Origin of the sequence: Aeromonas sp. R9-2 (assembly GCF_040908025.1) — a bacterium.
GTDB classification, from domain to species: Bacteria; Pseudomonadota; Gammaproteobacteria; order Enterobacterales; family Aeromonadaceae; genus Aeromonas; species Aeromonas veronii.
This window is the reverse complement of the sequence record NZ_JBFOCX010000025.1, coordinates 173015-230685: the sequence shown is the minus strand read 5'-3', so window position 1 is coordinate 230685 and position 57671 is coordinate 173015. Positions and strand designations below refer to the sequence as shown.

The 57671-nt window shown below is 58.8% G+C and carries 50 protein-coding genes (2 of these 50 running past the window's edge); 22 read left to right on the top strand and 28 right to left on the bottom strand.

The features are described 5' to 3' along the window. The 4 genes from AB5Y71_RS13405 to AB5Y71_RS13390 all read right to left on the bottom strand — a co-directional run. Positions 1–377: the 5' end (the start) of an ATP-dependent zinc protease gene (locus AB5Y71_RS13405; RefSeq protein WP_058055899.1), read on the bottom strand. 412 nt of this gene lie to the left of the window's left edge; only the first 377 of its 789 coding nucleotides appear in the window; the start codon lies at positions 375–377; its stop codon lies off the left edge, out of view. A 52-nt stretch (positions 378–429) separates the two neighbouring features. Continuing rightward, the gene (gene cmoB, locus AB5Y71_RS13400; protein WP_368171780.1) at positions 430–1407 is read right to left on the bottom strand and encodes a tRNA 5-methoxyuridine(34)/uridine 5-oxyacetic acid(34) synthase CmoB; all 978 of its coding nucleotides are present in this window, start codon (positions 1405–1407) and stop codon (positions 430–432) included. After that, entirely contained in the window at positions 1404–2150 is a 747-nt protein-coding gene (cmoA, locus tag AB5Y71_RS13395; RefSeq protein ID WP_005353159.1) for a carboxy-S-adenosyl-L-methionine synthase CmoA, read from the bottom strand. The genes cmoB and cmoA overlap by 4 nt, the downstream gene beginning before the upstream one ends. A gap of 275 nt (positions 2151–2425) precedes the next feature. Further along, positions 2426–3274: a DUF72 domain-containing protein gene (locus AB5Y71_RS13390; RefSeq protein WP_139428407.1), complete on the bottom strand. Its 849-nt coding sequence runs from the start codon at positions 3272–3274 to the stop codon at positions 2426–2428. A gap of 162 nt (positions 3275–3436) precedes the next feature. On the opposite strand from AB5Y71_RS13390, the gene AB5Y71_RS13385 reads away from it, so the two are divergent. From AB5Y71_RS13385 to AB5Y71_RS13370, 4 genes are all read left to right on the top strand, one after another. Beyond that, positions 3437–3688, top strand: coding sequence for an FmdB family zinc ribbon protein (locus AB5Y71_RS13385; RefSeq protein ID WP_005337686.1), 252 nt, complete (start codon positions 3437–3439; stop codon positions 3686–3688). 32 nt (positions 3689–3720) lie between these two features. Beyond that, on the top strand, positions 3721–5487 hold the full coding sequence (gene aspS, locus AB5Y71_RS13380; RefSeq protein ID WP_005337684.1) for an aspartate--tRNA ligase: 1767 nt from the start codon (positions 3721–3723) through the stop codon (positions 5485–5487). Positions 5488–5589: 102 nt separating this feature from the next. Further along, complete coding sequence (locus AB5Y71_RS13375) at positions 5590–6330, top strand: YebC/PmpR family DNA-binding transcriptional regulator (protein ID WP_005337681.1); 741 nt, start codon at positions 5590–5592, stop codon at positions 6328–6330. A 405-nt stretch (positions 6331–6735) separates the two neighbouring features. Beyond that, the gene (locus tag AB5Y71_RS13370) at positions 6736–7431 is read left to right on the top strand and encodes a hypothetical protein (RefSeq protein WP_368171779.1); all 696 of its coding nucleotides are present in this window, start codon (positions 6736–6738) and stop codon (positions 7429–7431) included. Between the two features lie 101 nt (positions 7432–7532). Here the strand turns inward: AB5Y71_RS13370 and adhE are convergent, their stop codons facing one another. Further along, positions 7533–10199 (bottom strand): bifunctional acetaldehyde-CoA/alcohol dehydrogenase, encoded by a 2667-nt coding sequence (adhE, locus tag AB5Y71_RS13365; protein ID WP_019446648.1) that lies wholly within the window; start codon positions 10197–10199, stop codon positions 7533–7535. Between the two features lie 840 nt (positions 10200–11039). On the opposite strand from adhE, the gene AB5Y71_RS13360 reads away from it, so the two are divergent. From AB5Y71_RS13360 to AB5Y71_RS13330, 7 genes are all read left to right on the top strand, one after another. After that, positions 11040–11675, top strand: coding sequence for a YchE family NAAT transporter (locus tag AB5Y71_RS13360; protein ID WP_005337678.1), 636 nt, complete (start codon positions 11040–11042; stop codon positions 11673–11675). Positions 11676–11954: 279 nt separating this feature from the next. After that, complete coding sequence (locus tag AB5Y71_RS13355) at positions 11955–13574, top strand: ABC transporter substrate-binding protein (protein ID WP_368171778.1); 1620 nt, start codon at positions 11955–11957, stop codon at positions 13572–13574. Positions 13575–13672: 98 nt separating this feature from the next. Next, entirely contained in the window at positions 13673–14593 is a 921-nt protein-coding gene (gene oppB, locus AB5Y71_RS13350) for an oligopeptide ABC transporter permease OppB (protein WP_005337672.1), read from the top strand. 14 nt (positions 14594–14607) lie between these two features. Next, on the top strand, positions 14608–15519 hold the full coding sequence (oppC, locus tag AB5Y71_RS13345; protein WP_005337670.1) for an oligopeptide ABC transporter permease OppC: 912 nt from the start codon (positions 14608–14610) through the stop codon (positions 15517–15519). Between the two features lie 54 nt (positions 15520–15573). After that, a complete protein-coding gene (locus tag AB5Y71_RS13340; protein ID WP_005337668.1) occupies positions 15574–16554 on the top strand; it encodes an ABC transporter ATP-binding protein in 981 nt (326 codons plus the stop codon). Next, entirely contained in the window at positions 16555–17550 is a 996-nt protein-coding gene (oppF, locus tag AB5Y71_RS13335; protein WP_005337666.1) for a murein tripeptide/oligopeptide ABC transporter ATP binding protein OppF, read from the top strand. It begins immediately after the preceding gene. A gap of 302 nt (positions 17551–17852) precedes the next feature. Then, positions 17853–18797, top strand: a complete 945-nt coding sequence (locus AB5Y71_RS13330; RefSeq protein ID WP_368171777.1) for a TerC family protein — start codon at positions 17853–17855, stop codon at positions 18795–18797. A 65-nt stretch (positions 18798–18862) separates the two neighbouring features. On the opposite strand, the gene alr is transcribed toward AB5Y71_RS13330, so the two are convergent. Continuing rightward, entirely contained in the window at positions 18863–20089 is a 1227-nt protein-coding gene (gene alr, locus AB5Y71_RS13325) for an alanine racemase (protein ID WP_088869323.1), read from the bottom strand. A 173-nt stretch (positions 20090–20262) separates the two neighbouring features. On the opposite strand from alr, the gene AB5Y71_RS13320 reads away from it, so the two are divergent. Then, positions 20263–20712, top strand: coding sequence for an isoprenylcysteine carboxylmethyltransferase family protein (locus AB5Y71_RS13320; protein ID WP_124928988.1), 450 nt, complete (start codon positions 20263–20265; stop codon positions 20710–20712). 93 nt (positions 20713–20805) lie between these two features. Here the strand turns inward: AB5Y71_RS13320 and tapW are convergent, their stop codons facing one another. Then, positions 20806–21945, bottom strand: a complete 1140-nt coding sequence (gene tapW / locus AB5Y71_RS13315; protein WP_005361600.1) for a type IVa pilus ATPase TapW — start codon at positions 21943–21945, stop codon at positions 20806–20808. 57 nt (positions 21946–22002) lie between these two features. Continuing rightward, the gene (locus AB5Y71_RS13310) at positions 22003–22359 is read right to left on the bottom strand and encodes a DMT family protein (RefSeq protein WP_005337656.1); all 357 of its coding nucleotides are present in this window, start codon (positions 22357–22359) and stop codon (positions 22003–22005) included. Positions 22360–22471: 112 nt separating this feature from the next. Here AB5Y71_RS13310 and AB5Y71_RS13305 point away from each other — a divergent pair, with 112 nt between their 5' ends. The 3 genes from AB5Y71_RS13305 (at position 22472) to AB5Y71_RS13295 (ending at position 25171) form a co-directional block, all read left to right on the top strand. Continuing rightward, complete coding sequence (locus AB5Y71_RS13305; protein ID WP_368171776.1) at positions 22472–23203, top strand: substrate-binding periplasmic protein; 732 nt, start codon at positions 22472–22474, stop codon at positions 23201–23203. A gap of 97 nt (positions 23204–23300) precedes the next feature. After that, positions 23301–24308, top strand: a complete 1008-nt coding sequence (gene btuC, locus AB5Y71_RS13300) for a vitamin B12 ABC transporter permease BtuC (RefSeq protein WP_042056519.1) — start codon at positions 23301–23303, stop codon at positions 24306–24308. Between the two features lie 65 nt (positions 24309–24373). After that, positions 24374–25171 carry an ATP-binding cassette domain-containing protein gene (locus AB5Y71_RS13295; RefSeq protein ID WP_368171775.1) on the top strand — a complete coding sequence of 266 codons (798 nt, stop codon included), beginning with the start codon at positions 24374–24376 and terminating at the stop codon, positions 25169–25171. Between the two features lie 21 nt (positions 25172–25192). Here the strand turns inward: AB5Y71_RS13295 and aac(6') are convergent, their stop codons facing one another. Next, a complete protein-coding gene (aac(6'), locus tag AB5Y71_RS13290) occupies positions 25193–25651 on the bottom strand; it encodes an aminoglycoside 6'-N-acetyltransferase (RefSeq protein ID WP_368171774.1) in 459 nt (152 codons plus the stop codon). A 6-nt stretch (positions 25652–25657) separates the two neighbouring features. Beyond that, the gene (locus AB5Y71_RS13285) at positions 25658–26722 is read right to left on the bottom strand and encodes a 3-deoxy-7-phosphoheptulonate synthase (RefSeq protein WP_139464052.1); all 1065 of its coding nucleotides are present in this window, start codon (positions 26720–26722) and stop codon (positions 25658–25660) included. Positions 26723–26866: 144 nt separating this feature from the next. Here AB5Y71_RS13285 and AB5Y71_RS13280 point away from each other — a divergent pair, with 144 nt between their 5' ends. Beyond that, positions 26867–27247 (top strand): diacylglycerol kinase, encoded by a 381-nt coding sequence (locus AB5Y71_RS13280; RefSeq protein ID WP_005337641.1) that lies wholly within the window; start codon positions 26867–26869, stop codon positions 27245–27247. Between the two features lie 81 nt (positions 27248–27328). On the opposite strand, the gene serA is transcribed toward AB5Y71_RS13280, so the two are convergent. From serA to AB5Y71_RS13255, 5 genes are all read right to left on the bottom strand, one after another. Beyond that, a complete protein-coding gene (gene serA, locus AB5Y71_RS13275) occupies positions 27329–28561 on the bottom strand; it encodes a phosphoglycerate dehydrogenase (protein ID WP_005337639.1) in 1233 nt (410 codons plus the stop codon). Positions 28562–28885: 324 nt separating this feature from the next. Next, entirely contained in the window at positions 28886–29539 is a 654-nt protein-coding gene (rpiA, locus tag AB5Y71_RS13270) for a ribose-5-phosphate isomerase RpiA (RefSeq protein ID WP_005353106.1), read from the bottom strand. Positions 29540–29700: 161 nt separating this feature from the next. Further along, the gene (locus AB5Y71_RS13265) at positions 29701–30297 is read right to left on the bottom strand and encodes a 5-formyltetrahydrofolate cyclo-ligase (RefSeq protein WP_368171773.1); all 597 of its coding nucleotides are present in this window, start codon (positions 30295–30297) and stop codon (positions 29701–29703) included. A gap of 212 nt (positions 30298–30509) precedes the next feature. Next, positions 30510–31844 carry a Na+/H+ antiporter NhaC family protein gene (locus tag AB5Y71_RS13260; protein WP_042056531.1) on the bottom strand — a complete coding sequence of 445 codons (1335 nt, stop codon included), beginning with the start codon at positions 31842–31844 and terminating at the stop codon, positions 30510–30512. 438 nt (positions 31845–32282) lie between these two features. Beyond that, complete coding sequence (locus tag AB5Y71_RS13255) at positions 32283–33263, bottom strand: alpha/beta hydrolase (RefSeq protein WP_368171772.1); 981 nt, start codon at positions 33261–33263, stop codon at positions 32283–32285. Positions 33264–33536: 273 nt separating this feature from the next. Between AB5Y71_RS13255 and dapB the strand changes: the two genes are divergently transcribed. The 4 genes from dapB to AB5Y71_RS13235 all read left to right on the top strand — a co-directional run bounded on the left by dapB (position 33537) and on the right by AB5Y71_RS13235 (position 40854). Further along, positions 33537–34349, top strand: a complete 813-nt coding sequence (gene dapB, locus AB5Y71_RS13250) for a 4-hydroxy-tetrahydrodipicolinate reductase (protein WP_005347132.1) — start codon at positions 33537–33539, stop codon at positions 34347–34349. Between the two features lie 670 nt (positions 34350–35019). Further along, a complete protein-coding gene (gene carA, locus AB5Y71_RS13245; RefSeq protein WP_005361585.1) occupies positions 35020–36156 on the top strand; it encodes a glutamine-hydrolyzing carbamoyl-phosphate synthase small subunit in 1137 nt (378 codons plus the stop codon). 20 nt (positions 36157–36176) lie between these two features. Beyond that, a complete protein-coding gene (gene carB / locus AB5Y71_RS13240) occupies positions 36177–39401 on the top strand; it encodes a carbamoyl-phosphate synthase large subunit (protein WP_005337626.1) in 3225 nt (1074 codons plus the stop codon). A gap of 301 nt (positions 39402–39702) precedes the next feature. After that, positions 39703–40854, top strand: a complete 1152-nt coding sequence (locus AB5Y71_RS13235) for a DUF1615 domain-containing protein (RefSeq protein ID WP_042056536.1) — start codon at positions 39703–39705, stop codon at positions 40852–40854. A 160-nt stretch (positions 40855–41014) separates the two neighbouring features. Here the strand turns inward: AB5Y71_RS13235 and tyrA are convergent, their stop codons facing one another. From tyrA to hinT, 12 genes are all read right to left on the bottom strand, one after another. Beyond that, on the bottom strand, positions 41015–42142 hold the full coding sequence (gene tyrA, locus AB5Y71_RS13230; protein WP_368171771.1) for a bifunctional chorismate mutase/prephenate dehydrogenase: 1128 nt from the start codon (positions 42140–42142) through the stop codon (positions 41015–41017). Between the two features lie 134 nt (positions 42143–42276). Beyond that, a complete protein-coding gene (locus AB5Y71_RS13225) occupies positions 42277–43350 on the bottom strand; it encodes a 3-deoxy-7-phosphoheptulonate synthase (protein ID WP_021231016.1) in 1074 nt (357 codons plus the stop codon). Between the two features lie 408 nt (positions 43351–43758). Further along, a complete protein-coding gene (gene glgC / locus AB5Y71_RS13220) occupies positions 43759–45060 on the bottom strand; it encodes a glucose-1-phosphate adenylyltransferase (RefSeq protein ID WP_368171770.1) in 1302 nt (433 codons plus the stop codon). A gap of 289 nt (positions 45061–45349) precedes the next feature. Next, a complete protein-coding gene (gene secF, locus AB5Y71_RS13215) occupies positions 45350–46267 on the bottom strand; it encodes a protein translocase subunit SecF (RefSeq protein ID WP_201957698.1) in 918 nt (305 codons plus the stop codon). 151 nt (positions 46268–46418) lie between these two features. Continuing rightward, positions 46419–48221, bottom strand: a complete 1803-nt coding sequence (secD, locus tag AB5Y71_RS13210) for a protein translocase subunit SecD (RefSeq protein WP_368171769.1) — start codon at positions 48219–48221, stop codon at positions 46419–46421. Between the two features lie 158 nt (positions 48222–48379). Next, positions 48380–48814: a hypothetical protein gene (locus AB5Y71_RS13205; RefSeq protein WP_368171768.1), complete on the bottom strand. Its 435-nt coding sequence runs from the start codon at positions 48812–48814 to the stop codon at positions 48380–48382. A gap of 96 nt (positions 48815–48910) precedes the next feature. Next, positions 48911–49768 (bottom strand): DUF6279 family lipoprotein, encoded by an 858-nt coding sequence (locus AB5Y71_RS13200; protein ID WP_005361577.1) that lies wholly within the window; start codon positions 49766–49768, stop codon positions 48911–48913. Between the two features lie 3 nt (positions 49769–49771). Further along, positions 49772–50596, bottom strand: a complete 825-nt coding sequence (locus AB5Y71_RS13195; protein ID WP_368171767.1) for a phosphotransferase — start codon at positions 50594–50596, stop codon at positions 49772–49774. A 10-nt stretch (positions 50597–50606) separates the two neighbouring features. Beyond that, complete coding sequence (gene lpoB / locus AB5Y71_RS13190) at positions 50607–51203, bottom strand: penicillin-binding protein activator LpoB (protein ID WP_005334041.1); 597 nt, start codon at positions 51201–51203, stop codon at positions 50607–50609. Next, on the bottom strand, positions 51203–51601 hold the full coding sequence (locus AB5Y71_RS13185; RefSeq protein ID WP_323894949.1) for a YcfL family protein: 399 nt from the start codon (positions 51599–51601) through the stop codon (positions 51203–51205). Before AB5Y71_RS13185 ends, lpoB begins: the two co-directional genes overlap by 1 nt. An 83-nt stretch (positions 51602–51684) precedes the next feature. Then, entirely contained in the window at positions 51685–53121 is a 1437-nt protein-coding gene (locus AB5Y71_RS13180; RefSeq protein WP_368171766.1) for a COG3014 family protein, read from the bottom strand. After that, positions 53121–53471, bottom strand: a complete 351-nt coding sequence (hinT, locus tag AB5Y71_RS13175) for a purine nucleoside phosphoramidase (RefSeq protein WP_005334033.1) — start codon at positions 53469–53471, stop codon at positions 53121–53123. Before hinT ends, AB5Y71_RS13180 begins: the two co-directional genes overlap by 1 nt. Positions 53472–53723: 252 nt before the next feature. On the opposite strand from hinT, the gene AB5Y71_RS13170 reads away from it, so the two are divergent. Further along, the gene (locus AB5Y71_RS13170; RefSeq protein WP_100646263.1) at positions 53724–55736 is read left to right on the top strand and encodes a methyl-accepting chemotaxis protein; all 2013 of its coding nucleotides are present in this window, start codon (positions 53724–53726) and stop codon (positions 55734–55736) included. A gap of 71 nt (positions 55737–55807) precedes the next feature. Here the strand turns inward: AB5Y71_RS13170 and AB5Y71_RS13165 are convergent, their stop codons facing one another. Then, complete coding sequence (locus AB5Y71_RS13165) at positions 55808–56683, bottom strand: 6-pyruvoyl tetrahydropterin synthase family protein (protein ID WP_368171765.1); 876 nt, start codon at positions 56681–56683, stop codon at positions 55808–55810. A gap of 80 nt (positions 56684–56763) precedes the next feature. On the opposite strand from AB5Y71_RS13165, the gene AB5Y71_RS13160 reads away from it, so the two are divergent. Then, positions 56764–57671, top strand: the 5' portion of a protein-coding gene (locus AB5Y71_RS13160) for a dihydroorotase (protein WP_213386382.1). Its footprint extends 436 nt past the window's final position; only the first 908 of its 1344 coding nucleotides appear in the window; it begins with the start codon at positions 56764–56766; its stop codon lies beyond the right edge, outside the window.

Here is a 57671-nt window from a genome sequence, read left to right as displayed (position 1 = left end):
TCGGCTTCACCGACCATCAGCTTGCCATCGATGGTGTGACCCTGATTGGGGGCCGGGCACTTCTCGGTGGGGATGGCCATCGGCTTGGGCGGCTCGGAGGGGAGGGTGGCGAGCTTGTGGTCTACTTGCTTGATGGACTCTTTCATATTGGTGACATCTGTGTTGAGCTGAACCAGCAGGTGCTGTTGCTGCACATACTGCTTCTGTTGCTGTTCCATGGATGTTTGCAGGCGCAGCTCGCTCTGGCTCAGCTCGCTACGAAGCTCGGCCAGCGTCAGAGCAGGGACCTGAGGCGCTTTTTCCATATTGACACACCCGCCGAGACTAAGCAGGGAGAGCAGGGTCATTCCTTTTAATTTGCTTTTCATGTCATTCATTTAACTGTGCTTCCTGGAATTGGGTCAGTGTAACTTCCTGAATCGCCATCGGCTAGTCTTTGGCCTTGCGGGCAATCAGTACGGCACGTTTCGGCGCCGGGTGTCCTTCTACCGTGAGTGCCGGATTGTCTGGATCCAGATAGTCACTCAAGGATTCATTAATCATCCAGTCGGTACGACGCTGTTCGTCGGTGCTGGTCATATTCTCGTCTACTATCTGCACGTCGGTGAAGCCGCAGCGCTCGACCCACAGCTTGAGGGCGCGGCTTGAGGGAATAAACCAGACGTTGCGCATCTTGCCGTAACGATCGGTGGGCATCAGCACGTCGTTGACCCCGCCGTCAATCACTAGCGTCTCCAGCACCAGCTCGCCATCATCTTTCAATTGATTGCGCAGCTGCTCGATGTGCTCGATGGGGGATTTGCGGTGATAGAGCACCCCCATCGAGAAGACGGTGTCAAAAGCACGCAGCTCCGGCAGTTCCTGAATACCGAGCGGCAACAGGTGGGCGCGCTGATCATTGCCCGCGAAGTGGCGAATGGCCTCGAACTGGCAGAGGAACAGCGGACTCGGGTCTATGCCGACCGCCAGCTTGGCCCCTTCACCCACCATGCGCCAGAGGTGGTAGCCGCTGCCGCAACCCACATCCAGCACGTAACGCCCTTCGAGCGGGCTGATATGGGGCAGCACCCGATCCCACTTCCAGTCAGAGCGCCACTCGGTGTCGATGTGGATGCCGTGCACGGTGAACGGCCCCTTGCGCCAGGGCATGAAGTGGCGCAGCAGGCTCTCGACCTTCTTGCGCTCCCCTTCGCCAAGGCTCTCGGCCGAGCCAATCTCGACCCGGCTTTTCAGCTCGATGTTGCCGGGGGAGACCACCGGTAGCTTGTTGAGGGCGCGGTTCCAGCGCGGCAGGTCGCCATGCTGGTTGTCATGTTGCCAGGCGTGCAGCTGGGCGGGCAGGGTATGCAGCCAGTGGCTCAGCCGGTTTTTGGCAATGAGTTGATAGAAATTGGCAAAGTCGATCATGGCTGGGCGTCGCTGGATTTGATGGCAATCATGGAGCCGAAGTTGAAGCACTGGAACCAGAGATCCTGATGGACGAAACCGGCATCCCGCAGGCGTGCCTGATGCACCGGCAGGCTGTCGGTGCGCATCACGTTCTCAAGAGCGGTGCGTTTCTGGCTGATCTCCAGCTCGCTGTAGCCATTGGCCCGCTTGAAGTCGAGATGCAGATCGATAAGCAGCTCGTTGACCGGTTCATCTTCGAAGCGGAACTTTTCGCTCAGGATCAGGATCCCGCCCGGGCGCAGACCATCGTGAATGCGCTGGATCAGGGCGGCCCGTTTCTCTGGTTCGACAAATTGCAGGGTGAAGTTGAGCACCACCACTGAGGCGTTCTCGATCTCGATGTCGCAGATATCTGCTTCCACCAGCTCCACCGGCACCTCGGATTTGAAACCGGAGAGGTGGGCGCGGGCGCGCTCGATCATCGGATGGGAGAGATCCACCGCGGTGATGCGGCAGCCGGGCTGGCTGACATGGCGACGCATCGCCTGGGTCGCGGCGCCCAGTGAGCAGCCAAGATCATAGAGTCGGCTCTCGGGTTGGGCGTAGCGGGCGGCCATCATGCCGATGGCAGAGATGATGTTACTGTAACCCGGCACCGAGCGCTGGATCATATCGGGAAACACGTCGACGACCTGTTCGTCAAAACAGAAGTCTCCCAATCGGGCGATCGGGGCGGCAAAAATTTGATCTTTGGTATGCATGCTGGCGCAACCTGACAGTCGGGACATCACCCGGCTGTATTGTTCAATTGAGTCGTTGGGTGACACCCATCAGAGTAGATTTATCACCTGTTTACGAACGGGGTGGCTGGTCATGAAATCCTTTGGACCTGTCCTGTTCGTACGGGCCATGTTCCGGACCCTTACTTGGGGCGGTAGTGTAGAGGATTGATGGCCGTTTGTCTTGACGCCAGGGCTTGCCACGCCACAAAAAAGCACTTTTTTTGCAGCGAAACGATGGCCGCAGAATGGGTTGGCTAAAAGCGCAGCACTCCCTGCCGTGCGCGATCGTTTTCCCCCGGCCAGGGGGCCATCTCCTGCTCCAGCAAGCGGGTGATCTGGCGGGCCAGCTCAGGTGCCAGGGCGTTGTCGGCAGTATGTATATAGAGGTAGAGATCCTTGCCCTCGGAAAGCCACTGGCGCCAGTGGGGGAGCCAGCTGGGCAGGAAGGGGTGATTGGCCGCCGGATCCGGCAGGCCGATAAAGCGCACCATGGGGGCGTTGGCGGTGGCCAGCAGATGCACCGGTAGGCGCGGTTTCTTGCCCTGGGCATCGACGAGGGCTGGCGTGGTTGCTTGCACCGAGAAGAGTGGCCGGCTGTCGAGCATCACCCGGTTCACACCCTGTTCCATCAGCAGCCGGTTCAATGCCCGCTCGGCCTCCCCCTTGGCGAAAAAGTCGGGGTGACGCACCTCGAGGGCGTAGCGAAACGCCCGCGGCAGCCGATCGATGAAGGCCGCCAGTCTGGCCAGCCCCTCTGGCCCAAAACGGGCGGGCAACTGCAGGGTGAGCAGCCCCAGCTTGTCGTGCAGCGGGGCGAGCAGGCGAATAAAGTCGGCGACTTGTTTGTCTGCGCTCACCAGATCGCTCTGGTGGCTGATGGTTTGCGGAAATTTGAAGTTGAAACGAAAGTGATCGGGCACCGCATCGGCCCAGCGCTGTACAGTATCGGGGGTCGGCAGGGCGTAGAAGGTGGTATTGCCCTCCACCGAATTGAACACGGTGGCGTAGTGGGCGAGGTGTTCGGCAGGCTTGGCGCCAAGGCCCAGCAACTGGCCGGGCCAGCTGGGGTGGGACCACTGTGGCAGGCCCAAATAGAGGCTCATGATGGCTATTCTCTTCGCTCTTGGTGCATTCGTGCCGATTTTTTGCCCGCGTTTTGCCATCGAGTGCAAAAAACTGGCGAAAGGAGGCTGCTGGCCATTTTACCCAAAAGGGGGTTTTCCTCTATAATGCCAGCCCTTTTGTTTTTCAATTTCTTGTGACCCATGCCTATCTACGAATATCGTTGCGACGTCTGTGGCCATGAATTGGCAAAACTGCAAAAGCTTTCCGATGCCCCCCTGACCGACTGTCCGGCCTGTAGCAAGCCGAATCTGGTCAAGCTGATATCGGCGGCAGGCTTCCGGCTCAAGGGAACCGGATGGTACGAGACTGATTTCAAACCGGGTAAGAAAAAGAATCTGGCCAGCTGTGAGACAGACGGTGCTTGCCAGTCGTGCCCGGCGGCCCAAGGTTAACCGTCTCTCTACAATTTCGAAGGAAGAAGTCCATGCGCTCTATCTATTGCGGACAGGTCAATGAGGCCCATGCAGGGCAGACCATTACATTGTGCGGTTGGGTTCATCGTCGTCGTGATCTCGGCGGTCTGATCTTTATCGATATGCGCGACCGGGAAGGGATCGTTCAGGTGTTCTTCGATCCGGACAAGCCGGACGCGTTCGCCCTGGCCTCCGAGCTGCGCGGCGAGTTCTGCATCCAGGTGACCGGCGTGGTGCGCACCCGTCCCGAGTCCCAGCGCAACAGCGACATGGCCACTGGCGCCATCGAAGTGTTCGCCCACGAACTCAACATCATCAACCGTGCCGAGCCGCTGCCGCTGGACTTCAATCAGGTCAACAGCGAAGAGATCAGCCTCAAGTATCGCTACCTGGATCTGCGTCGTCCCGAGATGGCCAAGTACCTGAAGACCCGTGCCAAGGCCAGCGCCTTCGTACGCCGCTTCATGGACGAGCACGGCTTCCTCGATATCGAGACCCCGATGCTGACCAAGGCCACCCCGGAAGGTGCCCGTGACTATCTGGTGCCGAGCCGCGTGCACAAGGGCAAGTTCTACGCTCTGCCGCAATCACCCCAGCTGTTCAAGCAGTTGCTGATGATGTCCGGCTTCGACCGTTACTACCAGATCGTCAAGTGCTTCCGTGACGAAGACCTGCGTGCCGACCGCCAGCCGGAATTCACCCAGATCGACGTGGAGACCTCCTTCATGACCGCACCGCAGGTGCGTGAAGTGATGGAAGAGATGATCCGCAAACTGTGGCTGCACATCCTGAACGTGGATCTGGGCGACTTCCCGATCATGACCTTCGATGAAGCCATGCGTCGCTACGGCTCCGACAAGCCGGACCTGCGTTTGCCGATGGAGCTGGTCGATGTGGCAGATCTGCTGACTGCCGTCGAGTTCGCCGTGTTCGCCGGCCCCGCCAACGATCCGAAAGGTCGTGTGGCTGCCCTGAAAGTCCCAGGCGGCGCCGAGCTCTCTCGCAAGCAGATCGACGAATACACCAAGTTTGTCGGCATCTACGGTGCCAAGGGCCTGGCCTGGATGAAGGTCAACGAAGCCGCCAATGGTATCGAAGGCGTGCAGTCTCCGGTTGCCAAGTTCCTCTCTGACGCCATCGTGCGCGAGATCCTGGCCCGTACCGGCGCAGCCGACGGCGACATCATCTTCTTTGGCGCTGACAGCAAGAAAGTGGTCTGCGATGCCATGGGCGCCCTGCGTCTGAAAGTGGGTCGCGATCTTGGCCTGCTGGAGAACAGCTGGAAACCGCTGTGGGTCATCGACTTCCCGATGTTCGAGGAAGATGGTGAAGGTGGTCTGGCCGCCATGCACCACCCGTTCACCGCGCCGAGCAACATGAGCCCGGCCGAGCTGAAAGCCAACCCTGTGGGTGCTTACGCCAACGCCTACGACATGGTGATCAACGGCTACGAAGTGGGTGGCGGCTCTGTCCGTATCCACAACAGCGAGATGCAATCCACCGTGTTCGACATCCTGGGTATCACCCCAGCCGAGCAGCGCCTGAAGTTCGGCTTCCTGCTGGATGCGCTGAAGTACGGTACCCCGCCGCACGCCGGTCTGGCCTTCGGTCTGGACCGCCTCAGCATGCTGTTGACCGGCACCGAAAACATTCGGGACGTCATCGCCTTCCCGAAAACGACCGCGGCCGCCTGTCTGATGACAGACGCCCCCAGCCTTGCCAACGCCGCCCAACTGGGTGAGCTGGCGATTGCAACCACCGTCAAGGGCGACGAGTAAGCCGATACCGGCACCGGAGGCCGCCGCCGTGCGGCCTCTGTGTTTCCCTTGGGTTAGTCATGATCAGTGTTACTGACATTTAAAAAATAACGGAGAGTCTCTATGGCAGGTCACAGTAAATGGGCCAACATCAAACACCGCAAGGCCGCTCAGGACGCCAAGCGTGGCAAGATCTTCACCAAGCTGATCCGCGAAATCACTACCTCCGCGCGTCTGGGTGATGCCGATCCGGCCAACAACCCGCGTCTGCGTGCTGCGGTGACTGCCGCCCTGACCAACAACATGACCCGCGACACCATCAACCGTGCCATTCAGCGTGGCGCCGGTGGTGGCGATGGCGAACAGCTCGAGACCATCGTATACGAAGGTTACGGTCCGGCTGGCTCTGCCGTGATGGTAGAGTGCCTGACCGATAACCGTAACCGTACCGTAGCCGAAGTGCGCCACGCCTTCAGCAAGTGCGGTGGCAACCTGGGTACCGACGGCTCCGTTGCCTATCTGTTCAGCAAGAAAGGTCTGCTGACCTTCGTGGGCGTAGACGAAGATGCCCTGATGGATGCCGCGCTGGAAGCGGGCGCCGATGACGTGGTCACTGAAGAGGATGGCACCATCGAGGTGTACACAACCCCGAACGACTTCGGTACCGTGCTGGACGGTCTGGAAGCTGCCGGCTTCAAGGCCCAGAGCGCCGAGGTGACCATGATCCCCTCCACCGAAGCTGAGCTGGATGCAGAGACTGCACCCAAACTGATGCGCCTCATCGACATGCTGGAAGATCTGGACGACGTGCAAGAGGTTTACCACAACGGCTCCATCTCCGATGAAGTCGCTGCGACCCTCTGATCGCTGAATCGTGCTCTCCCGATGGCAGCCTGATGGCTGCCATTTTTTTATCTTTGCATCGTGGCAACTGCTGATGTGTCGGTTGAGCAATCGGCGCAATAACTCTCTTCACTGACAATCTTTCCCGCTTTCTCTGCGCATTATCATTGCTCTGTATCTGTCAGTCGGGTGGCCCTGCACGTATGCCAGTCGGCAGTTCTGCTGCGTTGCGTTAGCGAAGCTCCGCTTATCCTGTTTATCACACCTTTAGCTCTTGAGATGGCGTTGGCTGCTTACATCTGCCCGTCAGGGTAATTGCTTTGCGGGTAGGGGAGAGGAGGTGATGGAGCGTGCTCTTGTTATCAGAGGGGGCCATCAATACAGAGTCACAGGTTGGGATGTCGATAACGGATTGGTTGGGGCTAGTTGGTTGGTTGGTTGGTTGGTTGGTTGGTTGGTTGGTTGGTTGGTTGGTTGGTTGGTTGGTTGGTTGGTTGGTTGGTTGGTTGGTTGGTTGGTTGGTTGGTTGGTTGGTTGGTTGGTTGGTTGGTTGGTTGGTTGGTTGGTTGGTTGGTTGGTTGGTTGGTTGGTTGGTTGGTTGGTTGGTTGGTTGGTTGGTTGGTTGGTTGGTTGGTTGGTTGGTTGGTTGGTTGGTTGGTTGGTTGGTTGGTTGGTTGGTTGGTTGGTTGGTTGGTTGGTTGGTTGGTTGGTTGGTTGGTTGGTTGGTTGGTTGGTTGGTTGGTTGGTTGGTTGGTTGGTTGGTTGGTTGGTTGGTTGGTTGGTTGGTTGGTTGGTTGGTTGGTTGGTTGGTTGGTTGGTTGGTTGGTTGGTTGGTTGGTTGGTTGGTTGGTTGGTTGGTTGGTTGGTTGGTTGGTTGGTTGGTTGGTTGGTTGGTTGGTTGGTTGGTTGGTTGGTTGGTTGGTTGGTTGGTTGGTTGGTTGGTTGGTTGGTTGGTTGGTTGGTTGGTTGGTTGGTTGGTTGGTTGGTTGGTTGGTTGGTTGGTTGGTTGGTTGGTTGGTTGGTTGGTTGGTTGGTTGGTTGGTTGGTTGGTTGGTTGGTTGGTTGGTTGGTTGGTTGGTTGGTTGGTTGGTTGGTTGGTTGGTTGGTTGGTTGGGAAGTTAGGGGCTGCACTACCGCAATCGGCTGGAGAGAGGAGCTCTGTGATAAGTGGCAGATAAAAAAAGCCCGCGCAGTGCGCGGGCTTGTTATCTCAGGACTGGTTATCAGGCCTTGGATTTCTTCTTGCCTTCAACCTTGGCTTCAACCGGGGCAGCAGTTACCGGAGCGGCTTCGGTGAACGGACGACCATAGTAGGAGTCCAGCAGAACCTGCTTCAGCTCGCTGATCAGCGGGTAGCGCGGGTTGGCGCCGGTGCACTGGTCATCGAAGGCTTCGATAGCCAGCTGGTCAACCTTGGCCAGGAAGTCAGCTTCAGTCACGCCAGCTTCGCGGATAGAGGCTGGGATACCCAGGGTAGCCTTCAGCTCGTCCAGCCAGGTCAGCAGCTTCTCGATCTTGGCTGCGGTGCGGTCACCGGCAGCAGTCAGACCCAGGTGGTCAGCGACTTCGGCGTAACGACGACGAGCCTGCGGACGATCGTACTGGGAGAACGCAGTCTGCTTGGTCGGGTTGTCGTTCGCGTTGTAGCGGATGACGTTGCTGATCAGCAGGGCGTTAGCCAGACCGTGCGGAATGTGGAACTCGGCACCCAGTTTGTGAGCCATGGAGTGGCACACACCCAGGAAGGCGTTGGCGAACGCGATACCGGCGATGGTGGCAGCATTGTGCACCTTCTCACGAGCGATCGGGTCGTTGGCACCGTTCTGGTAGCTGGACGGCAGGTACTCTTTCAGCATTTTCAGGGCTTGCAGCGCCTGGCCGTCGGAGTACTCGTTAGCCAGTACGGAAACATAGGCTTCCATGGCGTGAGTCACGGCATCGATACCACCGAAGGCACACAGGGACTTCGGCATGCCCATGACCAAGTTGGCATCAACGATGGCCATGTTCGGGGTCAGCTCGTAGTCAGCCAGCGGATACTTTTGACCAGACACTTCATCGGTTACTACTGCAAACGGAGTGACTTCAGAGCCGGTACCGGAAGTGGTGGTGATACAGACCAGTTCGGCCTTCACGCCCATTTTCGGGAACTTGTAGATACGCTTGCGGATGTCCATGAAGCGCATGGCCAGATCTTCGAACGCAGTGTTCGGGTGCTCGTACATCACCCACATGATCTTGGCCGCATCCATCGGTGAACCACCGCCCAGCGCCAGGATAACGTCCGGTTTGAAGGAGTTGGCCATCTCGGCACCCTTGCGAACCACAGCCAGGGTCGGGTCAGCTTCTACTTCGTAGAACACTTCCACTTCCATATTCTGTGCTTTCAGCAGGCTGACCAGTTCATCGGCGTAGCCGTTGTTGAACAGGAAGCGGTCAGTTACGACCATGGCACGCTTTTTACCTTCCAGGTCGCTCAGAGCGATCGGCAGGGAACCACGACGGAAGTAGATGGATTTCGGAAGTTTGTGCCACAGCATGTTTTCTGCCCGTTTTGCGACTGTCTTCTTGTTGATCAGGTGCTTCGGACCCACGTTTTCGGAGATGGAGTTACCGCTCCAGGAACCGCAACCCAGGGTCAGGGACGGAGCCATTGCGAAGTTGTACAGGTCACCGATACCGCCTTGGGTAGACGGAGTGTTGATCAGGATACGCGCGGTCTTCATCTTGTCGCCGAAGTACTTGATGCGGTCAGCGTTGCGGTCCTGGTCGGTGTACAGACCTGAGGTGTGGCCGATACCACCGATGTTGACCATGTCACAGGCCATATCAACGGCGTTTTCGAAGCTGCTTGCACGGAACATACCGAGCAGCGGGGACAATTTCTCGTGAGCAAACTCATCTTCTGCACACAGCTTGACGCCTTCACCGATCAGGATCTTGGTATCAGCCGGTACAGTCACGCCTGCCATCTCGGCAATCTTGGTGGCTGGCTGGCCAACGATGTTGGCGTTCAGGGCGCCGTTGATCAGGATGACTTTACGTACCTTGTCAGCATCTTCTTTGGAGAGCACGTGACCCTTGTGGGATGCAAAGCGCTCTTTAACCTGGTCGTAGATGGCATCAACAACGATGACCGCTTGCTCGGAAGCACAGACCACGCCGTTATCGAAAGTCTTGGACATCAGGATGGAGGCGACGGCACGCTTCACGTCGGCGGTTTCGTCGATAACGATAGGTACGTTACCAGCACCCACACCGATAGCAGGCTTACCGGAGGAGTAGGCTGCTTTCACCATGCCCGGGCCACCGGTGGCCAGGATCAGGTTGATGTCTTCGTGCTTCATCAGGGCGTTGGAGAGCTCAACAGACGGTTGGTCGATCCAGCCGATGATGTCTTTCGGTGCACCAGCGGCAACAGCTGCATCCAGTACCAGCTTGGCAGCGGTATTGGTGGAGTTCTTGGCACGGGGGTGCGGGGAGAAGATGATGGCGTTGCGGGTCTTGAGCGCGATCATGGATTTGAAGATCGCAGTGGAGGTCGGGTTGGTGGTCGGAACGATACCACAAATGATACCTACCGGCTCGGCGATGGTGATGGTACCCATCTGATCATCTTCGCTCAGAATGCCGCAGGTCTTCTCGTCTTTGTACTTGTTGTAGATGTATTCGGAGGCGAAGTGGTTCTTGATAACCTTGTCTTCGATGATACCCATACCGGATTCTTCCACGGCCATCTGGGCCAGGGGGATACGGGCGTTGTTGGCGGCCAGGGCGGCGGCACGGAAGATCTTGTCTACCTGCTCTTGAGAGAAGCTGGCGAATTCACGCTGGGCTTCCTTAACGCGGGCGACCAGTGCATCCAGTTCAGCCAAATTGGTTACTGCCATGTTTATCTCCTGATTATTTGAAAACTGTTTAGTAAGACGTTGGCAATGCCCGGCAATTATAGTCGCCCTGTCAAGACGGTATCGTTGCAACAGCTTTTTCACATGCCTTACTAAATCGCTTTCTGAGTCGATTATAGAGCGGGGCTGACTCAGAAAAACTTGATCTGGATCATGTGTAACAAAAGAACAAAAGAAATTTTATTTCACAATCCTTGTTTGACTGATGTTATCGGAATGTGCATCAAAGGGAAAGGTGAGAGGCTTGTTAACGCAGGGTAATAAACCACATTTATCAAGTGGTTAATTGCAATCGAACATAGGATTGCAGAGCTATTTTGGCGGTATAGGTTAGCAAATATGAGTGAATCGGTTTCAAAATCACCGACAAACGCACTTTATTCCAGCGTTTGTTGCAAAAATGCTTGTTGTTTTAATCCATGACTAATCCGCTTTATTCCCCGAGGGGGCCATTTCTGCCCGCTTTCCCGGTTTTTGCATTGTGGCTCTCTTGCCGAGTCAATGAAGTGATGTCTGGCCTGAAATAGTGGGAAGGCAGAGCCTGGATTCTCTCGAGTCGCTTGGTCATTCGGTCAGTCATCATCGGACTCTCTGGTCATGATTAAGCAGGCTTGCGCTCACTGTTCTGACGCGTGTCGGGCGGTAGAAAGGGCTTTTGGCATCGGTTTATGCCAGTTAGCGCGGATGCATTAGATGAACTAACTAAAAAACCCTCAAAATGGTGAGATTATTTGATTGGTGCCCGCTCTGGCTATGATGTAAATTTACGCACGAAATTAATGGACTGGCCCGCTGGGCCCGAAACTCTATTGGAAGGCGCCTATGGCAGCAATTGACGTCTCGTTGTATCTGAAGTTTTTTGTCGGTTTGTTCGCAATTATCAACCCGCTTGGTTTGTTGCCGGTGTTTGTCAGCCTGACCAGCCACCATACCCAGGCTGAGCGGATGAAAACCAATACCACCGCCAATATCGCGGTGATGGTGATCCTGCTGGTCTCCATGTATATGGGGCAGCTGATCCTCGATGGCTTTGGCATCTCGCTGGCATCGTTCCGGATCGCCGGTGGGTCGCTGATTACCCTGATTGCCTGGTCGATGCTGCAGGGCAAGCTGGGCGAGGTAAAGCACAACAAACAGGAGAAGGGTGAACTGGCGGTGCGCGAGTCTATCGCCGTGGTACCGCTGGCGCTGCCGCTGATGGCGGGCCCCGGTGCCATCTCCTCGGTGATTGTCTATGCCAGCCAGAGCCACTGGCAGCAGCTGCTCGGCATGTCAGTGGTTGTCGTGGTCTTCTCTTTCTGCTCCTGGCTTATCTTCCGCGCCGCGCCGCTGCTGTTCAAGATCATGGGCAACACCGGCATCAACGTGGTGACCCGTATCATGGGTCTTATCATGATGTCGCTGGGTATCGAGATCATGGTGGCCGGTATCAAGGGGGTTTTCCCCAGCCTGATGTGAGCCAGCTCCGCTTTATGAAAGCCGGTCCTCGTGACCGGCTTTTTATTGGTTGCTTTTTGCCCGGTCTTTTCTAGAATCGGTCGTTTGTGTGAAAAATGAGCGCTTTGCTGGTGTTTTAATACTGGAAAAGCGCATGCTAGCTGATTTTTTGACCATAAAATGACGATTACCCTGACAATATCTGTTGCATTATCGGAATTGGCAGGGAATTATGCTGGGAGCGGGTTTTAACCCCGTCACTTTAAAAAATGCATGGAATGTTCTTGTTGGAGTAGGGAAATGACTCATAAAAAAACAATGATTAACACATTGCTGGTGGCTGCACTGTTTGGTGGCGTCAATGTGGCTCAGGCTGCCGATGTCCCGGCGGGAACCAAGCTGGCTGAAGTCCAGCAACTGGTAAAAGGCAACGGCTCCGAGCCTGCGACCCTTGACCCGCACAAGACCGAAGGAACGGTCGAATCCAATATCCTGCGCGACCTGTTCGAGGGTCTCGTTGCTTCCGGCCCGAAAGGCGAAATTCTCCCGGCTGTGGCTGAATCCTGGGAAACCAAGGATAACAAGCACTACGTCTTCCACCTGCGCAAAGATGCCAAGTGGTCCAACGGTGACCCGGTCACTGCCCACGATTTCGTTTTTGCTTTCCAGCGTGCCGTTGATCCGAAAACCGCCTCTCCTTACTCCTGGTATCTGGAGATCCCGACCATTGCCAATGCCTCCGAGATCATCGCAGGTAAAAAGCCGGCTGATACGCTGGGCGTGAAGGCGACCGACGACTACACCTTCGAAGTGCAACTCGAGAAAGCGATCCCTTACTTCGTCAGCATGCTCTCCCACACCACCACCTATCCGGTACCGAAGAAGGTGATCGAGAAGTTTGGTGACAAGTGGACCCAGCCGGAAAATATGGTATCCAACGGTGCCTATACCCTGAAGAACTGGGTGGTGAACGAGCGCGTCGAAGTGGAGCGCAACAAGCACTACTGGAATGATGGCAAGACCGTTATCAACAAGGTGGTCTATCTGCCCATCCAGTCTACCAACGCCGACCTGAGCCGCTATCTGGCGGGCGAAGTGGACATCACCTATCAGATGCCCATCGAGCGCTTCAAGCAGATGAAGAAAGAGAAGCCGGACGAGCTGAAAGTGACCGGTTATGTTGGTACTTACTACTACCAGTACAACGTCAAGAAGAAGCCGTTTGACGATGTGCGTGTCCGTACTGCGCTCTCCTATGCCATCGATCGCAACGTGATCGCCGACAAGGTGATGGGGCAGGGTCAGACGCCCGGTTACACCCTGGTGCCGGACTTCGTCGATGGCTTCAAGCCGGTAGCGCCCGAGTGGTCGAAGATGACTCAGGCCGAGCGTGATGCCAAGGCCAAGGCGCTGCTGCAAGAGGCCGGTTTCGATGCCAGCAAGCCGCTGAAGTTCGAACTGCTCTACAACACCGACGACAACCACAAGAAAGTGGCTGTGGCCGTGGCCTCCATGTGGAAGAAGCTGGGCGTGCAGGTGAGCCTGGTCAACCAGGAGTGGAAAACTTACCTGGAAACCAAGAAACAGGGTCAGTTTGACGTAGGTCGTGCCGGCTGGATCGCCGACTACAACGAAGCCTCCTCCATGCTGGATCTGATGCAGACCACCCACGGTAACAACGACGGCAAGTACTCCAATCCGGAGTTCGACAAGCTGATGGATTCATCCCGTGATCAGGTCGATGTGGCTGCCCGTAACAAGCTCTACGTCCATGCTGAAGAGATCCTGGCCAAGGACATGCCGATCGCCCCTATCTACCAGTACGTTACTGCCCGTATGGTCAAACCCTATGTAGGCGGCTACCCGGCCAACCCGCTGGATAACCTCTACAGCAAAGATATGTACATCATTGCTCACTGATTTAAAGCAACAAGTCGCATAACAAGCAGGGCCCGCCAGACGGTGGGCCTTTATTACAATCGCGACCCTTTGGAAGCAGTACAGGACAGGAAATGTCTATGTTGAAATTCATTTTTAAACGGCTATTGGAAGCGATCCCGACTCTGCTGGTCTTGATCACCGTCTCTTTCTTCATGATGCGTTTCGCCCCGGGTAACCCCTTTACCAGCGAGCGTTCACTGCCCCCCGAAGTCATCGCCAACATCGAGGCCAAATATGGGCTCGACAAACCTATTGGCATGCAATATCTCACCTACCTAGGCAACCTGGTGCAGGGTGATTTGGGCCCCTCTTTCAAATACAAGGATTTTACCGTCAATGATCTGGTGAGCCAGGCGCTGCCTGTTTCCGCCAAGATCGGGACTACGGCCTTCTTCTTCGCCGTGCTGCTGGGGGTCACCTTCGGCACCATAGCGGCCCTGAAACAGAACACCATCATCGACTATCTGCTGATGTCGTCGGCCATGGCCGGGGTGGTGATCCCGGGCTTTGTGCTGGCGCCCTTGCTGGTGCTGTTTTTCAGTATTCATCTGGGTTGGTTCCCTGCCGGTGGCTGGCAGGGTGGTGGCATCCAGTTTATGGTGCTGCCGGTGTTCGGCATGATGATGTACTACATCTCTGCCATCTCGCGGATCATGCGGGGCAGCATGATCGAGACCATGAACTCCAACTTCATCCGTACAGCCCGTGCCAAGGGCTTGCCGCTGCGCCACATCATCCTGAAACACGCGCTGCGTCCGGCCATGCTGCCGGTGGTCTCCTATCTGGGCCCGGCCTTTGTCGGCATCATCACAGGTTCCGTGGTGATCGAGACCATCTTCGGCCTGCCGGGGATCGGTCAGCTGTTCGTCAACGGTGCCCTTAACCGTGATTACTCCATGGTGCTCGGTCTGACCATTCTGGTCGGCGCCCTCACCATCACCTTTAACGCTGTGGTCGATATCCTCTACGCCTTTATCGATCCCAAGATCCGTTACTAATTCGGGAGTTCATCATGGTTGTTTCAACTGAAAAACGCGATGCCGTCGAGGCGTTCGCGCAAAAAGTAGAGGTGGTAGAGGGGCGCTCCCTGTGGAAGGATGCCCGTCGCCGTTTCCTGCGCAACAAGGCGGCCCTGACCAGCCTGATCATTCTGACCATCATCGGTCTGGCGGTCATCTTTGGCCCCCATTTGTCCCAATACACCTTTGACGATCCGGACTGGGGCGCCATGCAGTCGCCGCCGGATATGGAAGCGGGTCACTACTTTGGTACCGACAGTCTGGGGCGCGATCTGTTTGTGCGCACCCTGCTGGGCGGCCGCATCTCCCTGATGGTCGGCATTATGGGCGCCATGGTGGCGGTCATCATCGGCACCCTGTATGGCGCGGCCTCCGGCTTTATCGGCGGGCGGGTCGACAGCCTGATGATGCGGGTACTGGAGATCCTCAACGCCTTCCCCTTCATGTTCTTCGTCATCATGCTGGTCACCTTCTTTGGCCGCAATCTGGCGCTCATCTTTATCGCCATCGGGGCGGTGAGCTGGCTCGACATGGCGCGGATCGTGCGCGGCCAGACTCTCAGCCTCAAGAGCAAGGAGTTTATCGAGGCAGCCCACGTCTGTGGCGTCTCCAAGTGGAAGATCATCACCCGTCACATCGTACCGAACGTACTCGGTATCGTGGCCGTCTACGCCACCTTGCTGGTGCCGGGCATGATCATGTTTGAATCCTTCCTGAGTTTCCTGGGTCTTGGTGTTCAGGAACCGATGACCAGCTGGGGTGCCCTGCTGGATGAAGGCTCCAAGTCGATGGAAGTGGCCATCTGGCAACTGCTGTTCCCCGCCTGCTTTATGGTGGTGACCCTGTTTTGCTTCAACTTCCTCGGGGATGGTCTGCGTGACGCCCTCGATCCGAAAGATCGTTAATCGAGCATCGGATCGACAGGAAAGCATCACGAAAGATCGATAAGGAGTTTTTATATGAAGTTACTGGATGTGAAAGATCTGCGGGTCGAGTTCAAGACCCCGGACGGCAATGTGGTGGCGGTCAACGACCTCAACTTTTCTCTCTCTGCGGGGGAAACCCTGGGGATCGTCGGCGAGTCCGGCTCCGGCAAATCCCAGACGGCCTTTGCCATCATGGGGCTGCTGGCCAAAAACGGCATAATTACTGGTTCCGCCAAGTTTCAGGGTGAGGAGATCCTCAACCTGCCGGAGTCCAAGCTCAACAAGATCCGCTCCGAGAAGATCGCCATGATCTTCCAGGACCCCATGACCTCGCTCAACCCCTACATGAAGGTGCAGGATCAGCTGATGGAAGTGCTGATGTTGCATAAGGGCGTTAGCAAGGCGGAAGCGTTCGAAGAGTCGGTACGGATGCTCGATGCGGTGAAAATTCCCGAAGCACGCAAGCGGATGGGCATGTATCCCCACGAGTTCTCCGGCGGCATGCGTCAGCGGGTGATGATCGCCATGGCACTGCTCTGCCGGCCGCAACTGCTGATCGCTGACGAACCGACTACCGCACTCGACGTGACCGTACAGGCCCAGATCATGACTCTGATGAACGAGCTCAAGCGCGAGTTCAACACTGCCATCATCATGATCACCCATGACCTTGGCGTGGTCGCCGGTATCTGCAACAAGGTGCTGGTGATGTATGCCGGTCGTACCATGGAGTACGGCAAGGTAGACGATATCTTCTATCGCCCGAGCCACCCCTACACCGAAGGCCTGCTGCGCGCCATTCCTCGTCTCGATACCGAAGGGGAAGTGCTGCCCACCATCCCGGGCAATCCGCCCAACCTGCTGCGTCTGCCGACCGGCTGCCCCTTCCAGGAGCGTTGCCACCGGGTCAGCGAGATTTGCGGCCAGCAGTCACCGATCCTGACCCCGTTCAACGACGGTCGGGAGCGTGCTTGCCACTGGGTTTCGGATGCCATGAACAAGGGGGCCAACTAAATGGGTGCCGACAAAAAATTGCTGTTGGAAGTGTCTGACCTCAAGGTCCACTTCAGTATCAAGAGTGGCAAGGCGTGGCCCTGGGCCAAACCGTCCGACCTCAAGGCGGTCGATGGGGTGACCTTGCGTCTCTATGAGGGTGAAACCCTCGGTGTGGTGGGGGAGTCCGGCTGCGGCAAATCGACCTTTGCCCGCGCCATCATCGGTCTGGTACCGGCCACCGATGGCAAGGTGGTGTGGCTGGGTGACGACCTTACCAAGCTCGATCAGAATGCCCTGCGCGAGAAGCGTAAAGAGATCCAGATGATCTTCCAGGACCCGCTGGCTTCTCTGAACCCGCGCATGACCATTGGCGACATCATCGCCGAGCCGCTCATCACCTTCTATCCCAACCTGCCACGGGAAGAGGTGAAGGAGAAGGTGCGCGCCATGATGAGCAAGGTGGGGCTGTTGCCCAACCTGGTCAACCGCTACCCGCACGAGTTTTCTGGCGGCCAGTGCCAGCGGATCGGGATTGCCCGGGCGCTGATCCTCGAGCCCAAGATGATCATCTGCGACGAGCCGGTCTCGGCGCTCGACGTCTCTATCCAGGCACAGGTGGTCAACCTGCTCAAATCCCTGCAAAAGGAGATGGGGCTGTCGCTTATCTTCATCGCCCACGACCTGTCGGTGGTCAAGCATATCTCCGATCGGGTGCTGGTGATGTATCTGGGCAACGCCGTCGAGTTGGGGACCCGCAAGGAGATCTTCGCCAACCCGTTGCACCCCTACACCAAGGCGCTGATGTCAGCGGTGCCGATCCCGGACCCTGAGCTGGAGCGCAACAAGGTGATCCAGATCCTGGAGGGGGACTTGCCCTCACCGATGAACCCGCCGTCCGGTTGCGTGTTCCGCACCCGCTGCCCGGTGGCTGGCCCCGAGTGCGCCAAGACCCGCCCCGTGCTGGAGGGGAACTTCGATCACGCGGTCTCCTGCCTCAAGGTCGACCCGCTCTGATGGGGATGTGTTGAACCTGCTTGCGGGGCTCCTTGATGGGGCCCCGATTTATTTTTGACGGCAGTGAAGATGCCTCTTGGCGTTATCTTTTACCGCTGCTACTATCCGCGCAACAAGGGGAGTAACTTCTCGCCGGTTTGTCGTCATTACGGTGCACCCATATCCTGCAGTGCACCCGGCAGCCGGGCAGTCGATGCAAATCAGCTGTAAGTGAGACCTTGCCGAGAGGCAAGGTGTATCTGCTCCAAACGCAAACCCACGCCTCTCGGTCGTGGGTTTTGTCGTTTTTGGGAGAAGTGAACATGGGTGAATGGTGGATGTGGACCGGTTTCTTCAGCATAGTGCTGGTCCTGTTATGGATAGACATACGCTTTGTCGGTGGCGGCAAGTCACACAAGGTATCTCTCAAAGAGGCGGGCGTCTGGTCCCTCATCTGGGTCAGCGTGGCCCTGCTCTTCAACCTGGCCATCTGGCTCTGGCTGGATCACAGCGCGGGCCGTGAGATTGCCAACCAGAAGGGACTGGAGTTCCTCACCGGCTACCTCATCGAGAAAGCGCTGGCAGTGGACAACGTCTTCGTCTGGCTGATGCTGTTCGGTTACTTTGCCATTCCGGCCGAGCTGCAGCGCCGGGTGCTGCTCTACGGGGTACTGGGTGCCATCGTGATGCGTGCCGGTATGGTGTTCGCGGGCAGCTGGCTCATCGAGCAGTTCCACTGGATCCTCTATCTGTTTGGCGCTTTCCTGCTGCTGACCGGTGCCAAGATGCTGTGGGCGTCCGACAAGGAGCCTGATCTCGCCAACAACCCGTTGCTGGGCTGGATGCGCCGTCGTTTCAAGGTGACCGAGACCCTGGAAGGGGAGAAGTTCTTCGTCTGGCGGGACGGTGTGCGCTATGCCACCCCGCTGCTGCTCATTCTGGTGCTGGTGGAGGTGAGCGACCTCATCTTCGCGGTGGACAGTATCCCGGCCATCTTCGCGGTGACCACGGATCCCTTCATCGTGCTGACCTCCAACATCTTCGCCATCATGGGTCTGCGTGCCATGTACTTCCTGCTGGCGGGTGTGGCTGATCGCTTCGCCCTGCTCAAATACGGTCTGGCACTGATCCTGATGTTTATCGGGGTCAAGATGCTGTTGCTGGATATCTTCAAGATCCCGACCGGTATCGCACTGGGCGTAGTCGCGTTGATCCTGCTGGCATCCATGGGGCTGAGTCTGTTTGTGACCCGTAAAAAGGCCGCTTGAGCGCGGAAGACAATTAAGCAATAACAACAAGGGCTCCCGCGGGAGCCCTTTTTCATATCGTGTTATCAGCGTTTGATCTTCTTGGGGTTGGTGTAGCCCCAGATGGTGTACATGTCCGCCAGCAGGGCGCCGTTGTACTCCTCCAGATCTGCCTGTTTCACTTCGGCGTCACCCTGACGGCCAAACAGCACCACCTCGTCGCCGGGTTTCACCCCTTTCAGATCCGTCACATCCACCATGATGGTGTTCATGGAGGTCTTGCCGACCACCGGCACCTTCTGACCCTGGATCAGCACATAGGCCTTGTTGCTCAGGGAGCGGCGATAGCCATCGGAGTAGCCCAGCGGCAGGTTGGCGAGCCAGGAGTCACGCTTGAGAGTAAAGGTGCGGTCATAACCGACGGTGTTGCCCGCGGCATAGTGGTTGACCGAGGCGACCTGGGTTTTGAATGCCATCACCCGCTTGTATTCGGTATGGGAGGGGATGGAGTCGCCGTAGAGCAGGCCGCCCGGGCGCACCATGTCGAAGTAGGCGTCCGGCACGGCCAGAGTGGCGAAGGAGTTGGCGGCGTGGATGGTGATCTTGCTGCGATCCAGCTTGCCCGCTTCCAGCAGCCACTGGGAGTCCAGTTTGAACTGGGCCAGCCCCATCTTGACGTCCTCTTTCTCCTCCACCGGGAAGTGGGTCATGATGCCGACTGGGGTGATCCCCTTTAGCTTGAGCATGGCCAGCGCATCCTGCTTGGCATCGGCCAGACGCAGGTCGATGCCGTTGCGGCTCATGCCGGCGGAGTTGAGTGCAATATGCACCGGAATGGTGGTGTGGTGGCGCTGGGCGATATCGGCGATACCCTGGGCACTGACCAGACTGCCGATCAGCTCCTCCATCTTGTAGGGCAGGGCCTGCTCTACTTCATCCGGGGTGGCAGCACGCACCCGCATCAGACGGCCGGTAAAGCCCTTCTCGCGGGCGACGCGCGCCTCTTCGTTGCTGGCGATGCCGATGCAGGGGATATTTGCCTTGACCACGGAGGGGACCAGCAGGTCGATGCCATGACCATAAGCGTCGGCCTTCATGATGGCGCAGATTTGCGGGCCCTTGTCGCCGAGGCGATCCTTGAGGGTCTGGATATTGTGCTCAAAGGCGCCCAGATCCACTTCCAACCAGGCGTTGCTGGCGGTTTGCTCCTGGCCGTTGCGATGATCCGTCGCAAGGGGCAGATAGGGAGCCGCAACGGCTTGGCCCGCGAGCAGGCCGAAGATCAGGGTAGCCAGCAGAGTTTTCTTGTGCATGGTGATTCCTTTTTGTTATTCGCGTTGGATAGTTTGGACGGGGTCGGCCACATTGGTGGTGGTTTAACCACAACTTGTTGTTATTATTATGATCTTTGTCACTCTCAACAGGCGCTGACTGGTTGGGAGTCTACCGCAACACGGGTTCGGCCGACACTCGTCAGGGGAAGAAAATGGTCAATCTTGAGTTACGTTTGCCACCACCGCTGATCTTTCTGCTCTGTGCCGGGGCCATGTGGTGGCTAAGAGGGGAGAGTCAGCCCGGCATCTGGGCAATGGCGCTGATGGCTATGCTGGTAGTTGCGGGGGCCATCATGGGCTTTGGTGCCCTGCAACGGTTTCGTCACCACCAGACCACGGTCAGCCCCACCAAACCGCAGCACACCAGTCGTCTGGTGACCTGTGGCGTCTATCGTGTCAGCCGCAATCCCATGTATCTGGGCTTGCTCTGCTGGCTGGCCGCCTGGGGCTGTTATCTCGGTGGAAGTTGGGTCTGGGTTGGGCCAATCGTGCTGGTGGCCTGGCTGACCCGCTTTCAGATCATGCCGGAGGAGCGGCTGCTGCGCGCCCGTTTTGGCGACGAGTATGTGGCGTATTGCCAGCGTGTTCGCCGTTGGTGCTGATTGGCAGTGACCTGCGTGAGCGGAGGGCTAAGTCGGGTCAGCCGTGCTGGATAAAGAGAGCCCCGGGCGGGCCCGGGGTTCTCGAGGGACAGGTTAGAAAAAATCGCCCTTCTCGTCCTTGGTGGGTTCGAGGCTCCAGCCGGTGGCATCGCTGCTGCTGGCAATCTGTCCCTTCTCCTTCCACAGCTTGATCTTGAGGCGCAGGTTGTTGGCCGAGTCGGCGTTCTTCACCGCCTCTTCTTCCTCAATTACCCCTTCCACCACCAGATCAAACAGGGCGCTGTCGAAGGTGACCATGCCGAGGGCCTTGGATTTTTCCATCACCTCTTTGAGGCCGCCAAATTCACCGCGCTTGATCATGTCGCGGATGGTGTGGGTACCGAGCATGATCTCCACCGCGGCCCGGCGGCCGCCATCAGTGGTTTTCACCAATCGCTGGGAGACAAAGGCCTTGAGGTTGTTGCCCAGATCGTTGAGCAGCTGGGGGCGGCGCTCCTCGGGGAAGAAGTTGATGATGCGATCCAGCGCCTGGTTGGCGTTGTTGGCGTGCAGGGTGGAGATGGCAAGGTGGCCGGTTTCGGAGAAGGCCAGCGCATGCTCCATGGTCTCGCGATCGCGAATTTCGCCGATAAGAATGACGTCCGGCGCCTGACGCAGGGTGTTTTTCAGGGCGGCGTGGAAGCTGCGGGTATCCACGCCAACCTCCCGCTGGTTGATGATGCTCTTGCGGTGGCGATGAACGAACTCCACCGGATCCTCGATGGTAATGATGTGGCCGCCGCTGTTGCGGTTGCGATGGTCGATAAGCGCCGCCAGCGAAGTGGATTTACCCGAGCCGGTACCGCCGACAAACAGCACCAGGCCACGTTTCTCCATGATGGTGTCGAGCAACACCGGCGGGAGTTTGAGATCTTCAAAGCGGGGGATGTCGGTCTTGATGTTGCGGGCCACCAGAGAGACTTCGTTGCGCTGCTTGAAGATGTTGACCCGAAAGCGGCCGATCTGGGGCAGGGAGATGGCGAGGTTCATCTCCAGATCCTTCTCGAACTGCTGCTTCTGCTCGCCATCCATGATCTCGGCGGCGATCCGCGCCACTTCACCCGGTTCAAGCGGTGTTTCGTTGAGGGGGCGCAGGCCGCCGTTAAATTTGGCGCAGGGGGGCGCGCCGGTCGACAGATAGAGGTCTGAGCCATCCTGCTTGGCCAGGATCTGTAACATGTCTCGCAATTCCATTTTTTGCCTCGTCGATCAATGAGATGCCATGAGCGGGATGATATTGAGTGTACAGCCTCAGGCGCCGGTCAGTTTCTCGCGAAAGACAAAAAAGACCGCACCGAGAATGCAGAGTCCTGCCCAGAGATAGTCCCATTTCAGATCTTCCTTGAGATAGAAGATAGAGAAGGGGACGAATACGGTGAGTGTGATCACTTCTTGCAGGATTTTAAGTTGGCCCACGCTCATCACCGTATGGCCGATGCGGTTGGCGGGCACTTGCAGCAGGTATTCGAACAGGGCGATACCCCAGCTCACCAGGGCGGCAATGATCCAGGGTTTGTGGTTCATGCTCTTGAGGTGAGCGTACCAGGCGAAGGTCATAAAGACGTTGCTGCAGAGCAGCAGACCGATACTGGTGAAAATCGGGTTCATAGGGTTCTCCTTGAAAATCCGGCGCATTTTATCCCTGAACCACGGGTTTTCATACGTGGTGCGGGAGGGTATTTTTAACCAACAGGATAAGCCGTGCGAGGTATGCGACGGGATGGGCAAGTTATGCGGGATAGTGTTGTTACTGTTATTTGCCATGCCGGTGCGTGCGGCCCCGACGCTGACGGTAGCCACTGATCTGTGGCCACCATTTCGCATCCTGCAAGCGGATGGCCGGTTGCAGGGGCTCGACATGGACATCCTGCGCCGGTTGCAACAGGCGAGCGGCATTGAGTTGCAGGTACGGCGGATGCCGTGGGGCAGGGCGCTCAAGCAGATGCAGACCGGTCAGGTCGATCTGATGATTGGCCTCGCCTATACCGCCGAGCGGGCGCAGTTCATCGACTATCTGCAGCCTGCCTACTACCAGTGCTGGCCCGCGTTTTATGGTCAGCCGGTCAATGTGGCTCGGATCCACCAATACCGAGATCTGCAGGGGGTGAAGGTGGGCTATGTGCTCAACTCCGCCTACTTTGAGCCCTTCAACAGTGACAGCCGCCTCGACAAGCACGGAGTACCCACCGAAGATCAGCTGCTGCGCATGGTGCAGCGCGGTCACCTGCCGCTGATGATTGGCACCGACTGTCAGGTGGACTATGCCCTGAGTCAGGGAAATGCCAGCCGGATAGGCAAGGCGGACTACCGCCCCGCCACGCCGGTGACCCTCTATCTGGGGATGAGCAAACACTCACCTCACCAGTCACTGCGCCAGCCCTTGCTGGTGGCGCTGCAAAATCTGGTGGCCAGCGGCGAGATAAGGGGGATGGCAAAGCGTTACCAGCCTTGACCTTGGGTGGCAAGCCACTGTTATCATGCCCTTTTCCTGCTTCTCCCCCGGCGCTGCGACAGGGCCGGGGGGAAGCCTTGTTATTCGGGGATCATCCTTGTACCTCTCCCTTATCGCCCGCCAGCAGCGCTGGCAGCGGCGCTGGCTCAGTGGCCTGACGCTGCTGACCTTGCTGCTGTTTCTCTTCTCCCTCGTCTGGGGCGAGTTTGTACTGCTGCCCTGGCAGCCCCTTGGCGATCTCGAACAGCGCATCTTGCTGGAGCTGCGTCTGCCGCGCGCCCTGCTGGCGCTTTTGGCAGGGGCGGCGCTCGCCTGTGGCGGCGCCGTGTTGCAGGTGATGCTGCACAACCCGGTGGCCGAACCCGGGCTGCTTGGCGTTTCAAGCGGCGCTGGCCTTGCCGCCATGGTGGCGATGGCGGTGGCCAAGTCCCTCGGCTTCTATCTGCCCGGCTGGGGGCTGTCGCTGGCGGCCTTTGGTGGCGCCCTGCTGGTGACCATGCTGCTCATTCGGCTGGCTCGCCGGGCGCGTCTCGGTCATGCTCGCTTGCTGTTGTTTGGGGTGGCCATCGGCATCCTCACCAATGCGGCCATGACCTGGCTGATGTACTTTGCCGACGACGGCTCCTTGCGTGAATTCATGTTCTGGATGATGGGGAGCCTCTCTTACGGCAGCCAGCAGTTCGGCTGGTGGTGGCTGGTGCTGCCGCTCACCCTGGGTTGGCTCTGCTGGCAGGGCAAGGCGCTGCAACAGTTGCTGCTGGGGGAGACCCAGGCCCGCCTGATGGGGATGGATGTCGACAAGATGCGGGTGCGGCTGGTGCTGGCGGTCTGTCTGCTGACCGGTGTGGCGGTGTCGTTGTGCGGCGTCATCGGTTTTGTCGGGTTGGTGGTGCCCCATCTGCTGCGGCTCTGCGGTGGCAGCGATCAGCGCTTTCTGCTGCCTGCTTCGGCGCTTGGCGGCGGGGCCCTGCTGCTGGCGGCCGATCTGGTTGCTCGATCCACCCTGAGCGCGGGGGAGTTGCCTATCGGCGTCATCACCGCCTCGGTGGGGGCGCCGCTCTTTATCTATCTGCTATTGAGGCAAACTGCCGATGGTGCTGCATAAATATCTGCATGATTTGGTCGGGGTGCGCAGTCTCCTTATTTACCCGTTGTTGAGGCAAGATACCGATGTCACCCGCTGATCCCATGCCGGTTTCTTCTCGTGCTGCTGCGCCGCTGCTGGAGGCGCGCGCACTCGCCATTGCCGGACGGCTCTCTCCCCTGGATATCCGCTGGCATGGCGGCCAGTTGGTGGCGCTGCTTGGCCCCAATGGCAGTGGCAAGTCGACCCTGCTCGGGGCGCTGGCGGGGATTTTACCCGCCGATGGCACAGTGCTGCTGGGGGGGGAAGTGCTTACTGACATGAGTTGGCCTGAGCTTGCCAAACGGCGCGCCATGCTGCCCCAGCGTCAGCCCCAGCTGTTTCATATTCCGGTGTTTCAGGTGTTGAGCCTGGGGCTCGATGAGATGGTTGCACCTGCCAGACAGAACGAGGCGATAAATGCATTGTGCGAGGCATTGGAGCTGGAAGCCTTGCTGGCTCGTGACTTCAGCCGGTTGTCGGGGGGCGAGCAGCAGCGGGTGCTGATTGCCCGCACCCTGCTGCAGGTGTGGCCGAGCCTCAATCCGACCGGCAAGGTGCTGCTGCTGGACGAGCCGCTGGCGGGGCTCGACCTGCATCACCAGCTGGCGCTATTGCGCTTGCTGAAAACCTTGGCCGGGCAGGGCTTGCTGGTGGTGCTCGCCATCCACGATATCAATCTGGCCATCGACTGGGCCGACAGCATTCTCTGCCTGCAAGGGGGCGCGGTGGTGCGCGAAGGGGGTGTCGAGCTGGTGGATGAGGCGCTGCTGGCGCAGGTGTTCCAGATAAAGACCGAGCGCATCGAGGCGGGCGGCCGGGTCTGGTTTATGCCCAGTTTGTGAGAAACAAGCAAGGCCCTGGCGTCAGCCGAGGGCCTTTTTGAAGAATACGACTCGCTCCGTTTCGGCAAAGCCGAGTTGTTGGTGCATCTGCTGCGAGTCAAGATTGTCGATGGCGGCATCGGAGGCCAGTTCCCGGCAACCCAGCTCGCGGCCCCACTGCGCCACCTGAGCGATCAAGGCTTGGGCCACCCCACGCTGGCGCGAGGCCGGTTGCACATAGACCCCTTCCAGATACATCACAGGGCTGCTGTTGCAGCCATTCACGTAATCGTGGCGCAGGGTTGCATCGGCAAAGCCTACCGCCTGACTCTGCTCATCCAGCGCCAGAAAGGCGTTGAGATGTGCATTGGCCAACATCTCAACCCCTTCCTGCAGGTGGGCCGAAAGTGCGTGGTGCGGCCACAGCTGCTGGCGCAGGGTTGCCCACTGCGCCAGCAGCGTCTCGTCGAGGGGGACTATCTGCCAGCCGATACTCGTCATCGGGGCTCAGGCTTGCCGCTTGGCAAGGCGTACCAGTGCAGCCTCTGCCAGCATCGCCAGCAGGGTTTCGGTGTCGTTCCATGACAGACAGGCATCTGTGATGCTCTGGCCGAAGGTGGCGGCGCAGCCGTTCTCCACATCCTGACGCCCTTCCACCAGGAAGCTTTCGGCCATGATGCCGGCGATGCCGGTACGGCCGCGGCGCAGCTGATCGCAGATATCTTGCGCCACCAGCAGCTGACGGCGGTGATCCTTCATGCTGTTGCCGTGGCTGAAATCGACCACCAGACGCTCCGGCAGGCCCACATCGGCCAACGCTTCACACGCTTCATCGACACTGGCGGTGTCGTAGTTGGGGCGGTGGCCGCCACGCAGGATCACATGACCAAAGGGGTTACCGGCGGTGCGGTAGATGGTCATCTTGCCGTCCTTGTCCGGCGAATAGAAGATGTGGCTGTGACGGGCGGCGCGCACCGCATCGATGGCGATGCGGGTATTGCCGTCGGTACCGTTCTTGAAGCCAACCGGGCAGGAGAGGGCCGAAGCCATCTCGCGGTGTACCTGGGATTCGGTGGTACGTGCGCCGATGGCGCCCCAGGTGATGAGGTCGGCAATATACTGGCCGGTCACCATATCGAGGAATTCGGTGGCGGTGGGCATGCCGATCTCGTTGATGTCGACCAGCAGTTTGCGCGCCAGTTTCAGCCCTTCGTTGACGTCGAAGCTGCCATCGAGGCGCGGATCGTTGATGAGCCCTTTCCAGCCGACGATGGTGCGCGGCTTCTCGAAATAGGTGCGCATCACGATGCAGAGGCTCTCTTTATACTGCTCGCGCAGGGCGTTGAGGCGCTGGGCATACTCGCGAGCAGCAGCGGGATCATGGATAGAGCAGGGGCCGACAATGACCAGCAGGCGCTGATCGTCTCCGGCCAGAATGGCTTCCACTTCGCGACGGGCATCCAGCAGATTCTGGGCAATGGTATCGGTGATCGGAAACGCGTGTGCAAGCTCGCTCGGAGTGATCAGTGACTCCAGGCGACGGGTGCGCAATTCATCTGTGTGAATGGACATACAACTCAAGTCTCGAGTGGGTGGTGTCAGCCGCAAGGGGCGAAAAAGCAAAGAGATAAAATAAAGCAAAAGTCCACCGATTGAAACCTTGGGGGGCTCTGATAGGATGTGAGGCCAAAATCGATTCCAAATGAGGTAGATAGCGTGGCAAAGCCAGGGGCAACCGGGGTCACCCGCATCATCAATGCAACCGGTTACAGCATGAAGGGGCTCAAGTCAGCCTGGATTAACGAGGCGGCGTTTCGGCAGGAGCTGATGCTGATCCTGTTGCTGATGCCGCTGGCCTTCTGGCTGGGGGATTCCCTCAACCAGATCCTGCTGCTTATCGTCATCAGCTGGCTGGTGGTGATCGTCGAGATCCTCAACTCAGCCATCGAAGCTGTGGTAGACCGGGTTGGCTCCGAGCATCATGAGCTCTCCGGTCGCGCCAAGGATTTGGGCTCTGCCGCCGTCTTTATCGCGCTGGCCCTTAATGCCCTGGTGTGGGGGGCGCTGGTAGGCCGCAACCTGTTGGGGTGGTGGTAAGCCATCACGCTGCTTTGAGGTTCTGCTTCATACAAAAGCCCGTCATCACGACGGGCTTTTTGCTGCGCAGATAAGGGTTTATCAGTGGAGGATGCGGGCACGGATAGTGCCGTTGATCTCCTTGAGCTTGGCGAGCGCCTTCTCGCTGTGCTCGGTCTCCACGTCGATCACCACGTAACCGATATGGCTGCTGGTCTGCAGGTATTGACCGGCGATGTTGATCCCCTCTTCGGCGAAGATCTGGTTGATCTGGTTCATCACGCCCGGCTGGTTGCGGTGAATGTGCAGCAGGCGGCTGGAGCCCTTGTGGCCCGGCAGCGACACTTCCGGGAAGTTGACGGCAGAGAGGGTGGAGCCATTGTCGGAGTATTTGACCAGCTTGTTGGCCACTTCCAGCCCGATGTTCTCCTGCGCTTCATGGGTGGTGCCACCGATGTGCGGGGTCAGGATGACGTTCTCCAGCCCACGCAGCGGGCTTTGGAACTCCTCGTCATTGGACTTGGGCTCGACCGGGAAGACGTCGATGGCGGCGCCGGCGATATGGCCGCTTTTGATGACGTCAGCCAGCGCATCGATATCCACCACGGTACCGCGGGCGGCGTTGATGAAGATGGCGCCCGGTTTCATCATCCGCAGTTGCTCTGCACCGATCATGTTCTTGGTGGAGGCTGTCTCCGGCACGTGCAGGCTGATGACGTCAGACATATTGAGCAGCTCGACCATGCTCGGCACCTGAATGGCGTTACCCAGCGAGAGCTTGTTCTCGATATCGTAGTAATAAACCTTCATGCCGATGCTTTCGGCGATGATGCCAAGCTGGGTACCGATGTGGCCGTAGCCGATGATGCCGAGCTTCTTGCCGCGCGCTTCCACCGAGCGGTTGGCCAGTTTTTCCCACACGCCGCGATGGCACTTGGCGTTTTTCTCGGGGATGCCGCGCAGCAGCAGCAGGATCTCGCCCAGTACCAGCTCGGCGACCGAACGGGTGTTGGAGAAGGGGGCGTTGAAGACCGGAATACCGCGGATCTGGGCCGCTTCCAGCTCGACCTGGTTGGTACCGATGCAGAAACAGCCGATGGCGACCAGCTTGTTGGCGGCGTCGAGGACTTTCTCGGTGATCTGGGTGCGGGAGCGCAGCCCGATGAAATGGACGTCGCGGATCTGCTCGATCAGCTCCTCTTCGGAGAGCGAGGTCTTGAGATACTCCACACTGGTGTAACCTGCGGCACGAAAGGTCTCTACGGTGTTGGGGTGAACCCCCTCCAGCAGCAGAACCTTGATTTTATCCTTGTCCAACGAAAACTTGGCAGTCATGACGATCCCTCTGTATGTGCAAACGTAAGTGCAGATTTGGTGTGCGAAGAAAACCGTAAAGTAGCAAAAACGTTTGGGAGAGGGAATATTTGTGACGAAAGTCAAATTCTTTGAAGTTATCAACGAATGTTGTAAACATCCGTATGCAACTTGTTGAGGGATAAATAAAAACGGCGCCATCAGGCGCCGTCATTTATTCACAGTGCAATGTTTGGGTCATATCCCATCCTAGGGCTCAATCAACGCCGCTGCTGCGTCAGAGGTTGCAGAGTGGCGCTGGCGGGCGAGGGAGAATACCGCTGCACTGTGCTACCGGTGTCGGGATTACTGGGTAATCACGCCGTCCGGCGTACCGATCAGGACCACGTCGGCGCCGCGTGCGGCGAACAGGCCGTTGGTGACCACGCCAACGATGGCGTTCAGTCGTACTTCTAACGCCTTGGCGTCGGTAATGGCCATGCCTTTTACATCCAGAATGTGGTTGCCGTTGTCGGTGACCACCCCTTCACGCCACACCGGGTTGCCACCCAGTTTGCGAATTTCGCGGGCCACGTATTCGCGGGCCATCGGGATCACTTCCACCGGCAGCGGGAACTGGCCCAGCACGTCGACGGTCTTGGTGTTGTCGATGATGCAGATGAACTTGTCAGCTACGGCGGCAACGATCTTCTCGCGGGTCAGGGCTGCGCCACCGCCCTTGATCATGTCGCGGGTTGCGTTGATCTCGTCGGCGCCATCCACATAGACGGAGAGGGCGTCGATCTCGTTGAGATCATATACGGTGATGCCGAAGCCCTTGAGGCGCTCGGTAGAGGCCACGGAGCTGGATACCGCCCCCTTGATCTCGTCCTTCATGGTCGCCAGCGCGTCGATAAAGTGGTTGACGGTAGAGCCGGTGCCCACCCCGACGATGGTGCCGGGAACCACATACTTGAGCGCAGCCCAACCGGCCGCCTTCTTCATTTCATCTTGAGTCATGATCGTTCCTTAAGAAAAAAGCGGGCGCATTATATCCAACCCGGTACCCCGTCGCGACCTTGTTGCTCACGTTCCGGGGCAAAAAGAGGGACTTTGTAAATCGTTTACCTGATTATTCTGCGTTTGCGCGCACAAAGCAGGGGCTGCCTGCCAAAAACAGCTTATTCAAAGCGCCAGCAGTGGCTCGGAGTGATGATCTGGGGCAGCGGCACATCCCACTCCTCTTGCGGGACCGCATCCACCTGCTGGCAGTCGTGGGCAATGCCGAGCGGCTTGGGCCCCAGCTTGTGCTCATGCCAGATGGCGAGAGTGCGATCGTAGTAGCCGCCCCCCATGCCAAGGCGATTACCCTGGGCATCGAAGGCAACCAGCGGGGTGCAGATAAGATCGAGCGTGCTGTGGGGCACCACCTGCAGGATATCCAGCTCCGGCTCTTCGATGCCGTAGCGGTTGCGTACCATGGGGCTGGTGGCGGTATAGCGCAAAAAGAGCAGGTGACCCGGGGTAAAGGGGTGGATCACCGGCAGGTAGACCTCTTTGTGCTGGGCCCACAGCCAATGGATGGTGGGCAAGGGGTTGATCTCCCCGTCATTGGCCAGATAGAGGGCAATGCGTTTGGCGGCGAGGATCTCGGGGTGTTGCTTGAACTGGGCCAGCAGCTGTTGGGCCGCCGCTTGCTGCTCGGCCGGACTCAGATTTTTGCGGCGTTGACGAACCAGTTGGCGCAGGGATTGACGTTCGGGTTGGGACTCATGCATGGGGAACCTCTGGTATAGCTGCGCATCGATGGCTTGAACGCGCTCTACCTTAGCACATTCACTCTTGACGTTAAGGGGAACAGGGGAACTCCCGCCCCGGACGGTTGATGCCCGGGACGGTGGGATAAATGCTGGCGGGTCCGATAGTGAGTCAACAAGGGCCAGGGTGTGGCCCCTGTTGACAGCATGTCGGCGCGCCAGCCTCTGGTCTGTTACTTGTCAGCTTTGCCGCGCATCTGGTGCTTCACAAACACTGCAATGAGTGCCGCTACCGCGAGTGCCATCGGGTAGAAACTCATGCTTACTACCGCCAACGGCGACAGGGCGAAGATGGATCCCAGCAGCAGCGCCTGTGCGCCCCAAGGGATCAGACCCTGTACCACGCAGGAGAAAATATCGAGCATGGAGGCGGCTCGGCGCGGGGTGACACCGTGGTGTTCGGCCAGATCCCGGGCTACCTTGCTGGCGACGATAATAGCCACCGTGTTGTTGGCGGTGCACAGGTTGGTGAGGCTCACCACCCCGGCGATGCCGAGCTCGGCGGCTTTCTCGTTCTGTTCACCATTGTGCTCGCGAGTGAAACGGGCAATCAGGGCGCTGATGCGCTCACTGATCCAGGCCAGACCACCCTGACGCTCCATCAGGGCGCCGAGGCCGCCGATCAGCATGGAGAGCAGGAAGATCTCCTGCATGCCGGTAAAGCCCTGATAGATATCCTTGCTGAACTGACCGATGGCGTAGCCGTTGATCATGCCTACCACTCCGGCGGCCAGAATGCCGATCCCCAGCACCACAAACACATTCACTCCGGCGAGCGCCAGCCCCAGGATCAGCAGATAAGGCATCACCTTGAACAGCTCGATGGCGCTGCCGCTGGCAGGGGATTCACCCACTGACCCCAGGGTCAGATAGAGCAGGATCACTGCGATGGCGGCAGGGGCGGCAATCTTGAAGTTCTCGCGGAACTTATCCTTCATTTCGCACCCCTGACTGCGGGTGGCCGCTATGGTGGTGTCGGAGATGATGGAGAGGTTATCGCCAAACATGGCGCCGGAGAGAATGGTACCTGCCATCAGCACCGGATCGATACCGGCCGCCTGCGCCACGCCCAGCGCGACCGGCGCCACGGCACCTATGGTGCCCATGGAGGTGCCCATAGCGGTAGCAATAAAGGCAGAGATGAGGAACAGCCCGGGCAACAGCGCCCAGCCGGGAATGAGGGAGAGACCCAGCGCCACAGTAGCATCAACCCCGCCGGTGGCCTTGGCCACGCTGGCAAAGGCGCCCGCCAGCAGATAGATAAGGCACATCGCCATGATATTGCTGTGGCCAACCCCCTTGAAGAAGGTCTCCAGATTGCTGTTGAAGCTCTCTTTGCCAAGCAGCAGGGCGAGCATCACCGCAGGCAGGGCAGCAACCGGAGCGGGCAGCTGATAGAAGGCGAATTCGACCCCCTGCAGGGTCAGCCAGGTACCGGTACCGATAAAGAGTGCGAGAAAAACCAGAAGTGGCAACAAGGCCCTGGCACTGGGTTGGATCTGGATCATGTGTTCCTCTGAAATTGAACAATGACCTCCTGTCATAAACTGCTTTGTACCTGTATCGGATAGGGATAGGGGGAAAACAGGGCGGGCATCCTGCCGCATTGGGGTGCCCACAGTAGTGAGTCAACATCGCCTGGTCAAGATAGACGTCCAGATGGATAGGTGTTTTTGTTTGATGATTCTGGTGTTATTGAGATATCAAAATAATATTCGGAAAAAGAAGTTAGTGCTGTTTATTATTCATTACTGTTCTGGCACAGTCCGCGGGTATCTGGGGGTATCGCGTGCCTTTAATAAGGAAAGAGGGAAACGATAAGATCTCTGCATGCAATCTTGGGGATTTCTCCCGCTGCCAAACGTCAGCCGCACCTCTCTCTATCTCTACGTGAGCATGGTACGGATATTTCCAGAACGCGTGGACACAAGACCTGGGCTGTGTGGTTACTGTGTCAGTTTCTCCACCGCCTGAACGGCTGTCGCGAGAGCATCCTGTTCCAGCGTCAGCGGAATGTGGCCAATACCGGGCAGCAGGGTGACAGGCCAGGAGATGCCGAGACGTCTTAACTCAGGTTCAAGTTGATCTGTTTGAAAGGCTTCGTCATTTGCACCCGCGATCACGGCGCAGGGGCGTTGCACATTGCGTATGTTTTGCTGATAGTCGCGCTCCGGCTGAAAGTTCGAAGCAAGGTTGAAGGAGTAGGAGGGGGTCAGCAGGGATTTCGCCTCATCATTGAGGGCAAAGTTCAGCACGGTCAGATGGTTGAGTGCGGAAATATGGAAACCGTTGAGGATGCTCAGGGCGATGAGGCGAGGCAAGCCGATACGCACCCAGCCACCGCTGTTGGGCCGGTAGTTGGCGGCGGTGGGGCCAAGATAGGGGGAGAGCAGCAGATAGCTCTCGAACAGGGTTTGTCGCGTGCTGCCAGCAACGCGCAGCACAAAGCCACCCCCTGACGAGAAGCCGACGAGTGTTGCAGGCTTGTCGGGGGCTACCGACTTGATGAAATCTTCCAGGTCGTCTTCAAGCTGGCCGATGTAGGCAATGGTGCCTTTGTCGCCCGATGCGCCATGGCCGCGAATATCGAGGGCGTAGGCGTCGTATCCCGCTTGCGAAAAGGCGCTCGCCATCTTGTGCATGCTCTGACTGCTGGCAGAAGAGCCGTGAACCAGTACCACGCTGCCCTTGACCTTGTTGTTCTTCGTATTGCCCTCTGCGCCATAGTGCCGATAGGCCAGCTGCGTGCCGTCACGCGCCGGGTATCTTGAGAGGGGTGGCATGCTGCTCCAGCCACTCCCCTTGAAAGGGTCGTTGATGCTGGCCATCGCCGGTGCCGGACTCGGCCCGCCAAACAGCAGAGCCGCGGCCAGCATGACCAGGGTCAGTGATATCAACCCCACAGCAAACAGCAATCCTGCGCTCATCCTTGCACCTCGTTTGATATCGACACGGGCGTTGCCCTGATTTTGCTTATGCTGGCATTTCACTCGTTCGAACCTATCAGATGGCACCCGGTCTGCCAAATGATGGAGTGAGACGATGAAAAACGGCCTGTGACCAAAAGGAAGTTCTTGGCCAGCCAGTGTGCGCTGCCGTTGGAGAGCGCAGCAAGGAGTGGTGGCATCATGGCTTTTCAAACCCGGCGCGGGCTGGTAAAACGGTCTCTTTCCATAATTAAAAGAGATGAGAGGGTGGAGATGGACAATCCGATCCGTGTGGCCGTGATGGGCTGTAATGGTCGTATGGGCAAGGTGCTGCTGGAGGCCATCACCAACACCGATGGCGTAGTGGTCGGTGCCGCGCTGGAGCGGCCGGGTTCGGCGGTGATCGGCCTTGATGCCGGTGAGCTCAATGGGCTGGGCCATCTGGGCGTGGCCATCAGCGATAGTCTGGACAAGGTGCGCGATGAGTTTGATCTCATCATCGACTTCACCCGCCCCGAGGTGACCCTTGCCAATCTGGCCTTTGCGCTGGCCCACCACAAGCAGATGGTGATCGGCACCACCGGTTTTGACGATGCAGGCAAGGCCGCCCTGAAAGAGGCGGGCAAGCAGATCGGTATCGTGTTCGCCTCCAACTACTCGGTCGGGGTCAACCTGGTGTTCAAGCTGCTGGAGCAGGCCGCCAAGGTGATGGGGGATTACACCGACATCGAGATCATCGAGGGCCACCATCGCCACAAGGTGGATGCGCCATCCGGTACTGCGCTCTCCATGGGGGAAGTGGTCGCCAAAACGCTGGGCCGGGATCTCAAGGAGTGCGCCGTCTATGGTCGCGAGGGGATCACTGGCGAGCGGGATCGCAACACTATCGGCTTTGCCACCATTCGCGCCGGCGATCTGGTGGGGGAGCATACCGTCATGTTTGCCGATATCGGCGAGCGGGTGGAGATCAGCCACAAGGCCTCCAGCCGCCTGACCTTCGCCAACGGTGCTGTGCGGGCGGGCAAGTGGCTTGGTCAGCAGGGGGCCGGTCTTTATGACATGCAGGATGTGCTCAATCTCAAGTGATGCCTCTGAGCGGCACTTTCGTACTACTGCTACCCCAGTGAAAAACCCCGGCTTGCCGGGGTTTTTGCTGTCAGTCAGCCAGATTTTGTGTAAAAAGACACGCTGCCTGCAATTTTTAACTGAACTCCTTATAAATCACACTATTGCGTTATCCGCCAGATTTTTCCTTCCTGAATGTCATCACCAGGTAACAGATTTGAGCATCTTTATGGCGGATAAAGCCATTTTTTTACACGAACTGGAAAAGACTAAAAATTCAAGCACAGAAAAACGTTTTCCATTTTTCATGTTCACTCTTGTCATCGTAAAAGCGTTAAATTTGTCATTAATGCTTTTTGTGTAAAAATAAAAACCATTGTTTTAATTGGTTTTTTTGTTTGTTTTTGTCGTTATTGCTGGCTTGGTAGCATCTTTTGATGGTGGTTTTTCCTTTTCTTTCGCGGGAGGGGGTTGCAAAGCGATTAAGTGCATAGATAATGGGTAATGTTGCTTTTTTATTGAATTTAGATGCATTTCATCTGAGAAAAGACGTTGAAATGCCACTTTTTTTAAGTAGAATGCGCCCAATTTGCCAGAAATCTGCCGGGTTCGAGTCCTGTCCAAGACCGGAACCGAGCCCGCAACACCCAGGTAAATTGCTGAATTTAAAGCTAAATAACTGGAGGTTGTCTTGAATCACACTGCATTGCTAGTGCTGGAAGATGGAACTGTGTTCAAAGGCGTGTCGATAGGCGCCGAGGGATGTTCCGTTGGTGAAGTGGTTTTCAATACGTCGATGACGGGCTATCAGGAAATCCTCACCGATCCCTCTTATTCCCGTCAGATAGTCACCCTCACTTACCCCCATATAGGCAACACCGGCACCAACAGCGAAGATGAAGAGTCCAGTCAGATCCATGCTCAGGGATTGATCATCCGGGACCTTCCGATACTTGCCTCCAATTTCCGCAATCAGCAATCCCTCTCCGAATACCTCAAGTCTCACAACATCGTTGGCATCGCCGACATCGACACCCGTAAACTGACCCGCATCCTGCGCGAGAAAGGCGCTCAGGCTGGCTGCATTCTGGCCGGGAAACAGGTCGATGAAGCCTATGCCCTCGAACAGGCCCGCGCCTTCCCAGGTTTGAAGGGAATGGATCTGGCCAAAGAGGTGACGGTTGGTGAAGCGTACAACTGGACGACCGGGAGCTGGCAGCTTGGCAAGGGGCATGTCACCCCGGATGCCGACCAGCTGAAATACCACGTGGTGGCCTATGACTTTGGCGTCAAGCGCAACATCCTGCGGATGCTGGTTGACCGCGGCTGCCGCCTGACTGTGGTACCGGCCAAGACCCCGGCCGCCGAGGTACTGGCGATGAATCCGGATGGCATCTTCCTCTCCAACGGCCCCGGCGACCCCGAGCCGTGCGACTACGCCATCGAGGCCATCAAGGCTTTCCTTAATACCAACACGCCGGTATTCGGCATCTGTCTGGGTCACCAGCTGCTGGGTCTGGCCTCCGGTGCCAAGACCGTCAAGATGAAGTTTGGCCACCACGGCGCCAACCATCCGGTGAAGAGCCTCGATGACAACACCGTCATGATCACCGCTCAGAACCACGGCTTTGCGGTAGACGAGAACAGCCTGCCGGATTGCCTGCGCGCCACCCACGTCTCCCTGTTCGATGGTTCCCTGCAAGGTATCCATCGCACCGACCGTCCGGCCTTCAGCTTCCAGGGGCACCCCGAAGCGAGCCCGGGCCCGCACGACTGTGCCGGTCTCTTTGACCACTTTATTGAATTGATTAAGCAGTATCGCGCCTAAGAAATAGAGGAAAGAGTTTCATGCCAAAACGTAATGACCTTCAGAGCATCCTGATCCTCGGCGCTGGCCCCATCGTCATCGGCCAAGCCTGCGAATTTGACTACTCCGGCGCCCAGGCGTGCAAAGCCCTGCGCGAGGAGGGTTACCGCGTTATTCTGGTCAACTCCAACCCGGCCACCATCATGACCGACCCGGAGATGGCAGACGCCACCTACATCGAGCCCATCACCTGGGAAGTCGTGCGCGAAATCATCAAGAAAGAGCGCCCGGACGCCATCCTGCCCACCATGGGTGGCCAGACTGCGCTCAACTGTGCACTGGCACTGGAGAAGCATGGCGTGCTGGCCGAGTTCGGTGTCGAGATGATCGGTGCCACCGCCGATGCCATCGACAAGGCCGAAGACCGCTCCCGTTTTGACAAGGCGATGCGCAGCATTGGCCTGGAGTGCCCGCGTGCCGGCATCGCCCACAACATGGAAGAGGCGTGGGGCGTGCAGCAGATGGTCGGCTTCCCCTGCATCATCCGTCCCTCCTTTACCATGGGTGGCTCCGGTGGCGGTATCGCCTACAACACCGAAGAGTTCGTCGAGATCTGCGAGCGCGGTCTGGACTTGTCGCCGACCAAAGAGCTGCTCATCGACGAGTCGCTGATCGGCTGGAAAGAGTACGAGATGGAAGTGGTGCGGGATCGCAACGACAACTGCATCATCGTCTGCGCCATCGAAAACTTCGACCCCATGGGTATCCACACCGGTGACTCCATCACGGTCGCGCCAGCCCAGACGCTGACCGACAAGGAGTACCAGCTGATGCGCAACGCCTCCATGGCGGTACTGCGCGAGATCGGTGTCGAGACCGGCGGCTCCAACGTCCAGTTCGGTATCAACCCGAAAGATGGCCGCATGGTCATCATCGAGATGAACCCGCGGGTGTCGCGCTCCTCTGCGCTGGCCTCCAAGGCGACCGGTTTCCCCATCGCCAAGATCGCCGCCAAGCTCGCCATCGGTTACACCCTCGACGAGCTGATGAACGATATCACCGGCGGTCGCACTCCGGCCTCCTTCGAGCCGGCCATCGACTACGTGGTCACCAAGGTACCGCGCTTCAACTTCGAAAAATTCGCCGGTGCCAACGACCGTCTGACGACCCAGATGAAGTCGGTCGGTGAAGTGATGGCCATCGGCCGCAACTTCCAGGAGTCCCTGCACAAGGCGCTGCGCAGCCTCGAGACCGGCAAAACCGGTTTCGACCCCATGGTTGACCTCAATGCCCCGGACTCCCTGACCCGCATCCGTCACGAGCTGCAGGATGCAGGTAGCGACCGTATCTTCTACATCGCCGATGCATTCCGCGCCGGTCTCTCCATGGATGGCATCTTCAAGCTGACCAAGATTGACCCCTGGTTCCTGGTACAGATTGAAGACCTGGTGAAACTGGAAGAAGAGGTGAAAGAGCGCGGCATGGCCGGTCTCGATGCCGACTTCCTGCGTGCCCTCAAGCGCAAAGGCTTTGCCGATGCCCGTCTGGCCAAGATCCTCGGCGTGGCCGAAGGGGAAGTGCGCAAACTGCGCGCCCGCCACAACATCTTCCCGGTCTACAAGCGGGTAGATACCTGCGCCGCCGAGTTCGCCACCAACACCGCCTACATGTACTCCAGCTATGACGAGGAGTGCGAAGCGGCCCCGAGCAACCGCGACAAGATCATGATCATCGGCGGCGGCCCGAACCGTATCGGTCAGGGTATCGAGTTCGACTACTGCTGCGTGCACGCGGCGCTGGCCCTGCGCGAAGACGGTTACGAGACCATCATGGTCAACTGCAACCCGGAGACCGTCTCCACCGATTACGACACCTCCGATCGTCTCTACTTCGAGCCGGTGACCCTGGAAGATGTGCTGGAAATCGTGCGCATCGAAAAACCCAAGGGCGTCATCGTTCAGTACGGTGGCCAGACCCCGCTGAAACTGGCCCGTGCACTGGAAGCCAACGGCGTGCCGATCATCGGTACCAGCCCGGATGCCATCGACCGCGCCGAAGACCGCGAGCGCTTCCAGTCTGCCGTCGAGCGCCTCGGCCTCAAGCAGCCGGAAAACGGCACCGTCACCGCGCTGGAGCAGGCCGTGCTGCTGGCCGAGCGTATCACCTACCCGCTGGTGGTTCGCCCCTCCTACGTGCTGGGTGGCCGCGCCATGGAAATCGTCTATGACGAGCAGGATCTGCGTCGCTACTTCGCCGAGGCGGTAAGCGTCTCCAACGAATCGCCGGTACTGCTGGACCGCTTCCTGGACGATGCGACCGAGCTGGACGTGGATGCCATCTGCGACGGCACCGATGTGGTCATCGGCGGCATCATGGAGCACATCGAGCAGGCCGGTATCCACTCCGGTGACTCCGGTTGCTCCCTGCCTCCCTATACCTTGTCCAAGAAAATTCAGGACGAGATCCGCGAGCAGGTGCGCAAGCTGGCGCTGGAGCTCGGCGTTATCGGCCTGATGAACGTGCAGTTCGCGGTCAAGGGCGATGACATCTACCTTATCGAGGTGAACCCGCGTGCCGCCCGTACCGTGCCGTTTGTCTCCAAGGCGACCGGTGCTCCGCTGGCCAAGATTGCCGCCCGTGTGATGGCCGGTCAGTCGCTGCAAGAACAGGGCTTCACCAAAGAGATCATCCCGCCCTACTACTCGGTGAAAGAGGTGGTACTGCCGTTCGCCAAGTTCCCGGGGGTTGACCCGCTGCTGGGGCCGGAGATGCGCTCCACAGGTGAGGTAATGGGTGTGGGCAGCAGCTTTGCCGAGGCCTATGCCAAGGCGCAGCTGGGTGCCAACCACGCCGTACCGAAAGAGGGGCGTGCCCTCTTGTCAGTGCGTCACAGCGACAAGGCGCAGGTGGTCGACTTGGCCGCCAAGCTGCTGGAGCTGGGCTACGAGCTGGATGCCACTCACGGCACCGCCGTCGCGCTGGGTGAGGCGAGCATCAACCCGCGTCTGGTCAACAAGGTGCACGAAGGTCGCCCGCACATTCTCGACCGCATCAAGAATGGCGAGTACACCTACATCGTCAACACCGCCGAAGGGCGGGTGGCGATCCAGGACTCCAAGCAGCTGCGTCGCGCCGCCTTGCAAAACAAAGTGGCGTATACCACCACCATGAACGAGGCGTTTGCCACCTGCATGGCCATCAGTGTGGATGCCACCGCCAACGTCAACTCGGTGCAGGAGCTGCACCAGAAGGTGAAAAACCGCTAAGAGTTTGCAGCGGGCATCTGCCCGCCTTGCCAGACGACCAACCCCCGCCAGCGATGGCGGGGGTTTCTTTTTATCAGGCGCTCACCGTTCGGTTCGGGCCGGGTGAATCCTTGAAGAAGGTCATGAGTTCCGCATCGCAGACAACGGATGGCGCGTGGGGTGGCAAAAACTGGCAAGGGGAGGGGATGCTGCGAGCGCGGGTTTCAACTGCGGCAGGCAATCCTCTACAATGGCCCCACTTTGCTTGTCAGTGCAGTGCCAGCGGCGCTGCCTGTAGGGCCTACAAAAAATGGACATGCTTATGACCGCTTTGCCTTCCTGTCGTCTTCTTGCCTTCTGCTCTGCCTTGTTGCTGGCCGGTTGTGCCAGTGATCCCGCCTCCGCGCCTGCCAAAGAGGTGAGCGTGAGCAACCCCAAAACGCCGCCTGCCATGCAGCCGCGCAAACCGGCGGATATGAAGAGCCGCATCGTGCGCTTCTTGCCCCGTCAGGTGCCTGACAAACAGGGGTGGGCCAACGACGTGGTGACGGCGCTCACCACCCAGGGGGTGACGGTCAATGATCACAATGTCTGTAGCGTGCTGGCGGTGGCGGAGCAGGAAGCCACTTATCAGGCCGACCCCGTGGTGCCGGGTCTTGGCAAGATCGCCTGGAAAGAGATCAACTCACGGGCAGCCAAGCTGCTGATCCCCGAATTTATGGTGCGGGCCGCGCTCTCCATCAACTCGCCCACCGGCAAGAGCTACGCCGAGCGGATCGACAAGTTGCGTACCGAGCGGGAGATGAGTGAAATCTTCGAAGACATGATCAGCATGCTGCCGATGGGCAAGACGCTGTTTGGCAATCTCAACCCGGTGCATACAGGCGGCCCGATGCAGGTGAGCATCGCCTTTGCCGAGGCCAACGCCCGTGGCTACCCCTATCCAATCAAGGATTCCATCCGCCACGAAGTCTTTACCCGTCGCGGCGGCATCTGGTTTGGCACCAAACATATCTTCGGTTATCCCGCCGACTACCCGGATACCCTCTACCGCTTTGCCGATTTCAACGCCGGCTGGTACGCCAGTCGCAATGCCGCCTTTCAGGCCGCCGTCAGCCGCCTGAGTGGCAAAACTCTGGCGCTGGACGGGGATCTGATCCGCTATGACTCGGATCTGCCGGGCAACACCGAGCTTGCCGTCTACACCCTCGCCAACCGGGTCAATATGAGCAAACAGGCGATCCACCAGAGTCTGCGCAAAGGGGATACTGCCGAATTTGCCGAGACCGATCTATACCATCGCATCTTTACCCTGGCCGACAAGCAAGCGGGCAAGCGACTGCCCCGCGCCATCCTGCCCGGCATTCAGCTAAAGAGCCCGAAAATTACCCGCAACCTCACCACCGCCTGGTTTGCCAAGCGGGTGGATGACAGGGAGCAGCGATGCGTGCGGCAGATGGCGACGATTAGGTAGGACTGGGTTTGCTTCGAGACTAGTTGCAAAGCGGGTTGCCATTGTTAATGGCAACCCGCACGCTTAATCGCCCCTTCCAATGGAGATCTTTGGCTCGCATCCAGTCATGAACGGTGGCGGCTCCTTCCGAGTGGCATGAGTTGTTACTACTTTTGCAGGATTAGCCGTGTTGGCGGCGGTCGTTGGCCTGGGCCAGTAGCATGCGGCTTTCACGCAGGAACTGGTCGGCATGTTCGCCGAAGAAACCGGAAACTTGCGAGAAGGCCTCGATGAAGCCGTCCCTGTCCCCCCGCTCCAGCAGCCCCAGCGCTTCGCCGAAGTTTTGGTAGTAGCGACGGATCATCGCCAGATTCTGCGGTGACGACAAAATGATGTCGGCATAGAGGTGGGGATCCTGAGCGAACAGCCGCCCCACCATGGCGAGCTCCAGCCGGTAGATGGGAGAGCTCAAACTCAGCAGGCGATCCAGATTGGCCTGCTCCCGGGAGAGGTGCCAGCCATAGGCAAAGGTGGCGAAGTGACGCAGTGCCTGAATGAGGGTCATCGCCTCATCGTGGGCCTTGGCTTCCACCTGCTGCAAGCGGGCGCCCCAGATGGTCATCTGATCCAGCAGCCATTGGCTGGCGGCGGGGTCACGACCCTGGCAGCAGACGATCACCTGCTTGGCGAGACTCGCCACATCCGGCCCGAACATGGGGTGCAGTCCCAGTACCGGCCCTTGGTGCACCGCCAGCATATGTTCAAGCGGCGCTGCTTTCACGCTGGTGACATCGACCAGCAGGCAGTGGGCGGGCAGGTTGCCGAGGTGGTCGATGATCTGGCAGGTGATATCGATGGGCACCGCCACCATCACCAGACCGGCTCCGGCGAGGAGCTCGTCAGCGCGCGGCCAGTCGGCTTGTTCCAGCGTCTCGATCCGATAGCCTGAGAGGCTGAACATATGGCCGAACAAGCGGCCAAGCTGGCCCTGACCGCCGATGATGACCACCTTGCCAAGGTCCGGCTTTATGCATTTGAAGCCGGTATCTTTCTCGCTGGCATAAGATTCGCGCATCACCCGGCGCAGCACGTCTTCGATGAGATCGCCGGGCACCCCCAACTGCTCGGCCTCGGCGCGGCGGCGGGCCAACATGCTCGCTTCCCTGTCCGGTGCATAGATGGGCAGGCCGTGGCGGCTCTTTACCTCACCCACTTCTCCCACCAGGGCCAGACGGGCGGCAAGCAGATCGATCAGCTGCTTGTCCACCGCATCTATCTTGTCCCTGAGTACATTCAACTCTTCAGCCATATCCAGTCCCTGCTGGCGCCGCAGCGGCGACGCCCTGAAAATCAAGATGCAACAAGGTATCACGGCATGAGCGGTTTGATGCCACCAGCGGTGATACCTCGATTGTTCAATAGGTTACGACAAGATACCACGGCTTACCGTGCAGTTCTGCCCTTGAGAGGGTCAGCCAGCTGGTTGTGGCAGCGGGCCAGCAGGGTAGCGGTGGTGTCCCAGTCGATGCAGGCATCTGTGATGGAGACCCCGTAGCGCATCTGCTCCTTGGGCTGCTCGCTGGACTGGTTTCCCTCGAACAGGTTGGATTCGAGCATCACCCCGATGATGGAGCGGTTGCCCTCCTGGATCTGGTGGATGACGTTGTCGGCCACCTTGGGCTGCAAACGGTGATCCTTGCTGGAGTTGCCGTGGCTGCAATCCACCACAAGGCTCGGCAGCAGGCCCGCTTTCTCCAGCGCCTCTTCCGCCAGTGACACGTTGACCGAGTCATAGTTGGGATGTTTGCCGCCGCGCAGGATCACGTGGCCATCCGGGTTGCCCTGGGTCTGCAGCAGCGCAACCTGGCCCTGCTGGTTGATCCCCATAAAGGCGTGAGGGGAGGAGGCCGCTTGCAGCGCATTAATGGCAGTCCCCAGGTTGCCGTCGGTGCCGTTCTTGAAGCCGACCGGCATGGAGAGGCCGGACGCCATCTCCCTGTGGGTCTGGGATTCGGTGGTGCGGGCGCCGATGGCTGACCAGGAGAAGAGCTCGGCCAGGTATTGCGGGCTGATGGGGTCGAGCGCTTCGGTAGCCAGCGGCAACTCCAGCTCCGCCAGCCAGCAGAGCAGCTCGCGGGCACGATGAAGCCCCAGCTCCACATCGAAGGTGCCATCCAGATTGGGGTCGTTGATAAAGCCTTTCCAGCCGACCGTGGTGCGCGGCTTTTCAAAGTAGACCCGCATGACAATGTAGAGAGAGTCCTGATAGGCATCATGCAGCGCTTTGAGTCTGGTTGCGTACTCTTTGGCGGCGTCCATGTCGTGGATGGAGCAGGGACCACAGATCACCAGCAGCCGGTGATCGCGACGGTGAATGATGTCGGCGATGGTATTGCGGGCCCCTTGCACGAATGCCAGCGCCTTGTCGGAGATGGGTAACTTCTCCTTGAGCTGGGCAGGCGTGATCATCACTTGTTCGGACTGGATGTGGATGTTGTTCAGGGGGTCTCTTTGCATGATTTCATTCTCTCTACTGTATTAAGCTAAAAGCGATTGTACCGATATGTTTACGTTGGTACCTGCTTTGTTACGCAACCGCCCTCACCTTACCAAGGAAAAGCAAACAATCAAGTGAAACTAGCGGATTTACCGCTAAAAAGTCAGATAAAGGAGCTGCTATATAGTGCGAACAGGAATAATACAGAGGGTTTTTCGGAGGCTTAATGGTTTTTGTGTAATTTAATGTTTACAGCTTGAGGGCGTGAAGGCTGCGTTGCCCAGCTGTTTACCCACAGTAAATGGTATCTCTGGGAGACTGCAACGCGATGGCAATGATGGGTGAGGTGGCTATCTGGTCAGCCATAGAAAAAGGGAGCCATAATGGCTCCCTTTGCGGTAGGAAGGGGTACCCCGTCTGGCTGCGGATCAGCGCTTCTGTTTTCCCTGCAGCTCTTTGTTCAGGCGAGTGAGCATCCCCTGGGTGACCAGCACTATGCCCTGCTCGGAGCGGTGGAAGCAACGTGCATCTTCATCGGCGTTTTCACCGATCACCGTGCCTTCCGGCAGTTTGCACCCCTTGTCGATCACCACCCGGCGCAGTCGGCAACCGGCACCTATCTCCACACCCGGGAAGATAACGGCCTGATCCAGGGTGCAGAAGGAGTCGACCCGCACATTGGTAAAGAGCACCGAACTCAGGATGAAAGAGCCACTGACGATGGTGCCCCCGGCAAACATGGAGTTGATGGTCATGCCGTGCTGGCCGTTTCGGTCCTGCACGAACTTGGCGGGAGGAGTCATGTTCTGACTGGTCCAGATGGGCCAGTCCTGATCGTAGATATCCAGCTCAGGCGTGACGGAAGCGAGATCCATATTGGCCTCCCAGAAGGAGTCCACGGTGCCCACATCGCGCCAGTAGGGGCGGCGATCCGGACAGCAGCCGACACAGGACATGCCAAACGGGTGAGCGAATGCGGTGCCCTCTTTCACCACGCGGGGGATCACGTCCATGCCGAAATCGTGATGGGACTGCTCGTTGGCAATGTCCTCTTCCAGCAGCTGATAGAGATACTCCGCATCGAAGATATAGACGCCCATGGAGGCCAGCGCGGTGTCGGCCTTGCCCGGCATGGCGGGCGGGTTGGCGGGCTTTTCGACGAAGGCATTGATCTTGCGATCATCATCCACCGCCATTACCCCGAAGGCGCTTGCTTCACTGCGTGGCACCTCGATGCAGGCAACGGTCACCTTGGCGCCCATATTGACGTGATCGAGCAGCATGGCGGCGTAATCCATCTTGTAGATGTGGTCGCCTGCCAGCACCACCACATATTTGGGGGCGTGATCGCGGATGATATCCAGATTCTGGTAGACCGCATCGGCGGTACCCCGATACCAGTTCACCTCATCCACCCGCTGCTGGGCAGGGAGCAGATCGATAAACTCGTTCATCTGGTAGCGCAGGAAAGACCAGCCCGATTGGAGATGGCGCAACAGGCTGTGGGATTTGTACTGGGTCACGACACCGACCCGACGGATGCCGGAGTTGATGCAGTTGGAGAGCACGAAATCGATGATGCGGAATTTGCCGCCGAAATGAACGGCAGGTTTTGCACGGTTGTCGGTTAACTGTTTGAGGCGACTACCCCGCCCTCCTGCGAGTACCAAAGCCATGGTCTCGTTCAGCAACTGTCTGGATTTTGCTGTATTGGCAGGTTGTAACAACATCTCATATCCCTTTGTAGATAAATCACTACAATGTTGCCTCCTTTGAGCCCTCAAGAAAGTGCTTTCAGTCACATTTTATGGTTTCTGATGTAATAAAATGACCTTTTTGTTATTAAAAATGACGGGTTGATCCGTCATTGCTTTCAATATGGTCAGTTGTCAATTGAGGCGAGCCGAGCAACAAAAGGGGCGGCGAGAGACCGAGAGGAGGGATGGAAAAAGCCCCTGCCAATGGTTGGCAGGGGCCCGGTTCGTTGAGACCCGGTGAGTCGGGCCTGATTAACAAGGTTCAAGCTGCGTTGGCCAGTGGCTCCTCGCTCTTCTTCTGGTAGGCCTGAGGGGTGAGCCCAAGCAGCTCCTGCACGGTCGAGGCGACGGTAATGGAGGATACGGTGCCCACCAGGATCCCGGCAAACAGGGTGAAGGAGAAGCCGTAGAGGGCGTCACCGCCAAACAGCAACAGAGCGCCCACGGTAAACAGGGTGGTGCCCGAGGTGATCATGGTGCGACTGAAGGTCGCCTTGATGGCCACATCGGAGCACTCGTGGATGCCCATCTGGGTACGCGAGCTCAGCAGATCCCGCAACCTGTCCGAGATGACGATGCTGTCGTTGAGGGAGTAGCCGATCACCGCCATCAAGCCGGCGATGATGTTCAGATCGAATTCGATCTGAAAGAGTGACAGCAGTCCCAGTGCCACGATGGCGTCATGGACTACCGAGAGCAGGATTCCGATGGCCTGACGCCACTCGAAACGAAACGCCAGATAGGCCGACATCGCCAGCGAAGCGACCAGCACCGCCAGCATCCCCTGCTGGAACAGCTCGGCACCCACCTGAGGGCCGACGATGGTGGTGCGCAGCAACTCGACCGGCATCCCCAACTGCTGGGTCAGCATGGTGGCGAGATCTGCCGCGGGCCAGGGCAGTTCGTGGGGGGGCAGCTTGATCAGCCACTCGCCGGGAATACCGGCCGAGCTGAGCTCAACGGCTCCCGCCAGCGGGGAGACCAGCATGGCATTGAGCTCATGGGCCTCTTTCAGGGTCTGGATATGAAACTCCAGCAGGATCCCGCCGGTAAAATCGAGCCCCAGTGTCAGGCCGTTCACCAGCAAGATGGCGATGCTGGCCACGGTCAGCAGGATGGAAGCCCACAGGCCAATATAACGCCAACGGGTCAGCCCCATGGCAACGATCATTCTCAACATAATTCTCTCCTTGGCCAGCCAGCATCAGGCTGTTGGCCCATCACAACGTGTCGCGACACGCCGGGAAAATAGTGTTCTGCTTTGGCCGCTCCGGCCATATCCATGGCCGATGGCGCAGTCAAAGCCGCTCATCAGAGGGACTGCTGTCCCGTTACACCTTCAGCGTGCGCTCGCTGCTGCGTCCCCACAGGGGGTTGATGATGGCGCGCGTCCCCCAGATCCCGGTGATCATGCTGGAGAGCAGACCCAGAATGAGGGTGATGGAGAAGCCCTGCAGCGGCCCGGAGCCGATGGAATAGAGCACCACGGCGCAGATGAGCGTAGTGATGTTGGCATCGAATATGGTGTGGAAGGCCGAGCGATAGCCAAAGTCGATGGCGTTGGCCAGTGAGCCCCCTTCTCGCAGACGGTCCCTGATCCGCTCGAAGATCAGCACATGGGTATCCACAGCCATGCCCACCGTCAGCACCAGACCTGCGATCCCCGGCAGGGTCAACACGGCGCCCGGCAGCACTGCCAGCATGCCGACCTGCATCAACAGGTTGGCGACCAGCGCCGTGATGGCAACCCAGCCGAATTTGCGGTACCAGGCCATCATGAACAGCATCATGCCTGCCATGCCGAAGGCCAGCGCGGTGAAGCCCGCCTCAATATTCTGCATCCCCAGCGTCGGGCCAATACTGCGTTCTTCCAGGATCTTGAGCGGGGCGGTGAGGGCGCCGGCACGCAGCAGCATGGCCAGCTCTTGCGCCTCCGGCAGACTGCCAATGCCGGTGATGCGGAACTGGTTGCCAAGGGCGGTCTGGATGGTGGCGACGTTGATCACCTCGCTCTGGGCGCGCAGTTTGCCTTGGGCGTTGGTCTTGTACTCGGTGAAGACGGTCGCCATCGGCTTGCCCACATGCTGGCGGCTGAACTGGTTCATCTTGCTGCCACCCAGGGTGTCGAGCACGATATTGACCTGGGGTTGACCCATCTCGCCCATATTGGCGCGGGCATCGACGATGTGCTCGCCGGTCAGTACCGGCTTGCGTGCCATGCCGACGGCCTGACCGTTGCGATCGGCGATATAGAAGTGGCTGTCGGCTTTGGCCTCGTAGAAGGCCAGCGAGGCGGTGGCCCCGATCACCTCTTTCGCCTGCTTGGGGTTGTGTACCCCGGGCAGTTCGATACGGATGCCATCCTGCCCCTGACGCACCACCGAGGCTTCGACGATGCCGAGTTCGTTGATCCGTTTTTTCAGGATCGACAGGTTCTGGGTCACGGCGTTGTTGACCAGCAGGGTGCGCTCAGCATCGCTCAGCACCAGTTTCAGATCATTGCTGGAGCGGGTCAGCTTCCACTGATCCTGACGGGTACCGGCACTCTCCTTGATGATGGCGAGCCAGCTCTCTTGTTCGGCCACCTCCGGCAGGGTGACGGCTACGGCGCCCTGTGCCGTGCGCGTGACGCTGGCGCCGCGCAGGTTGGCTTCACGGAAACGGGTGCGCAGGGTATCCACCAGATTCTTGGTCTGATTGTCGATGACAAAGTCCACATCCACCCCGATCAGCAGCTGGGAGCCGCCACGCAGATCGAGCCCCAGCTTGATGGGGTCGGCGCCGAGACGGGTGATCCAGGCCGGCGCATTGGAGTGAAACTCCAGTGTCAGGGCAGCACTGTCGACCCCTTGCTGCTCCAGCAACTGCTTGGCGCGCTGCTGTTCGCCCTGGCTGGCAAAGACCAGCTCGACCCGCTCGGGTTGCTCGATTACTTTGACCGGTGTCAGGTGTTTGTCGCTCAGCAGCATCTGTTGCTGGGTGGTCAGGCGCTGCTGTCCGTGCAGGCCGAGGGAGGGCTGCTCACCGAAAAAGGTGGGCAGGGAGTAAAAGGTAAAGGTCAACAGCATCAACAACAGCAGTGCGTACTGCCACTTGCTCATGCGGTTGAGAACGGTGCGATTGCTCTTTCTCATGGCAAACAAGCCTCTGTCAGGAGAATGGTGCCCGGGCCGATAGCAACAAGGCTCGGCAAGGCGCAAAAAATGGGATGTATCAGATGCGGATCAGGCAGTAGCCGGATCCGTCAGGAAGAGGAGATGAGCAAACAGTGGATGTGCCAGCCCCTCCGGGGTCAGGCGCTCAGATAGCTCTGGGTGAAGCGGTATTGCAGATGTTGGCGCTGTAGATGGCGTCGGTGGATCGCGCCAAAGCGATCGCGAAAACTCTGTTTGTGATAGAGCTCGGGTGCCAGCATCAGCCAGCCGAGCAGCAACAGCAGGATGGCCTGGGCCGACCAGCTCTGGATCAGCTCGTAGACCACACTCTTGGGCTGGTTGTCACTGCGCAGGGATTGTTCGAGACGCAGCAGGTGATTCTGATGGCTGCCAACAAACTTGATGATGCCATCGTCGCTGTCGCTAAGCTGATTGAACACCTGAGTCTGCTGCTGTTCACTCTGGGGAGATGCGGGTAGCAGCGGGCCTTCCATTCGGGTGATGGAACAAAGCAGGGTGAGGGCGATAACCAGAGTTACCAGCACCAGTTTTACTTTGTCGATAAGGCGCAAAAAGTTAATTCCCGATAAATAGAAAGGGCAAACTACCATAAGCGCCCGGTTTGAACAAGGTTGCCCCGGGCGCACGGCTCCATTCGGTGCCTTCTATCAGCTGCCGCTCATCTGCTTGAAGTCGCGGGCGTAGCCCTTGAGCAGGGAGTAGAGATGGGCCCGCTGGGAGATATCCAGCGACTGGCTCATGGCGCTCAGCCAGTTGACGGTACGCTGGCGCGACTGTTCGGTATAGCCGGTAAAGCGGCCATCCATCAGCCCATCCCCCTCGGCCAGCAGGTCAGTCAGTTCGCGGGTAAAGTCGGGACTCTGGCGCTGCTTCATCAACCTGTCCAACTCCTGGGTCCAGGACTCCTGAAACTCGAGCCAGGGGGGCATCAGCTCGTATTGCCATTCGGCCCACTGGGCCACCAGTGGCGCCTGTGCCGGTTTCACCTCGCCAATCCAGAACTCGAGCCGCTTGTTCATCTTGTCGCGAAACTCTGCCAGCATCTGCTCTTTGGGCTCAGTGGCAAAGTCCTTTTGCCGCTCCTGTTGCCGCTTGACCCGATCGGTCATAAAGCGGGCTACCTGCTCATCGGTCAGGGTGCGCGCCAGCCTGACCGCGCGGGGGATAGTATTTTCCAGCGTGCGGGTCAGGCTCTGCTGCACCGCATCTAGGTTGGTCGAGATCTGCTCCGGCGTCATGGGGCTGGCCACTGCTTTGGCCAATGCATCGAGATCCCTGGCGTAGCGCGGCAGCTCGTGCTGGCGATGCCAGGCCATCAGCCCCTTCACTTCGCGGCTGAGCAGATCCTTCTGCGAATAGGAGAGGGCAAAGTAGTCATCCAGCTGCCAGATGATGGCGGTATCGAGCCAGTAGTAGATCACCCGGGTGGAGCAGCCGGTCAGCAGCAGGCCGATCAGCAGCAGACCCCAGGTTTTCGGCTTGTGCCAGCGCACCTTGTTTATCATCTGTTACTCCAGTCGTTGCCGGTTGATGGCGATCAGGGTGCCATAGTCGAGTGAGGGCTGTTGCTCTGCCATCAGCAGGGCCCAGAGCAGGCCGATATAGTCGACCCAGGGTAAAAATGCCTCGCTCTGAAAATCGGGCCACTTGTGGCGCGGCAGGGCCTGCAGATAGTGAGCTTCCAGCTCGTCGCGCCGCTCGGCGGGCCACTCATGGGTGCGCTGGATGCTAGCGAGCTCAAAGCCGGGGTGACCTGCCGCGCCATACTCCCAGTCGATGACCCAGGGTTTGCTTCCCAACAAGTTAGCCGGATTGAGATCATGGTGGCAAGGGCGCCAGCAATCATTTGGCTCACTGCTGGCGAGCAAGCTCCGCTCCAGGGCGGGCAGCCAGGATGGAATGCGGGCCAGTCGGGCGCGATAGCCCGCCGCGTGGGCTCGCACCGCCATCACAACCGCAGGTAGCGGCAAGCGATGGAGCTTGCGCAGCACCTCAGCCAGCAGACGGGGCTGATCGGCTTCCGGTGGTGCCGCGTGCACCCAGTTTGGCTCATCGCACCATTCGAGCAGCATCAGGCCGCTGGCGGGATCACCATAGTGGCAAGGCAGCGCCAGCCCTTCGGCCATCGCCCCCTGATAAAGCTGCCACTCGGTGGGACGGTCGATGCCAAGGCGCACCGGGTCGGGGTGGCCCTGACGCAAAAAGTAACTGCGCCCCGAGGGGAGGCGCAGTCGATAGTTGCAGTTGGTCAGGCCTAACCCGAGTGGTTCCAGCTGCCCCTCCCGCCAGGGGGCGGGCAGGCTGGCCAGTAGCGGATCACAGTTGCCCGTCACCGGGAGCCTGTTACCAGCCAAAGGTGGATTTCTTCGCCTGTTTGCGGATCTCTTTCTGATCGGCCCACAGCAGTTCGCCGTTTTGCAGATCCATCAGGTTCATGGTCATCTGGTAGTAGACATCCTTCACCTTGCCATTGTCCTTGACGATGCTGGCGAGGTTGCCATAGACCATGTAGCGGGCACCGGTCTGCTTGCCCAGACGCACCATGGAGGCAGGATCCACCATGCCGCTGCTCTGCTGGTATTCGAGCTGCTGCTTGACGGCGGCCACCTTGCTCATGTCGACGAAGCGGAACTTGCCGGCCCGCAGCAACTTGGTGCGGATGGTGTCGGTGATGGCTTCGGTATCGATGTGCTCGGAGGTCTTGTTGCGGATGGAGTCCATAAACATCACCGGACGACCGCCTGCGGTGATCTCGCTGGTGGCAGGGGAGGCGAGCATGGAGTCCGCCATCTTGTCGGCGATGGCCTGCAGGTCGCTTGAGCCGTAATCGACGGTGACGGTTTCGGTTTCAGTGGGATCGCCATAGCTCACGGTGGTGCTGGAGCAGCCGCCCAAGAGCAATGCAGAGGTCAATATCAGCAGGGCATGATTCATTTTCATCAGTAGGATTCCTCAATCACTTCGCGTACGTAAATCCGGTAACCCTGCGCCGCCGGGCTGGGCGCCAGGGCCGAGAGGGTGCGGGTCTGATAGCCATGCAGCTTGATGGGGGTCCAGCCGCGGCCATCGCTGGCGACCTCCTGACCGGCCTCATCATACCAATAGAAGATATATTGCAGCTTGTTATCGCCGCGCTGGGTGCTGGCGGCGGCCACATTGACCTGCAGCAGGCCATTTTGCTGGCGGCGGTTCAGCTCGGTCAGGGTGACGTTGACGTTTTGATGCTGCTCCAGCGTGGGTGCACCGCCCGCCGGGCCATAGAGCGCCACGCCGGAGGTGTTGGTGGCACAGCCGGTCAGCAGCAGCGCGAGCCCGAGGGCCAACCCGTATGCTTTCATCTTGCTCTCCTTAATCGGGGTGAGTGGGGCCGCGTGTGAGCCTGCCCGGTTAATTGTCTTGCTCATCTCTCTTCGCCATCTGCTCAGAGCGGCATCACCCGGGTGGTCAGACCGGCGCCGAGGCGCTGTACCCAGACCAGGGTGGTGCGTCCCTTGTGGATGGTGAGCGGCAATTGCCGCTGCGCCGTCCCTGCGCCCAGGGTGAGATTGATGTCACCTGCCGGCACCATCCCCTGCCAGCTCGATGCCTGAGCTGGCAGCGTCAGCCAGCTGCGGGTATCGGCCCGCTCGGAGAGGGTGTTGAAGATCCCCACCAGAATATTGCCCACATCGCCTCCCTCTTTGGCGGCGGTGCGGCGCATCTGCTCCTTGGCCACCAGTCGCAGCGCCTGGCGGGTCAGCATGCCGGGCAGCCGCTCCTGCAGATCTTTGGCGGCCAGCGCTTCCAGCCTGACCAGCTCGCTGGTCTGCCAGGCCCGCTTGCCGACTTCCAGCGTCAGCGGGCCGGTGTCGCTGGCCCGATTATCGTAATAGGGGATGGCGACGGTAAAGGTGCGAAAATCGCCGCGGGAGGTGGAGATGGGCAGCGGCAGGAACAGTTCGCGCCGTGCCGGGATCAAACCATCTTCAAACAGCACCACCAGCTGGCCTTGATCTTTTGCAAGCGGCGGTGCTTTGCGGCCTATCTTTTTCTCGGTCTCGCGGATCTCGTCCGGTGAGCCACGCAGCTGCGCCAGACGCAGCAAGGCATCTTGCAGGCTGCGGTTGTCCGGCGCTATCTGGTAGCCGCGCTGATAGTCGACCCAGGCATCGTTGAGATCCCCGGCCGCCTCATAGAGCACGGCGGAAAAATAGAAGGTGTAGGCGTTCTGAAAACCGTTTTTGACCTTGCCGATCAACCGGTCGAGATCCGGTGCGCCGCGCGACATCAGCTGGCGCATCTCGCCTTCTGCTTCGACCTCTTCGCTCTCATCCTTCGCCTTGCGCACCTCATCGGCTCGCCGTTTCAGGGCCTGCTCCTGCACCTGATTGGCCCGACGCACCTCCACCAGGGCGCCATCGGCATCACCCCGTTGCAGATAGTTGAGGGCCAGATAGTGATGCAGCATGGTGCGTTCGTAATCGGGAGTACGATAGGCCATCGACTGATCGTTGGTGAGCAGACTGCCCACCTGATCCAGACCGTGGCTCAGCCGGTATTCGGCCTGATTGTCTTCCCACTGAAGGCGGCTGTCGGCGGCGGTGAACGCCTGCTTGCTGCCCGCATCCTGACCCGCCAGCCAGGCAATGCGCCCCTGTTCGAGCCGATCCAGCACAAAGGTGTCATCCCCCAGGGTGGAGTCGCGCACCTCGGGCAGCGCCTCGGCGGCATGGCGCAACAGCAGTTGGTTGCGCAGGGGCACCATCTGATCGGAGTAGGAGACAAACATATCCTGCCAGCGGGAGGCGCAGCCTCCCAGCAACAGCAGGGCGCCGCAGAGCAACAGGGCGCTGCGGCAGGTTGAGGCGTGGCGATTCATTACAGGCTGAGCAGCGGTCCCAGCGGCTGGCCACCGACCAGATGCATGTGGATGTGGTAGACCTCCTGCCCGCCGTGGCGGTTGCAGTTCATGATGAGGCGGTAGCCATCTTCGGCGATGCCAGCCTCGGCGGCCAGTTTGCGGGCCACGGTGAACATCCGGCCAAGGGCCAGTTCATGTTCGGCTTCCACGTCATTGACGGTGGGGATCAGTACATTGGGGATGATCAGAATATGGGTTTTGGCCTTGGGCTGGATATCCCGGAATGCGGTGACCAGATCGTCTTGATAAAGGATGTCGGCGGGGATCTCTTTACGGATGATTTTGCTGAAAATGGTTTCTTGCGCCATGGCTAACTCCCTTATATGAAACAGAAAATTGAACTAGAACCCCAAGCGGCTCCCGAAAGGGGGGCGAGCAGCACGCCAAGTGTGACACAAGCCGACATTTGACACAGCTGATGTCCCATTCCCTTCAGTTATTGTTAAAAATACCGATAGCCAGAGGGACGTCATCTGCAGCGCCTGTTCAGGGTGGTCTGCAGGGTATCAAAAGGACGGGGTACTCAGGCAAGGGACTTTTGCATATACAGCGGGACAATAATGAAACAAACAATGTCGGATCTCTCCATCTTGCAGCGAGTCTACCTTGGCTTCGCGATCCTGGTGGCCGTGATGGTGGCCAGTTCACTGCTCACATTTCGTAGTCAGGAGACCCTGGGGAACGCGCTGGAGCAGGTTACCCAGCAGTCTATGCCGCTGGTGATTGCCAGCAGCCAGACCCAGATCACCCTGCTCAGCGCCAACAAGTGGCTGGGGGATGTGCTCACCGAGCAGGACCCCAAACAACTGCCGGCCGAAGTGGCCGAACTGAAACAGGCCAAGGCCGCGGTGGGCAAGAGCCTCGACGTCTTGCGCCAGCAGGTGGCCCACCACCCCGAACTGCAAGGGGAGATGAGCAGCCTCAGCCAGCAGGTCGACAGCTACCTGCAACTGACCGATACCCTGCCCGGTGAACACGAGGCGCTGCTCACCCGACTGCACAAGGTCAATCTGGCCAAGGGGCAGTTTCAGGTCAGTCTGCCCCAGTTCAAGAAGAGTCTGGGTGACATGATGGTCACCATCGACGACAGCTTTATCAAGATGCTCTCCGAGACCCTGACCACCAAGCTCTCCGCCATCGAACTCTCCACCATGGACGCCCTCAATCAGACCATTCCGGCCCCCATCGAAGGGGCGCTCAAGCGCAACAAGATGCAGATCGAGGGGTTCAACAGCACCATCAAGGATCTGCAGGGGGAGCTGAAGAACTTCGAGAACGACATGGGCCACTATGTTCACGGCTTTGTGCGCGACACCACCGCAAGCGAAGGCGTGCTCTCCCAGTATCTGGCGCTGATGAAGCAGCAGGAGCAGATGCGGGAGAAGAGCAAGCAGGCGAGCGCCCTGATCGTCGAAATCCAGAACCGGCTTGAGCGGATCACCGGCCAGAGTCAGCAGCTGATGAGTCAAAGCATTCAGCACGCCAAAGCCACACAGAGCCAGAGCACCCTGACACAGGGAACCAGCATCGTCGTCGCCATCCTGATCGCCATGCTGGTAGCTTATACCCTGGGCAAGGCCATTCGCCGTCCGCTCAGGGAGTTGCTGCGGGTGCTGACCGAAGTGACTCAGGGCGACATGACCCAGCGCATCGGTTTTCAGAGCAAGAACGAATTTGGCCAGCTGGGCAGCCAGATCAACCTGCTGATTGCCCAGATGGGGGAGGTGCTGGCGCAGCTTTCACAAGCGTCGGCCCAGCTTAACGATGCCGCCCACGGCAATCGCCACACCACCGAATCAGTGCGGGCGGATCTGGAGAAACAGCGGCAGGAGACCGCCTCGGTCGCCGCCGCCATGACCCAGATGGAGGCCTCGGTGCGGGAGGTGGCGCAGGCTGCCAACCAGACTCTGGAGCGGGTGCAGGATGTGGAGAAGGCCTCCGAGATGGGACGCAAGGTGATGGCAGGCAATATCACCACCACTCATCAACTGGCGGGCAAGCTGCAACAGACCGGCAAGGTGATTGGTGATGTGAGCGCCATGAGCAGCCAGATCGGCAATATCCTCGATGTCATTCGCGGCATTGCCGAGCAGACCAACCTGCTGGCCCTCAACGCCGCCATCGAAGCGGCGCGGGCCGGCGAGCAGGGGCGCGGTTTTGCGGTGGTGGCCGATGAGGTGCGCAGTCTGGCGGGCCGCACCGCCCAGTCCACCAGCGAGATCCAGACCATGATCGAGAACCTGCAGCAGGGGGTAGCCAAGGCGGTGACCGTGATGCAGGAGTGCTCTCGCGAGATGGACAGCTGCGTGGATCAGAGCTCTCACGCCAACAACGCCATGGAGGAGGTTCAGGGGATTGTGGTGCTGATCAGCGACATGTCGAGCCAGATCGCTTCTGCCGCCGAGCAGCAGCAGGCCACCAGCGCCGATATCGCCACCAACCTCAACCGCATCTCCGATATCTCGGATCTCAACTATCAGGGGATCGAGCGGGTGGCCGAGACCAGCCAGCAGCTGGACTCCCTTGCCGAGCAGCAGGAGAGCCTGGTCAAGCGCTTCCGCCTCAGCGCCTGATGGTCGAGAGTTGAAACAACAAGGCCCCGCAGATGCGGGGCCTTCTCTTTATTGCGGCAGCGACAAGGGGATCAGGCGTAGGCAATCGCGCCCTTGCCGACCCCTTCATAGGCGACAATCTTGACGAACTTGTCGCCCACCATCTTCTTCACTTCGCGAGCAATGTAGCAGGCCAGCAGCTCGACCGTGGTGTCGGTGTCGATCATCTCCACTTCGGCGCTGGGAATGGCCAGCTGGAACAGCCCTTGCGGCGCCACATATTTGAAGCCGGTGTGATGCTCGCCAAGCTGGGCATTGGCGCGGGGGCTCAAAGCGAGCTCGGTCAGCGCCACCTTGTCCTCCTCGGTGCCAAGGTAGATATCGCCCCAGCGTTCGGCCCAGTTGAGCTCAAGCTCCTGGTCGCGCTCGCCATCGATGTGGATCTCGATGGGAGAGCGGTGGCCGTGGGCGATGCGCTGGCAGTTGCCATCGTGCTTTTTCAGGCCGTGGCTGTAGTGGTAGAAGGCGCCGGTGATCGCCTCCTGACGCAGGGTCAGGGAGAGATCCTTGATATTGCCCGGCAGCCGTTTGGCCAGCACCGCCAGCAGGTAGCGGGTCACCGACTCTTTATCAACTTGCGGGGCAGGGATAAAGGCAAAGCCCTGGGATGGGCAGCGCAGATGGATGGAGCGACCCGGGCGCAGCAGATCCACTGTGCTTTCGTCACCATCCAGTGTCTCGACGTGGATCAGCGGGCACTCGGTCGGCACCAGCAGCTTGTGGTCCACCTCTTCATCGATGATCGACTTGATCAGCTTCTTTACCCGGCCAAAGTCCAGCAGCATGCTCATCTCGTTGAGCTCACCGCTCATTTCGATATCTACCAGCCAGCTCTCGCCCACCATGCCGCGGCGTTCGCACAGGTAGCTGGAGTCGATCACGGTCAAATCTCTTACAAATAACTTCATCAGTCAGGCCTTGCTACAGAGAAAGGGCAGTTTTGCGCTATTATGACCCGCGATTATCGGCAAAGGAACTGGAACCCCCCATGAACAAACTGCTTATCAAGAATGCCACCCTGGTCAACGAAGGCCGCATCTATGCCTCCGATGTGTTGATCGAGGGGGAACGGATTGCCCGCATCGCCCCGGATCTCGAGGCGCCCGATGCGCTGGTTATCGATGCCGCAGGTCGCCATCTCATCCCCGGAATGATCGATGATCAGGTCCACTTCCGGGAGCCGGGATTGACCCACAAGGGGACTATCGCCAGCGAATCCCGCGCCGCCGTCGCCGGTGGCACCACCAGTTTCATGGAAATGCCCAACGTCAATCCCCAGACCACCACCCTCGACGCCCTCGAAGCCAAATACCAGATCGCCGCCAACTCCTCCGTTGCCAACTACAGCTTCTATCTCGGTGCCACCAACGACAACCTGGAAGAGATCAAGCGTCTCGATCCCAAGCAGTCCTGCGGGGTCAAGGTGTTCATGGGCTCCTCGACCGGCAACATGCTGGTGGACAATCAGGAGACCCTGGCGGCCATCTTCCGCGAAAGTCCGGTGATGATCGTCACCCACTGCGAAGACACCCCGACCATCGCCAAGGCGGAAGAGGCGGCACGGGCCAAGTGGGGCGAGAATGTGCCGATGGGCGAGCACGGCCGCATTCGCAGCGACGAAGCGTGCTACAAATCCTCCAGCATGGCGGTGGCGTTGGCCAAGCAGTACGGTGCCAAGCTGCACGTGCTGCATCTGACCTCGGCCAAGGAGCTGTCGCTGTTTACCGCCAGCCACGACCTGAGCGAGCTGAAGGACAAGAACATCACCGCCGAGGTGTGCGTTCACCACCTCTTCTTCAATGAAGCCGATTACGAGACCCAGGGCAGCCTGATCAAGTGCAACCCTGCGGTGAAGAGTGCCGCCGACCAGCAGGCGCTGCTGGATGCGGTACGCAA

Excerpts from the sequence above, each read along its gene's own strand:
- cmoB (WP_368171780.1), bottom strand. The coding sequence starts at position 1,407 with ATGATCGACTTTGCCAATTTCTATCAACTCATTGCCAAAAACCGGCTG.
- cmoA (WP_005353159.1), bottom strand. The coding sequence starts at position 2,150 with ATGCATACCAAAGATCAAATTTTTGCCGCCCCGATCGCCCGATTGGGA.
- AB5Y71_RS13390 (WP_139428407.1), bottom strand. The coding sequence starts at position 3,274 with ATGAGCCTCTATTTGGGCCTGCCACAGTGGTCCCACCCCAGCTGGCCC.
- AB5Y71_RS13385 (WP_005337686.1), top strand. The coding sequence starts at position 3,437 with ATGCCTATCTACGAATATCGTTGCGACGTCTGTGGCCATGAATTGGCA.
- aspS (WP_005337684.1), top strand. The coding sequence starts at position 3,721 with ATGCGCTCTATCTATTGCGGACAGGTCAATGAGGCCCATGCAGGGCAG.
- AB5Y71_RS13375 (WP_005337681.1), top strand. The coding sequence starts at position 5,590 with ATGGCAGGTCACAGTAAATGGGCCAACATCAAACACCGCAAGGCCGCT.
- adhE (WP_019446648.1), bottom strand. The coding sequence starts at position 10,199 with ATGGCAGTAACCAATTTGGCTGAACTGGATGCACTGGTCGCCCGCGTT.
- AB5Y71_RS13360 (WP_005337678.1), top strand. The coding sequence starts at position 11,040 with ATGGCAGCAATTGACGTCTCGTTGTATCTGAAGTTTTTTGTCGGTTTG.
- AB5Y71_RS13355 (WP_368171778.1), top strand. The coding sequence starts at position 11,955 with ATGACTCATAAAAAAACAATGATTAACACATTGCTGGTGGCTGCACTG.
- oppB (WP_005337672.1), top strand. The coding sequence starts at position 13,673 with ATGTTGAAATTCATTTTTAAACGGCTATTGGAAGCGATCCCGACTCTG.
- oppC (WP_005337670.1), top strand. The coding sequence starts at position 14,608 with ATGGTTGTTTCAACTGAAAAACGCGATGCCGTCGAGGCGTTCGCGCAA.
- AB5Y71_RS13340 (WP_005337668.1), top strand. The coding sequence starts at position 15,574 with ATGAAGTTACTGGATGTGAAAGATCTGCGGGTCGAGTTCAAGACCCCG.
- oppF (WP_005337666.1), top strand. The coding sequence starts at position 16,555 with ATGGGTGCCGACAAAAAATTGCTGTTGGAAGTGTCTGACCTCAAGGTC.
- AB5Y71_RS13330 (WP_368171777.1), top strand. The coding sequence starts at position 17,853 with ATGGGTGAATGGTGGATGTGGACCGGTTTCTTCAGCATAGTGCTGGTC.
- alr (WP_088869323.1), bottom strand. The coding sequence starts at position 20,089 with ATGCACAAGAAAACTCTGCTGGCTACCCTGATCTTCGGCCTGCTCGCG.
- AB5Y71_RS13320 (WP_124928988.1), top strand. The coding sequence starts at position 20,263 with ATGGTCAATCTTGAGTTACGTTTGCCACCACCGCTGATCTTTCTGCTC.
- tapW (WP_005361600.1), bottom strand. The coding sequence starts at position 21,945 with ATGGAATTGCGAGACATGTTACAGATCCTGGCCAAGCAGGATGGCTCA.
- AB5Y71_RS13310 (WP_005337656.1), bottom strand. The coding sequence starts at position 22,359 with ATGAACCCGATTTTCACCAGTATCGGTCTGCTGCTCTGCAGCAACGTC.
- AB5Y71_RS13305 (WP_368171776.1), top strand. The coding sequence starts at position 22,472 with ATGGGCAAGTTATGCGGGATAGTGTTGTTACTGTTATTTGCCATGCCG.
- AB5Y71_RS13295 (WP_368171775.1), top strand. The coding sequence starts at position 24,374 with ATGTCACCCGCTGATCCCATGCCGGTTTCTTCTCGTGCTGCTGCGCCG.
- AB5Y71_RS13285 (WP_139464052.1), bottom strand. The coding sequence starts at position 26,722 with ATGTCCATTCACACAGATGAATTGCGCACCCGTCGCCTGGAGTCACTG.
- serA (WP_005337639.1), bottom strand. The coding sequence starts at position 28,561 with ATGACTGCCAAGTTTTCGTTGGACAAGGATAAAATCAAGGTTCTGCTG.
- rpiA (WP_005353106.1), bottom strand. The coding sequence starts at position 29,539 with ATGACTCAAGATGAAATGAAGAAGGCGGCCGGTTGGGCTGCGCTCAAG.
- AB5Y71_RS13265 (WP_368171773.1), bottom strand. The coding sequence starts at position 30,297 with ATGCATGAGTCCCAACCCGAACGTCAATCCCTGCGCCAACTGGTTCGT.
- AB5Y71_RS13260 (WP_042056531.1), bottom strand. The coding sequence starts at position 31,844 with ATGATCCAGATCCAACCCAGTGCCAGGGCCTTGTTGCCACTTCTGGTT.
- AB5Y71_RS13255 (WP_368171772.1), bottom strand. The coding sequence starts at position 33,263 with ATGAGCGCAGGATTGCTGTTTGCTGTGGGGTTGATATCACTGACCCTG.
- dapB (WP_005347132.1), top strand. The coding sequence starts at position 33,537 with ATGGACAATCCGATCCGTGTGGCCGTGATGGGCTGTAATGGTCGTATG.
- carB (WP_005337626.1), top strand. The coding sequence starts at position 36,177 with ATGCCAAAACGTAATGACCTTCAGAGCATCCTGATCCTCGGCGCTGGC.
- AB5Y71_RS13235 (WP_042056536.1), top strand. The coding sequence starts at position 39,703 with ATGACCGCTTTGCCTTCCTGTCGTCTTCTTGCCTTCTGCTCTGCCTTG.
- tyrA (WP_368171771.1), bottom strand. The coding sequence starts at position 42,142 with ATGGCTGAAGAGTTGAATGTACTCAGGGACAAGATAGATGCGGTGGAC.
- AB5Y71_RS13225 (WP_021231016.1), bottom strand. The coding sequence starts at position 43,350 with ATGCAAAGAGACCCCCTGAACAACATCCACATCCAGTCCGAACAAGTG.
- glgC (WP_368171770.1), bottom strand. The coding sequence starts at position 45,060 with ATGTTGTTACAACCTGCCAATACAGCAAAATCCAGACAGTTGCTGAAC.
- secF (WP_201957698.1), bottom strand. The coding sequence starts at position 46,267 with ATGTTGAGAATGATCGTTGCCATGGGGCTGACCCGTTGGCGTTATATT.
- secD (WP_368171769.1), bottom strand. The coding sequence starts at position 48,221 with ATGAGAAAGAGCAATCGCACCGTTCTCAACCGCATGAGCAAGTGGCAG.
- AB5Y71_RS13200 (WP_005361577.1), bottom strand. The coding sequence starts at position 49,768 with ATGATAAACAAGGTGCGCTGGCACAAGCCGAAAACCTGGGGTCTGCTG.
- lpoB (WP_005334041.1), bottom strand. The coding sequence starts at position 51,203 with ATGAAAATGAATCATGCCCTGCTGATATTGACCTCTGCATTGCTCTTG.
- AB5Y71_RS13185 (WP_323894949.1), bottom strand. The coding sequence starts at position 51,601 with ATGAAAGCATACGGGTTGGCCCTCGGGCTCGCGCTGCTGCTGACCGGC.
- AB5Y71_RS13180 (WP_368171766.1), bottom strand. The coding sequence starts at position 53,121 with ATGAATCGCCACGCCTCAACCTGCCGCAGCGCCCTGTTGCTCTGCGGC.
- hinT (WP_005334033.1), bottom strand. The coding sequence starts at position 53,471 with ATGGCGCAAGAAACCATTTTCAGCAAAATCATCCGTAAAGAGATCCCC.
- AB5Y71_RS13170 (WP_100646263.1), top strand. The coding sequence starts at position 53,724 with ATGAAACAAACAATGTCGGATCTCTCCATCTTGCAGCGAGTCTACCTT.
- AB5Y71_RS13165 (WP_368171765.1), bottom strand. The coding sequence starts at position 56,683 with ATGAAGTTATTTGTAAGAGATTTGACCGTGATCGACTCCAGCTACCTG.